The organism is Lactococcus garvieae subsp. garvieae (genome assembly GCF_029024465.1).
Lineage (GTDB): Bacteria > Bacillota > Bacilli > Lactobacillales > Streptococcaceae > Lactococcus > Lactococcus garvieae.
In genome coordinates, this window is the sequence record NZ_CP118950.1 from 1 (window position 1) to 57,671 (window position 57,671).

Annotated in this window: 45 protein-coding genes, 8 tRNA genes and 1 rRNA gene (1 of these 54 running past the window's edge); 35 read left to right on the top strand and 19 right to left on the bottom strand. The window is 39.6% G+C overall.

What is annotated here, in order from left to right; all coding sequences use genetic code 11:
* From dnaA to recO, 26 genes are all read left to right on the top strand, one after another.
* On the top strand, positions 1–1,359 hold the full coding sequence (gene dnaA, locus PYW30_RS00005; RefSeq protein WP_042218178.1) for a chromosomal replication initiator protein DnaA: 1,359 nt from the start codon (positions 1–3) through the stop codon (positions 1,357–1,359).
* 159 nt (positions 1,360–1,518) lie between these two features.
* The gene (gene dnaN / locus PYW30_RS00010; RefSeq protein ID WP_003133565.1) at positions 1,519–2,661 is read left to right on the top strand and encodes a DNA polymerase III subunit beta; all 1,143 of its coding nucleotides are present in this window, start codon (positions 1,519–1,521) and stop codon (positions 2,659–2,661) included.
* A gap of 43 nt (positions 2,662–2,704) precedes the next feature.
* Complete coding sequence (rexB, locus tag PYW30_RS00015; RefSeq protein ID WP_042218175.1) at positions 2,705–6,028, top strand: ATP-dependent nuclease subunit B; 3,324 nt, start codon at positions 2,705–2,707, stop codon at positions 6,026–6,028.
* Positions 6,021–9,584: a helicase-exonuclease AddAB subunit AddA gene (gene addA, locus PYW30_RS00020; protein WP_042218172.1), complete on the top strand. Its 3,564-nt coding sequence runs from the start codon at positions 6,021–6,023 to the stop codon at positions 9,582–9,584. The genes rexB and addA overlap by 8 nt, the downstream gene beginning before the upstream one ends.
* Position 9,585: 1 nt before the next feature.
* Positions 9,586–9,789 (top strand): DUF951 domain-containing protein, encoded by a 204-nt coding sequence (locus PYW30_RS00025; protein WP_042218170.1) that lies wholly within the window; start codon positions 9,586–9,588, stop codon positions 9,787–9,789.
* A 114-nt stretch (positions 9,790–9,903) separates the two neighbouring features.
* A complete protein-coding gene (gene ychF, locus PYW30_RS00030; protein WP_003133569.1) occupies positions 9,904–11,019 on the top strand; it encodes a redox-regulated ATPase YchF in 1,116 nt (371 codons plus the stop codon).
* A 109-nt stretch (positions 11,020–11,128) separates the two neighbouring features.
* A complete protein-coding gene (gene pth / locus PYW30_RS00035) occupies positions 11,129–11,701 on the top strand; it encodes an aminoacyl-tRNA hydrolase (protein ID WP_042218167.1) in 573 nt (190 codons plus the stop codon).
* Positions 11,698–15,183 carry a transcription-repair coupling factor gene (mfd, locus tag PYW30_RS00040; RefSeq protein ID WP_042218165.1) on the top strand — a complete coding sequence of 1,162 codons (3,486 nt, stop codon included), beginning with the start codon at positions 11,698–11,700 and terminating at the stop codon, positions 15,181–15,183. The genes pth and mfd overlap by 4 nt, the downstream gene beginning before the upstream one ends.
* A 120-nt stretch (positions 15,184–15,303) precedes the next feature.
* Positions 15,304–15,576, top strand: a complete 273-nt coding sequence (locus PYW30_RS00045) for an RNA-binding S4 domain-containing protein (RefSeq protein WP_003133573.1) — start codon at positions 15,304–15,306, stop codon at positions 15,574–15,576.
* Between the two features lie 27 nt (positions 15,577–15,603).
* Entirely contained in the window at positions 15,604–15,975 is a 372-nt protein-coding gene (locus PYW30_RS00050; RefSeq protein WP_003133574.1) for a septum formation initiator family protein, read from the top strand.
* Positions 15,972–16,253, top strand: coding sequence for a S1 RNA-binding domain-containing protein (locus tag PYW30_RS00055; protein WP_003133575.1), 282 nt, complete (start codon positions 15,972–15,974; stop codon positions 16,251–16,253). The genes PYW30_RS00050 and PYW30_RS00055 overlap by 4 nt, the downstream gene beginning before the upstream one ends.
* Positions 16,250–17,686, top strand: a complete 1,437-nt coding sequence (locus tag PYW30_RS00060; protein WP_042218161.1) for a 4-hydroxyphenylacetate 3-hydroxylase N-terminal domain-containing protein — start codon at positions 16,250–16,252, stop codon at positions 17,684–17,686. The genes PYW30_RS00055 and PYW30_RS00060 overlap by 4 nt, the downstream gene beginning before the upstream one ends.
* Complete coding sequence (locus PYW30_RS00065; protein WP_042218159.1) at positions 17,667–18,968, top strand: serine hydrolase; 1,302 nt, start codon at positions 17,667–17,669, stop codon at positions 18,966–18,968. The genes PYW30_RS00060 and PYW30_RS00065 overlap by 20 nt, the downstream gene beginning before the upstream one ends.
* Positions 18,965–20,218 carry a tRNA lysidine(34) synthetase TilS gene (tilS, locus tag PYW30_RS00070; RefSeq protein WP_042218157.1) on the top strand — a complete coding sequence of 418 codons (1,254 nt, stop codon included), beginning with the start codon at positions 18,965–18,967 and terminating at the stop codon, positions 20,216–20,218. The genes PYW30_RS00065 and tilS overlap by 4 nt, the downstream gene beginning before the upstream one ends.
* Positions 20,211–20,750: a hypoxanthine phosphoribosyltransferase gene (gene hpt / locus PYW30_RS00075; RefSeq protein ID WP_003133579.1), complete on the top strand. Its 540-nt coding sequence runs from the start codon at positions 20,211–20,213 to the stop codon at positions 20,748–20,750. The genes tilS and hpt overlap by 8 nt, the downstream gene beginning before the upstream one ends.
* Before the next feature lie 112 nt (positions 20,751–20,862).
* Entirely contained in the window at positions 20,863–22,908 is a 2,046-nt protein-coding gene (ftsH, locus tag PYW30_RS00080; RefSeq protein WP_042218155.1) for an ATP-dependent zinc metalloprotease FtsH, read from the top strand.
* Between the two features lie 225 nt (positions 22,909–23,133).
* Positions 23,134–23,205 (top strand) — tRNA-Glu (locus tag PYW30_RS00085).
* A 5-nt stretch (positions 23,206–23,210) separates the two neighbouring features.
* A tRNA-Ser gene (locus PYW30_RS00090) sits at positions 23,211–23,300 on the top strand.
* A gap of 9 nt (positions 23,301–23,309) precedes the next feature.
* A tRNA-Met gene (locus PYW30_RS00095) sits at positions 23,310–23,383 on the top strand.
* A gap of 22 nt (positions 23,384–23,405) precedes the next feature.
* Positions 23,406–23,478: transfer RNA gene (locus PYW30_RS00100), tRNA-Phe, on the top strand.
* A 3-nt stretch (positions 23,479–23,481) separates the two neighbouring features.
* Positions 23,482–23,552, top strand: a tRNA-Gly gene (locus PYW30_RS00105).
* Positions 23,553–23,593: 41 nt separating this feature from the next.
* Positions 23,594–23,667 (top strand) — tRNA-Ile (locus PYW30_RS00110).
* A gap of 2 nt (positions 23,668–23,669) precedes the next feature.
* Positions 23,670–23,785 (top strand): 5S ribosomal RNA (gene rrf / locus PYW30_RS00115).
* A 2-nt stretch (positions 23,786–23,787) separates the two neighbouring features.
* A tRNA-Asn gene (locus tag PYW30_RS00120) sits at positions 23,788–23,861 on the top strand.
* Positions 23,862–24,413: 552 nt separating this feature from the next.
* Positions 24,414–24,486 (top strand) — tRNA-Lys (locus PYW30_RS00125).
* Positions 24,487–24,668: 182 nt separating this feature from the next.
* Complete coding sequence (gene recO / locus PYW30_RS00130; protein WP_042218153.1) at positions 24,669–25,427, top strand: DNA repair protein RecO; 759 nt, start codon at positions 24,669–24,671, stop codon at positions 25,425–25,427.
* A 34-nt stretch (positions 25,428–25,461) separates the two neighbouring features.
* Here the strand turns inward: recO and lpdA are convergent, their stop codons facing one another.
* The 8 genes from lpdA to trpS form a co-directional block, all read right to left on the bottom strand.
* Entirely contained in the window at positions 25,462–26,883 is a 1,422-nt protein-coding gene (gene lpdA / locus PYW30_RS00135) for a dihydrolipoyl dehydrogenase (RefSeq protein WP_003133585.1), read from the bottom strand.
* 23 nt (positions 26,884–26,906) lie between these two features.
* On the bottom strand, positions 26,907–28,490 hold the full coding sequence (locus PYW30_RS00140) for a 2-oxo acid dehydrogenase subunit E2 (RefSeq protein ID WP_014024096.1): 1,584 nt from the start codon (positions 28,488–28,490) through the stop codon (positions 26,907–26,909).
* Complete coding sequence (locus PYW30_RS00145; RefSeq protein ID WP_003133589.1) at positions 28,483–29,463, bottom strand: alpha-ketoacid dehydrogenase subunit beta; 981 nt, start codon at positions 29,461–29,463, stop codon at positions 28,483–28,485. The genes PYW30_RS00140 and PYW30_RS00145 overlap by 8 nt, the downstream gene beginning before the upstream one ends.
* A 2-nt stretch (positions 29,464–29,465) precedes the next feature.
* A complete protein-coding gene (locus PYW30_RS00150; RefSeq protein WP_003133590.1) occupies positions 29,466–30,590 on the bottom strand; it encodes a thiamine pyrophosphate-dependent dehydrogenase E1 component subunit alpha in 1,125 nt (374 codons plus the stop codon).
* A 32-nt stretch (positions 30,591–30,622) separates the two neighbouring features.
* A complete protein-coding gene (lplA, locus tag PYW30_RS00155) occupies positions 30,623–31,618 on the bottom strand; it encodes a lipoate--protein ligase (RefSeq protein ID WP_042218150.1) in 996 nt (331 codons plus the stop codon).
* Positions 31,619–31,822: 204 nt separating this feature from the next.
* Complete coding sequence (locus PYW30_RS00160; protein ID WP_042218148.1) at positions 31,823–32,593, bottom strand: glycerophosphodiester phosphodiesterase; 771 nt, start codon at positions 32,591–32,593, stop codon at positions 31,823–31,825.
* Between the two features lie 11 nt (positions 32,594–32,604).
* Complete coding sequence (locus PYW30_RS00165) at positions 32,605–33,243, bottom strand: HD domain-containing protein (protein WP_014024099.1); 639 nt, start codon at positions 33,241–33,243, stop codon at positions 32,605–32,607.
* Positions 33,244–33,260: 17 nt separating this feature from the next.
* Positions 33,261–34,292 (bottom strand): tryptophan--tRNA ligase, encoded by a 1,032-nt coding sequence (trpS, locus tag PYW30_RS00170; RefSeq protein ID WP_003133594.1) that lies wholly within the window; start codon positions 34,290–34,292, stop codon positions 33,261–33,263.
* A gap of 416 nt (positions 34,293–34,708) precedes the next feature.
* Between trpS and PYW30_RS00175 the strand changes: the two genes are divergently transcribed.
* Both PYW30_RS00175 and mgtA read left to right on the top strand, forming a co-directional pair.
* Positions 34,709–35,149, top strand: a complete 441-nt coding sequence (locus PYW30_RS00175) for an OsmC family peroxiredoxin (protein WP_042218145.1) — start codon at positions 34,709–34,711, stop codon at positions 35,147–35,149.
* A gap of 356 nt (positions 35,150–35,505) precedes the next feature.
* On the top strand, positions 35,506–38,103 hold the full coding sequence (mgtA, locus tag PYW30_RS00180) for a magnesium-translocating P-type ATPase (RefSeq protein ID WP_042218143.1): 2,598 nt from the start codon (positions 35,506–35,508) through the stop codon (positions 38,101–38,103).
* Between the two features lie 35 nt (positions 38,104–38,138).
* Here mgtA and plsX read toward each other — a convergent pair whose 3' ends face one another.
* The 3 genes from plsX to PYW30_RS00195 all read right to left on the bottom strand — a co-directional run bounded on the left by plsX (position 38,139) and on the right by PYW30_RS00195 (position 41,759).
* Positions 38,139–39,131: a phosphate acyltransferase PlsX gene (gene plsX / locus PYW30_RS00185; RefSeq protein WP_017371235.1), complete on the bottom strand. Its 993-nt coding sequence runs from the start codon at positions 39,129–39,131 to the stop codon at positions 38,139–38,141.
* A gap of 114 nt (positions 39,132–39,245) precedes the next feature.
* On the bottom strand, positions 39,246–40,055 hold the full coding sequence (locus PYW30_RS00190) for a Cof-type HAD-IIB family hydrolase (RefSeq protein ID WP_042218139.1): 810 nt from the start codon (positions 40,053–40,055) through the stop codon (positions 39,246–39,248).
* Between the two features lie 75 nt (positions 40,056–40,130).
* Positions 40,131–41,759, bottom strand: coding sequence for an ATP-binding cassette domain-containing protein (locus tag PYW30_RS00195; RefSeq protein ID WP_014024105.1), 1,629 nt, complete (start codon positions 41,757–41,759; stop codon positions 40,131–40,133).
* Between the two features lie 282 nt (positions 41,760–42,041).
* Here PYW30_RS00195 and PYW30_RS00200 point away from each other — a divergent pair, with 282 nt between their 5' ends.
* Positions 42,042–42,527 carry a YkgJ family cysteine cluster protein gene (locus tag PYW30_RS00200; protein WP_003133599.1) on the top strand — a complete coding sequence of 162 codons (486 nt, stop codon included), beginning with the start codon at positions 42,042–42,044 and terminating at the stop codon, positions 42,525–42,527.
* 311 nt (positions 42,528–42,838) lie between these two features.
* Positions 42,839–44,485, top strand: coding sequence for a hypothetical protein (locus tag PYW30_RS00205; protein ID WP_042218136.1), 1,647 nt, complete (start codon positions 42,839–42,841; stop codon positions 44,483–44,485).
* A gap of 224 nt (positions 44,486–44,709) precedes the next feature.
* Here PYW30_RS00205 and PYW30_RS00210 read toward each other — a convergent pair whose 3' ends face one another.
* From PYW30_RS00210 to PYW30_RS00225, 4 genes are all read right to left on the bottom strand, one after another.
* Complete coding sequence (locus PYW30_RS00210; protein WP_042218134.1) at positions 44,710–45,447, bottom strand: MerR family transcriptional regulator; 738 nt, start codon at positions 45,445–45,447, stop codon at positions 44,710–44,712.
* Between the two features lie 101 nt (positions 45,448–45,548).
* Complete coding sequence (locus PYW30_RS00215; RefSeq protein ID WP_042218131.1) at positions 45,549–48,245, bottom strand: YhgE/Pip domain-containing protein; 2,697 nt, start codon at positions 48,243–48,245, stop codon at positions 45,549–45,551.
* Positions 48,246–48,291: 46 nt separating this feature from the next.
* On the bottom strand, positions 48,292–48,822 hold the full coding sequence (locus PYW30_RS00220; RefSeq protein WP_003133604.1) for a TetR/AcrR family transcriptional regulator: 531 nt from the start codon (positions 48,820–48,822) through the stop codon (positions 48,292–48,294).
* Between the two features lie 239 nt (positions 48,823–49,061).
* Complete coding sequence (locus PYW30_RS00225) at positions 49,062–49,955, bottom strand: choloylglycine hydrolase family protein (RefSeq protein ID WP_042218129.1); 894 nt, start codon at positions 49,953–49,955, stop codon at positions 49,062–49,064.
* A 235-nt stretch (positions 49,956–50,190) separates the two neighbouring features.
* On the opposite strand from PYW30_RS00225, the gene PYW30_RS00230 reads away from it, so the two are divergent.
* On the top strand, positions 50,191–51,411 hold the full coding sequence (locus tag PYW30_RS00230) for an MFS transporter (RefSeq protein ID WP_042218127.1): 1,221 nt from the start codon (positions 50,191–50,193) through the stop codon (positions 51,409–51,411).
* Positions 51,412–51,556: 145 nt separating this feature from the next.
* On the opposite strand, the gene rpmG is transcribed toward PYW30_RS00230, so the two are convergent.
* Positions 51,557–51,706, bottom strand: a complete 150-nt coding sequence (gene rpmG / locus PYW30_RS00235) for a 50S ribosomal protein L33 (protein ID WP_003135293.1) — start codon at positions 51,704–51,706, stop codon at positions 51,557–51,559.
* A 30-nt stretch (positions 51,707–51,736) separates the two neighbouring features.
* On the bottom strand, positions 51,737–51,910 hold the full coding sequence (rpmF, locus tag PYW30_RS00240) for a 50S ribosomal protein L32 (RefSeq protein WP_003135292.1): 174 nt from the start codon (positions 51,908–51,910) through the stop codon (positions 51,737–51,739).
* A gap of 374 nt (positions 51,911–52,284) precedes the next feature.
* On the opposite strand from rpmF, the gene PYW30_RS00245 reads away from it, so the two are divergent.
* A complete protein-coding gene (locus PYW30_RS00245; protein WP_042218124.1) occupies positions 52,285–54,078 on the top strand; it encodes a heavy metal translocating P-type ATPase in 1,794 nt (597 codons plus the stop codon).
* A 12-nt stretch (positions 54,079–54,090) separates the two neighbouring features.
* Here the strand turns inward: PYW30_RS00245 and PYW30_RS00250 are convergent, their stop codons facing one another.
* Both PYW30_RS00250 and PYW30_RS00255 read right to left on the bottom strand, forming a co-directional pair.
* Positions 54,091–55,359 carry a replication-associated recombination protein A gene (locus PYW30_RS00250; RefSeq protein ID WP_042218121.1) on the bottom strand — a complete coding sequence of 423 codons (1,269 nt, stop codon included), beginning with the start codon at positions 55,357–55,359 and terminating at the stop codon, positions 54,091–54,093.
* A gap of 22 nt (positions 55,360–55,381) precedes the next feature.
* Positions 55,382–55,855 carry a GNAT family N-acetyltransferase gene (locus tag PYW30_RS00255; RefSeq protein WP_014024114.1) on the bottom strand — a complete coding sequence of 158 codons (474 nt, stop codon included), beginning with the start codon at positions 55,853–55,855 and terminating at the stop codon, positions 55,382–55,384.
* A 136-nt stretch (positions 55,856–55,991) separates the two neighbouring features.
* Between PYW30_RS00255 and PYW30_RS00260 the strand changes: the two genes are divergently transcribed.
* The 3 genes in view from PYW30_RS00260 to PYW30_RS00270 are tightly spaced (at most 25 nt apart) and all read left to right on the top strand, a layout consistent with a single transcriptional unit that may run on beyond the window.
* Positions 55,992–56,456 carry a DUF3013 family protein gene (locus PYW30_RS00260; protein ID WP_042218119.1) on the top strand — a complete coding sequence of 155 codons (465 nt, stop codon included), beginning with the start codon at positions 55,992–55,994 and terminating at the stop codon, positions 56,454–56,456.
* Positions 56,457–56,481: 25 nt separating this feature from the next.
* Complete coding sequence (gene prmA, locus PYW30_RS00265) at positions 56,482–57,435, top strand: 50S ribosomal protein L11 methyltransferase (protein ID WP_042218117.1); 954 nt, start codon at positions 56,482–56,484, stop codon at positions 57,433–57,435.
* A gap of 2 nt (positions 57,436–57,437) precedes the next feature.
* Positions 57,438–57,671, top strand: the start of a protein-coding gene (locus tag PYW30_RS00270) for a 16S rRNA (uracil(1498)-N(3))-methyltransferase (RefSeq protein WP_042218115.1). 522 nt of this gene lie beyond the right edge of the window; the window shows 234 of its 756 coding nt (coding positions 1–234); it begins with the start codon at positions 57,438–57,440; its stop codon lies off the right edge, out of view.

The following is a 57,671-nucleotide window of genomic DNA, read 5'->3' on the forward strand; positions in this document are numbered from 1 at the left end:
ATGGCTCTCCAAAAAGAAAAAAAAGAATTTTGGACGAGAGTAAAAGAATTAGCGAAAAAAAATATCAAGCCGCAGTCGTATGATTTCTTCATTGAGCCTGCCCAACTGTTAGAAATTGAAAATGATGTAGCAACCATTATCGTGGGGGCGAAGTTTCATAAAGATTTTTGGCGGAGTCAGGAAGGATTAATCAGTACAGCTGGATTTGAAATTTTTGATCGACCGATTCGTTTCAATTTACTTTCAGAAGAAGAAGTTTCAGAAAAAATTGAACAAGAAAGCAATGAACAAGAGGGATTTGATGAAGCACCTGCTCTAGCAACTCCGGACTTCACGCGCTTAAACCCAAAGTACATTTTTGATAATTATATTCAAGGTGAAGGTAATAAATGGGCAAAAGCTGCCGCTTTTGCTGTTGCCGATAAACCAGGTGATGTCTATAATCCCCTCTTCATTTATGGTGGATCTGGACTTGGCAAGACGCATTTGATGCATGCGATTGGCAACGAAATCTTGAAGGATAATCCGCATTCTAAGGTTAAATATGTATCTGCAGAAACTTTTGTCAATGACTATGTCAATGCAACACGTAAAGGCCAGATGGCAAAATTTGAAGAAACATATCGGAATTTAGACATACTTCTGCTTGATGACGTCCAATTCTTTAGTGATAAAGAAGGTACTCAAAATGAGTTTTTCAATACTTTTAATACTCTTCATGATCGTGGTGCTCAAATCGTCCTCACTTCAGACCGTATACCACAAGAACTCAATAAACTTGAAGAGCGTTTGGTGACGCGTTTTTCATGGGGATTGACGACAGATATCACAGCACCTGACTATGAAACACGTATGGCCATTCTCCAGACAAAATCTGAGAGCAGTAATTTAGAGTTCCCGCAAGAAACTCTTAGTTATATCGCTGGCCAAATTGACTCAAATGTCCGTGAGCTTGAAGGTGCCCTTAATCGTGTAGAGTTTGTCGCGAAAACAAATAACCAAACAGTAGTCAATATTGATACCGCCAGTGAAGCATTGCGTTCTCTTAAAAGTAATACGCAGCAACCTTTGTCGAATTTGACAGTAAAAAAAATCCAAGATGAGGTTGCAAAATACTATCATGTGTCAACAGCTGATCTTATTGGGCCTAAACGACCAAAAGAAATTGCATTTCCAAGACAAATTGCAATGTATTTAATTCGTGAATTGTTGGCACTGAGTCTTCCAGCTATTGGCAATGAGTTTGGTGGACGCGATCATACAACCGTCATGTATGCGCATAAGCAAATAACAGAAAAAATGAAGAATGATATCGATGTACAAAAAGACATTGATGCCATCAAGCGACTGTTTCAATAAAAAGTGACCTGTGGAAAACTTCAAAAGATTTCCTTGAGTTATCCTCTACTTATACACAGTGGAAAACTTAGTAAAGTTCATGTTTTAGCGCTTATCCCCATACTCACAAGACCTACTACTATTACTAATATATTTATATAAATAAATAAAAGGACTATCATGATAAAATTTTCAATTAACAAAGTAGCTTTTCAAAATGCACTCAAAATTACCAAACAAGCGATTGGTTCAAAAGTTACTATTCCTGCTTTAACCAAATTAAAAATTACAGTCACTGCTGAAGGAATTACACTAACTGGATCTAATGGTCAGATTTCGATTGAGAACTTTTTACCTGCCAGTGATAAAGATGCTGGAATGAATATCTCAGGTACGGGCAGTATTTTATTGGAGGCTTCTTTCTTTGAAAGTGTAGTTAGCCAAATGCCAGAACTTACTTTAGAATTTGAAGAATTAGAACAAAAGCAAGTACTACTCACTTCTGGTAAGTCAGAAATCACTTTAAAAGGTCAGGATGCAGAAATTTATCCACGTATTCAAGAAATTTCGCAAGAAAATCCTCTTAAAATTAATGTTGGTTTCCTGAAAGAAATATTTACAGAAACAGTATTTGCTGTAAGTACGCAAGAAAGTCGTCCTATTTTTACTGGGGTACATTTGGTTTTATCAGATAAGAAAAATCTCAAAGCTGTAGCAACTGACTCACACCGCATGAGCCAACGCTTGCTTGCTCTTGAAAACGACGGATCTGACTTTGATGTTGTTCTTCCGAGTAAGTCTATCCAAAGTTTCAAAAATGTCTTTACCAATGATGAGGAAGATTTGGACATTTCCTTGGCGAATAATCAGATTCTCTTCCGTAATGAACGTATCAGCTACTACAGCCGTCTAATTGAAGGTACTTATCCTGATACGAACCGCTTAATTCCTAATGAAGCTGATTATAGCTTAAACCTCGTCTTTGATGTTGCTGCTTTGCGTCGTACAATGGAACGTGCACGTCTCTTATCAAATGCAACAGCAAATGGTACCGTGAAGCTTACTGTTTCAGGAGATTCAGTAATTACAACAGCCAATTCTCCTGAAGTAGGGAGTGTGCATGAAGAGTTAACAGCAATTGAAAAAACAGGTGAGGATATTGCAATCAGCTTTAACCCCCAATATCTGATCGATGCTCTACGTGTCATAAAAGAACCAGAAGTTCGTATCCGTTTTATTTCAAACGTTCGTCCTTTTACTCTTCTTCCTAAAAATGATACAGACAGTTTCGTACAGCTTATTACACCTGTCAGAACAAACTAAAAAATGTTAGAATAGACTTAACGAAAGTGAGGTCTATTTTTTTATGGAAATCATTTATACTGAAATTACACAAGATCTAACTCAATTTCTTTTGGAGCGTGCACAGCAGGCATTGAAAGAAGAAAAAAAAGTTTATTATATTGTTCCGTCTTCAATGTCTTTTGAAAAAGAAAAGGAAATATTAGAGCGCATTTCATCAGGTGCAGATACCGCCGTTTTCGACCTCTTAGTCACACGTTTTAAACAGCTTCCTTATTATTTTGAGCGTAAAGAAAAAAATACAGATGAAAAAGTCGAACTCAGTCAGTCAGGATTGAGTATGCTTTTTCGTAAAGTCTTGAAGTCGTTTTCTAAAGAAGAATTGACACTTTATTATAGTTTGCAAAGTTCACCAGCTTTTCTTGAAATGTTGGTAAATTTGCGTGCAGAATTGGTTACTGCAAATTTGACATGTGAAGACTTACCTGAAAGTCCCAAAAATGTGGAGTTATCAGCAATTTTGGGGCGTTTTGAAGAGGAATTAAATCTCTCTTATGCTAATTTTTCAGAATTTCAATATTTCATTCAAAGTATAAATAACGGTAAATTTAATAAAGTGTTACATGAGGCGGTAATCATCATTGATGGGTATACACGGTTTACTGCTGAAGAAGAAAGTTTTATTTCTGCCCTTCATTCCGTAGGTTCAGAGATTATCATTGGGACCTATGCCCGCTCATCAGACTATAAGTTGACAGATTTTTCTTTATCGGTTTACACCAATGCTTTAGAAATGATGCAACGTTTTCGCAACAAGTTTTCTGCTCAAATCTCTCCTGTTTCGAATAGAATCCCAGATACAGTGTATGATAAGTTGACACGTTTGATTGAACTGGAAACTAATTTTCTTCAAGAAAGAGAAAACATTGAACTGGAGAGCAATGATAAAGAACATTTCGAAATCTGGGAAGCAGAAAACCAGATGGCAGAAATTGAAGCTGTTGCGAAAGACATCCGCCAAAAGATAGTCCAAGGCGCTTTATTTAAAGACTTTACGGTATTGGTTGGTGATGTAGAAGCTTATGCAATACCGGTTCAAGAAATCTTTGACTTGTATGAGATCCCTTTTTTCTATGCTCAAGAAGAAGCCATGAGTCAGCATCCATTGATTATTTTCTTAGAAAGTCTTTATGCAATAAAAAAGAACAATTATCGTACCAATGATGTGGTTAATCTCCTTAAAAGTAAGGTTTACAGTGGTGTAAACTTTAACCAAGATGCCTTAGATTACTTTGAATACTATGTGAACAAGTATAAAATTCGAGGCAGAAAGAAGTTTGCTACTGCGTTTGAAGAAAGTGAATTTTTGGAACTGGAGCAGGTTGAAACTTTAAGAGAAGAGATGCTTGGGGAAACCTCAGCTCTCCAAAATTTTTTGACAGGTGCTTCAGAAAAAACGGGAGCCAAATGGCTTGAACAATTTCAACATTTTCTCCAAGAAGGAAATATTCTTGAGAATATGAATCTTCTTTATCATCAAGCTGAAGCTGAAGAAAATCATGTCTTGGCAGATAAGTACGAACAGGTTTGGAAATTACTGCTCTCTAATTTGAAGGAGTTTCAGGCCGTTTTTGCTGAGCAAAAGATGAAAGTACTCGAATTTCTTGAGTTGATTTTAGCTGGGTTGAAAGGTGCGAAATATCGCCAAATTCCTGCAAATGTTGATGTTGTCAATGTGAAGGACTATGAATTGGTGGAAGCCAGGACCAATAAGTATATCTATGCTATCGGTTTAACAATGGCTAACTTTCCTAAAATAAAGAAAAATTCTAGCTTACTTTCGGATGAAGAACGTGCGATTATTAATCAAAATGTATCCCATGATGATTTTCGTTTTATTGAGCAATTAAATGTGACAAACTCTAGTAAAAATACCTTTACAAGTGTCTCTTTAGTCAATGCCGCGACAGAAAAACTCGTACTTTCCACACCTCAAATTTATGCCAATGCGCAAGATGATAGTTCGGCATTATTACAGTTATTTATTGAACATACAAAAGAAGGAGAAAGTATTAAACGTGAAGTTTCTTCAGTCAATCTCCTGGAAACAGTAACACATATAGGAAATACACGTTCTCTCATTACAAATATTGGAAAAATTGAGCATCTACTTGCTCAAGAGGAGACTGATGAAACAGAGGATAAACGTAGTTTTTGGTCCAGTTTATTCCGTATTCTTCTTAAAGAAAATTCCGACTTCCAACGTTTGATTCATAATCTTGATCAAGACATAGCCCCTGTATCCTTGGCTCCTGAGACTGTAAAAGAAATTTACAACGATAAAATCCATGCCTCTGTGAGTAGTTTTGAACGCTTTTACAATTGCGAATATCAATACTTTTTCGAACAGACCTTGGGATTAGAAAGTTTTGAAAATATTGATTTGAATTCAAAAGTCGTTGGTAATTTCTTTCATGAAGTTTTTGAAAAACTTCTAGACAAATCTAACTTGACCAGCAAAAATTTTGATCAGCATTTGGAAAGTGTTTTACATGAGGTTGACACTTCTTATGCCCGTTATTTCACACAAGATGCAACAGCACAATTTACGTGGGCGAATCTTGGAGAAATTGTCAAGCAAACTGCAGTTGTGTTGAAAAAAGGCTTGGGAAATGATCAGATGAAGACGTTAGCAACCGAGAGTGCTTTTGGTTTGCCTCAAAGTGAACTGGGTAATTTTTCTATAGACAAGATTAATTTACGTGGAAGGATTGACAGAATAGATCAATTTTTTGATGAGAGTATCGGTGCTATTGATTATAAATCCAGTCAACATAAATTTGATCTTGCCTCGGCCTATGACGGAACAAGTTTACAGTTTCTCACTTATTTAGATGTTCTCAAGCAAATGAATGCTGATCAAAAGCTTTGGGGAGCTCTTTACCTCCAGTTAAAAAACGAAAGTATTAATCTTTCTGATGTAGATTATTTAGGAGAAATAGCCGCCTTATTAGCGAAAAAAATGCGCTATGAAGGCCTAATTCTGGAAGAGTATAAGGATAAGGTAAATCAGGAAATTGACGTTGTTAACATTAATCGAAATAACGTTTATAGTCAAGAGGAGTTTGAAGGCCTTATCAAGCTCAATGAAAGTCATTATGCTCGTGCGGGAGAACGTCTGCGTGAGGGAGAAATAGCGATTAATCCGGTCATGACTAAAGAAGGTATCGATAAATCTGGGAACGTACACGGTTGCCGCTATTGTCCTTTAAAATCAATTTGTCGCTTTGAAGCAAGCAGGCATATGAATGATTATGCCCGTGAAGTTGGTCAAAAAAGTCGCAAAGAGATTCTTGAAGAATTGAAAGGAGGTCCAGTAAATGACTGAAGTAAAATTGACACCCGAACAGGAAGAAGCAATATATAGTCAAGGACATAATATACTCGTTTCAGCAAGTGCTGGATCAGGGAAGACCTTTGTCATGGCCAACCGTATTGTTGAAAAAATAAAAAGTGGCATTGATATTGAGAGCTTGTTCATTTCAACCTTTACTAAAAAAGCGGCAGCAGAATTACGCATGCGTTTAGAAAAAGATCTAAAGAAAGCAAGTTATAAATCACAGGATAGTGTTGAAAAACAACGGATTAAACTGGCGCTACAAAAGCTTCCTCATGCAGATATTGGTACAATGGATAGCTTTACACAAAAACTGTTACGAGAAAATTTTAATCGTGTAGATATTGATCCGAACTTTAGAATTCTAGCAGATCAGACAGAAAGTGATCTCTTGAAACAAGAAGTCTTTGATGATCTTGTCGAGCAGTATCTTTCAGAGCAAACAGAAATCAAAGAAACAGCAAAAATAGATAAAAAGACCTTTGAAAAACTGGTAAAAAACTTTTCCAAAGATCGGAATATCAAAGGTTTCCAGAGCGTGGTTTACACGGTTTACAACTTTGCTTCAGCAACAGAAAACCCTGAAAATTGGTTAAAAAATGAATTTCTTAAAGGTTTTGATTTTTATCAAAGATTCTCTGATTTGCCTGAATCATTTTCACAAGATGTAGCCTTACAACTCGAAGCCTTTATTTTATATTTACAGAAAGTACTGGCGGAAAAAAATCTTACGGGTAAAACTTTAGAAAAAGCACAAATTGTAGTGGATAATCAAGAACATCTTCTTGGCAGTTTAGCTCGGAGAGATTATCTTCAATTTACGGAAATTTTTAGATCTCTTGACTTTTCGCGCTGGTCATTAAAGAAAGATGAAATTTTAGCTGAAAGTTTTAAATCTGTGATAGGAACCAAGACCGATCCAGGTCTCGTAAGAGATTTTTTAGAAAAAATAAAACACTTGTCAACGATTGAAAAATATCAGCCTGAAGCAAGGGTTTTGGCTGAAAATCTTCAAAAATTCGTTCTATATTTTTATGATGTCTATCTGGAGCGAAAACGTTCGGAAAATGCATTTGAATATTCGGATATTGCTCATTTTGCAATTAAAATATTAGAAGAAAATCCAGATGTCACAATGGCTTATCGCAATAAATACAGTGAGATAATGATTGACGAGTATCAAGATACCAGTCATGTCCAAGAGGCGATGTTACGGTTGCTGAGTAAAAATGGTGACGGTTCTGATAATCTTTTTATGGTTGGTGATATTAAGCAATCGATATATGGTTTTCGTTTGGCGGATCCTCGTCTTTTTCTCAAAAAATACACGGCCTATGCTGATGAAACAAATCCTAATCAACTGATTCGTCTTAAAGAAAATTTTCGTTCACGCGGAGAAGTCCTTTCCTTCACAAATGAGGTATTTAAACATTTGATGGATGAAGAAGTGGGAGAAATGATCTACGGTAAAGAAGAAGAATTGGTCCAAGGAAATCTTGTGGATTATCCGGAGCAGTTAGAAGAAAACTTTTATCCTGAGCTCCTTCTTTATGAAGAAGATACTTCAGAAGATGAGTCAGAACAAATGAGTGATGGTGAAATAAAAGTTGTCGCTCAACAAATTAAGGAGCTCATCGCGTCTGATGAGAACTTAGAATATAAAGATATTGCTCTTTTGGTACGTTCCAAATCTCAAAATAATAAAATTGAAGATATCTTGAAAGCTTATGATATTCCAGTTGTTTTGGATGAGGGACGTGTTGACTTTTTGAAATCTCTCGAAGTCACCTTAATTTTGGATGTCTTGCGTGCCATAGATAATCCGCTCTATGATATTCCTTTGGTAGCCACCTTACGCTCACCAATGTTTAACTTTACAGAGGATGAACTTACAAGGATCAGTTTGAATGCTGGTTCTGATACGCGTTTTTGGCAGAAGTTGCAGCTCAACGATAGTGAGCTGATAAATAAAGCACTTAAAACAAAGATTGCTTCCTTTTTAGAGAAGTTTACAGAATGGCGTAAACTTGTAAATGAAGTCCCTATCCATGAACTTCTTTGGAAAATTTATACAGAAACTTATTATATGGACTATGTCGGGGCACTACCAAATGGCGAGATGCGTCAAGCGAATCTTCATGCTCTTTCAGTAAGGGCGGAATCCTATGAAAGTTCGGGCTATAAAGGTCTTTTCCGATTCATCAAAATGATTGATAAATTTATGGAACAAAACAATGACCTTGCTTCTGTGAATATTAAATTGCCGCAAAATGCGGTAAGAGTAATGACTTTTCATAAGTCCAAAGGGTTAGAATTTGATGTTGTTTTTCTCATGAATCTCCAAACCAAGTTCAACCAAAAAGATCTAAGAGATTCGGTGATACTTACACGGGAAAATGGCTTAGGAATGAAATATACTGCTGATTTAAAAAATGAGTCAGCTGTAGAGACAGATTTTCCTTATGCTTTAGTTAAAATGGAAACCTTACCGTATCTCGTCAATAAGGACTTGAAGCGAAATGCAATGCTTTCAGAAGAAATGCGTGTTCTTTATGTTGCCTTTACAAGAGCGAAGAAAAAACTCTATATGGTCGGTAAAATCAAACAAAAAGAGTTAGAAAAATATGGGGAAGCGAAGCTAGAAAAAGGAATTTTACCTCTTAAATATCGTCAAGCTGCAAATGGCTATCAACATTGGTTGCTGGCGCTTCAAAAAGCACATAAGTTACCGATGAAATTTAAAGTAATCAAGGCGGATGATTTACAAGGGGTTGATAAGAAGTTTACAGTTTATCCTGACTTTAAAAAACTGGCAGAAGATGCGAAAAAATTTGATAAAGTAATGGATAGCTTATCGGATGTAAAACAAGCGCGTGCCATATTAGATTATCAATATCCAAAGGCAGCAGCAACGAAACTTTCAAGCATTCAAACTCCCAGTCAAGTGAAAAAAAGAAGTTACGAAAAGCAATTAGAGTTAGGAAATGTTTTGCCATCAAGTGAGTATGAACGCGTGAAACAGTTGGATATGTTGGATCTTGGCCAACATAAAATTACCGCTGCCGAAATAGGTTCCGCTACCCATAGTTTTATGCAATATGCAGATTTTTCACGACCAAACTTATTCGACTTCCAACAAACCTTGGATCAGATGGACCTTCTGGATGAAGTAAAAAATAAAATTGATTTACCCAAAATCCTGACTTTATTTGACACAGATTTTGGTAAAGTGCTGGTTGATAACGTGGAGCGTACAACTAAGGAAGCACCTTTTTCTATGTTGAAAACAGATGAAGTTGCACAAGAACAATATATTGTTCGAGGAATATGTGATGGCTTTATAAAATTTGAAGATAAAATTATTTTGTTTGACTATAAGACAGATTATTTTCGCAATAAAGCGCAGATTGCGGAAATCAAGAAAAATTATGAAGTTCAGATGGAGCTCTACGCAGAAGCTTTAAGAAAGGCCTATCATGTCAACCAAGTTGACAAGTATTTGATTTTATTAGGTGGACCTCAAAGAGTCGTTGTAGAAAGGATGTAAAATGTTAGAGTATCAATTAGGATCAATTGTTGAAATGAAAAAACCACATGCTTGTACAATCAAATCAACGGGGAAAAAAGCAAACAGTTGGGAAATAATTCGCATGGGTGCAGATATTAAAATCCGATGTACCAATTGTGATCATGTCGTGATGATGAACCGTAATGATTTCAATAAAAAAACAAAAAAAGTTGTGACAAAGTAGTCACAACTTTTTGTTAGGGTTTAAAAAAACGTGATAGAAGATGCTTTTTTGTCTTTTTTCAGGATTTACGGTATAATTGGATGACTATAAAATTTGACGGAGAAATGAATAAATATGGCTTTAACAGCAGGTATTGTCGGCCTTCCTAATGTCGGAAAATCTACTCTTTTTAATGCAATTACAAAAGCGGGTGCTGAAGCAGCAAACTATCCTTTTGCAACCATCGAGCCTAATGTAGGTATGGTTGAAGTACCCGATGAACGCTTGACTAAAATCACAGAATTAATCAAACCTAAAAAGACTGTTCCTACAACTTTTGAATTTACAGATATTGCAGGTATTGTAAAAGGTGCCTCTAAAGGTGAAGGTTTGGGCAATAAGTTCCTTGCTAATATTCGCGAGGTCGATGCAATCGTGCACGTGGTTCGTGCTTTTGATGATGAAAACGTGATGCGGGAAAATAACCGTGAAGATTCTTTCGTTGATCCATTGGCAGATATTGAAACAATTAATTTAGAATTGATTTTGGCCGATTTGGAATCCGTAAACAAGCGCTATGCACGTGTTGAAAAAGTCGCGCGTACAGTTAAGGATAAAGATGCAGTAGCAGAATTCAATGTTTTGTCTAAAATCAAGCCTGTTTTGGAAGATGGAAAATCTGCGCGAACAGTAGAATTTGATGAAGAAGAGCAAAAAGTTGTCAAACAGCTTTTCTTGCTTACAACAAAACCTGTCCTTTATGTCGCTAATGTAGGTGAAGATGAAGTAAGTGCTCCAGATGACATCGAATATGTGAAACAAATTCGTGAATTTGCAGCGACTGAAAATGCAGAGGTTGTTGTTATTTCAGCGCGTGCTGAAGAAGAAATTGCTGAACTTGATGATGAGGACAAAGCAGAGTTTCTTGAAGCACTTGGTTTAGAAGAATCTGGTGTTGACAAATTAACAAAAGCAGCTTATCATTTACTAGGACTTGCAACATATTTTACAGCTGGCGAAAAAGAAGTGCGTGCTTGGACTTTCAAACGTGGCATGAAAGCTCCTCAATTGGCAGGAGTCATTCATAGTGATTTTGAAAAAGGATTTATTCGTGCTGTAACTATGTCTTATGATGATTTGATGAAATATGGTAGTGAAAAGGCTGTTAAAGAAGCAGGACGTTTACGTGAAGAGGGTAAAGAATATGTGGGACAAGATGGCGATATCATGGAATTCCGCTTTAACGTGTAAACTACTTCCGCAAGCGTTTAGATCTATAAGCCAAAAAGTTTTACAATAACTAAAAAGAGCTGATTTGTATGAATCAGCCTTTTGCTATTTTTTGGAAAGAGGAGAAAAAATGACAAAAATGATTGTAGGGCTAGGAAATCCTGGCGACAAGTATGAGAAAACCAAACATAATATGGGCTTTATGGCTGTTGATTTACTTGCAAAAGACTATGGAGTAAACTTTAGTTTGGAAAAAACCTTTATGGCCGAAGTTGCTTCTACTTTCGTTAATGGTGAAAAAATTTTTCTAGTAAAACCGCAAACCTTCATGAATGAATCAGGACGGGCCATTCAACCTTTATTGACTTACTATAATCTGGATCCAGCAGATTTGACGGTCATTGTGGATGATCTGGACTCGGCTGTTGGACGCGTGAGACTGCGCCAAAAAGGTTCTTCAGGTGGTCAACGCGGCATTAAATCAATCCTTACTCATCTAGGAACAGAGCAGTTCAACCGAGTAAAAATTGGGATTGGACGTCCAGAACATGGAAAAACAGTAGTTGCACATGTCTTATCTAAATTTGATAAAGAAAATGTAGGAATTGCACAGGACGGCATAAATAAGGCTGTAGATGCAGTTAAATTCTATATTGAATCAAATGATTTTTCTCAAGCAATGAATAAATTTAACGGACAATGAAAATAAACGAATTTTTTGATCAAAACCACGATTTACAATCGTGGCAGAGAAGTTTCGCAAAAGCGGAGCGTACGCTTTTAACCGGTCTTTCTGGAACGGCGCAGGCGATGGTTATGGCTAATGCTTTTGAGAACAATCCGGATAAGTACGTGATTGTCACTGATAATCAATATCACGCCAATGAACTTTATGATGAACTGTCTCATCTTGTTGAGGACGAGAAGGTTTACCAATTTTTCTCAGATGACAATGTTTATGCTGAATTTGCCATAGCAAGTAAAGATCGAACAGCATATCGTCTTGAAGCTCTGAATTTCCTGCTTGATGCACAGCAAACAGGTTTTTTGGTTGTTCCTTTTATGGCTTTACGTTCGCTCTTACCCCACCCTGATAATTTTCAAGAAAACTATCTTCTCCTGACTCAAGGCGATGAATTTGAGATGGAAAATCTTCTCGGAATTTTGGCTAGTGCTGGTTATGAGAAAACACAGCGCGTGATGGTACCCGGAGAGTTTTCACAACGTGGCGATATCGTGGATATTTATCCACTGGACGCAGTTCAACCCTTAAGGTTGGAATTTTTTGGCGACGAAGTAGATACGATTCGTAGTTTCGATAGTGAAACACAACGCTCACTCGAAAATATGGATCAAGTAGAAATATATCCGGCGAGCGATTTTATTTTAATGCCTTGGGAATTTGATCAAGGGGTAAAAAAATTAAGTGCTCAGCTACAAAATGTAACCGATCCTGCAGCGCGATCTTATTTTGAAGAAGTGATTGCAGCCGCGGAAAATCATTATTATCACAAAGATTTGCGTAAGTTTGCAGAATATTTTTACGAAAAACCGGCTTCTCTTTTGAATTATTTTCCGAAAAATATTCAAATTTTCATTGATGATTTTCAGAAAATTAACGAAGCCAATAATAAAACAGAACAAGAACTTGCAGAATTTATTGTTTCGGAAAAAAATATGGGGCGCTCTTTTGAGGGGCAAAGTTATCTTTTAGATGTTATTTCTAAGTTACGTTCTCACAAACCGGCAAGTTTTTTCTCGAATTTTCAAAAAGGCTTAGGTAATATAAAGTTTGATGCTTTATATAATTTTAATCAACATTCGATGCAACAGTTCTTTGGGCAAATGGAACTCTTTTACACCGAAGTTGACAGATTTGTAAAACAAGGGTTTACAGTTATTTTGGCTGTATCTTCTGAGAAACTACGTTCGGAGCTCCAAAAACTAGATTTAGAGCTTCAAATGGTATCTTCTGATGTAATTCAAAAAGGAAAAATAAACCTTTTGAATTTAAATCTTAACAACGGTTTTAATTTTATTGATGAGAAACTTGTGGTTATTACTGAGTCAGAAATTTTTGGTAAAGCACGAAAGAAAAAAACACGGCGCTTAAATATCACAAATGCGGAACGCCTGAAAGATTATAATGAACTCGAAGTTGGCGATTACGTTGTACATAAAAATCACGGGATTGGGAAATACTTAGGTATTCAAACCATCGAAGTATCAGGAATGCACCGTGATTACTTGACGATTCAATATCAAAATGGTGATACGATATCGGTTCCAGTTGATCATCTGGATCTATTAAGTAAATACTCTGCAGCCGAGGGGAAAACTCCCAAGATAAATAAGCTTAATGATGGCCGTTGGCGTAAAACGATATCGTCTGTCAGTAAACAAGTTGAAGATATTTCTGAGGACCTGATTAAGCTCTATTCGGCAAGACAAGCTTTAAAAGGCCATGCTTTTTCTTTGGACGATGTTAACCAGGAAGAATTTGACAATGGTTTTGCTTACCCAGAAACTGCAGACCAGCTGCGCTCAATCAGTGAAATTAAAAAGGATATGGAACTTGAACGCCCGATGGATCGATTACTCGTGGGGGATGTTGGCTTTGGTAAAACAGAGGTCGCAATGCGTGCAGCCTTTAAAGCAATCAATGACAATAAACAGGTGGCCGTTTTAGTACCAACTACAGTTTTAGCGGAACAACACTATAATAATTTTATGGAGCGCTTTGTAAACTTTGGTGTAAACATTGCTGTTTTGAGCCGTTTCCAAACTAAGGCGCAACAAATAGAGATTTTGGATAAGTTAAAGAAAGGGCGTGTGGACTTAATCATTGGTACCCATCGTCTTCTATCCAAGGATGTTGAATTTCTTGACTTGGGCTTAATGATTATTGACGAGGAACAGCGTTTTGGTGTCAAACACAAGGAACGCTTGAAAGAATTAAAGACACAGGTGGATGTTTTGACACTCACCGCAACACCTATACCAAGAACCTTGCATATGTCAATGTTAGGTATTCGTGATTTATCGGTTATTGAAACGCCACCAACAAACCGTTACCCTGTCCAAACATATGTAATGGAAACAAATTATGGTGTGGTACGTGATGCTGTTCTCCGAGAGATTTCTCGTGGTGGGCAGGTGTACTACATTCATAACCGAGTAGACAGTATTGAGCAAAAAGTTTCACAGCTGGAAGAACTGATACCTGAGGCAAGGATTGGTTATATTCATGGACAGATGACAGAAATTCAATTAGAAAATACCTTGATGGATTTTATAAATAATGAATATGATGTCTTAGTGGCAACAACGATTATTGAAACAGGGGTTGATATTCCAAATGCCAACACGCTCTTTATTGAAAATGCAGATATGATGGGATTATCGCAGCTGTATCAATTAAGGGGACGTGTGGGGCGAAGCAATCGAGTCGCTTATGCTTACTTTATGTATAAACCAGAAAAAATATTATCTGAAGTTTCAGAAAAACGCTTAGAAGCAATCAAGGGCTTTACGGAACTTGGGTCAGGTTTTAAGATTGCAATGCGCGACCTTTCAATTCGAGGCGCAGGAAATTTACTGGGAGCAGAGCAATCTGGCTTCATTGATTCGGTTGGTTTTGAACTTTACTCGCAATTGCTTGAAGAAGCAGTCCATAAACGCATGGGTGGCGAGAAAGTTAAGACGAAGACCAATGCGGAAATTATGCTTGGTTTAGATGCTTTTATTCCAAGTTATTATATTGGTGATGAAAGACAAAAAATTGAGATTTATAAACGCATTCGCCAAGTGGATACTCGAAAAAACTATGAAGAATTACAAGATGAGATGATGGACCGTTTTGGAGAATATCCAGACGAGGTTGCTTACTTGTTAGAAATTGGTTTATTGAAAACATTTGCGGATAATGCTCTCGTTGAAAAAATCGAAAAAAATAAATTTGAAGTCGTACTTACAATGGCGAAGTCAGCCAATACCATGTATGATCCCCAAGAGTATTTTGAAGCCTTGTCTGAAACCACCTTAAAAGCAAGTGTTGGTGAAAAGCTAGGAAAAATGACTTTTCGTTTTAAAATTGAAAATCGAAAAGATGTTGTCCTCCTACGTGAAATCATGAATTTTACTGAAAAACTTTCAGAATTAAGAGATAAACACGAAAAAGAATAATGTTTCATATGAAACATTATTCTTTTTTTAGAAGAACTCTTTATTTAAAGGCCTTTAACGACTCTCAAAATAATTTCAAGTGATTTTTCAAAAGGCTTGAAGTGTGTTATAATAACCACTATGAGATTAGATAAATTTTTAAAGGTTTCTCGTCTGATAAAACGTCGCCCTGTAGCTAAAGAAGTTGCAGATAAGGGACGAATTAAGATCAATGGGAAAATAGCGAAATCTTCAAGTGATGTCAAATTTGATGATGTTATTGAAATTCGCTTTGGGAACAAGATTGTAGAAGTAAGTGTTCTAGAACTTAAAGAATTCACGCGTAAAGAAGATGCAGAAAAAATGTATAAAATTTTGAGTGAAACACGGATCACTGCAGATACTGAACAATAATTCAGCTATAAATTTTTCGGAGGAAAAATGGACAAACAAATTATTCATTTGAAAAATGACTATACGAATGCTAAACAAATAGAAAGAACATCTCATCCTCTACCTCGACGGAAACATCTAGGTATTATTTTGATTGGAGCCATGTTGCTATTTAGTTTAGCAACAATCAGTGTGGTTCAGTCTTATCAAAATTTGCAAAAACAAATTGCAATGGAGGCTCAAGCTGCACAGAAAAATGCAGCATTGGACCACGATTTGGCTCTTAAAAGTTCAGATATCAGTAAACTCAAAGATCCAACCTTCTTAGCAAAATATGCGCGTGCTAAATTAGATGATTCCCAAGCAAATGAGAAAGTTTTTAGCATTCCAGAACTTGTCAATGGTGGGATAGAGCCGTGATTGGAAAAATAAAATCAATCAGTAAATTTGGACTTTTTGTCCTTTTTTCTGATTCAAAAACAGGTCTTTTACGATGGTCAAATATACCTAAAAGACAGGTGAAATTTAAAACAGGCGATCTTATTAATGTGGAAGTTTTGAAGGAACGGGAAGATGGAAAGGTAGAACTTTCTTTTATCGAAAAAGATTTTAAAGAAACTTTTGGGAGTTTTTTGGAAGAAACTGGAGATCGACTGAGAGATTTAAACACAAAAAACGGGAACCTTAGAAGATTATGACGACAAAAGATGGAAACTTGAATGACGGACGTGCTGTATACTATCAAGGAAAACGCATCGAAGATTTTACAGCAGAGCCAGTTTTTGCACGGACTTTAAAATACATTCAACGCTATTACGAGTTGCAAAACGAAAAAGCAGATCATATGTATGAGGATAAGGGTGTTCAACGTCCTGCAATGTTTCTTCCACCCAAAAGCATTGAAGATTTGGCCAAAAAACGTAAGATTTATGAGGATGTGGCGCGTGAGAGCTTTGGCATGTTAGGACGTACGCCTGATTTTATTGATACTGGCATTGCTGTCCTTGATTATTATGCCTATATTCTTGGAGCAGATCAACGTACGAATTATGCACTCAATGCTAAAAAATGGGGAGAAGATGTTAAGAATAAAGACTTATTTGTTTCCCATGCAATTCAGAATCCTCAAGTAGATCGTTCGAAAAATTTGAATACCTTGCTTGAAGAAGGGCAAGAATTTGCAGCAGTTTGGATCAAAGAAGAGCGTCCAGATGGGGTTCTTGTTCGTGGTGCAAAACAGGTCAATACTTTGGCGCCTTTAGCTGATGAATTAATGGTCTTTAACTTACCGGGGCTCTCATCTGAAGATAAAAAGTTTGCCCTGGCTTTTTCTGTTCCTTTAGCTACTGAAGGTGTGAAAATTGTCTGTCGTAAATCCACAATGCGAGAGGGATTTTCCCTCAAAGACTATCCCCTTTCGGGAGCTTTTGACGAGATGGATGCATTTATCATTTTTGATGATGTCTTTATCCCAAACGAACGTCTTTTTGTTTGTGGTGATGTTGCTTTGTCGAATGCCTTCTTTGAAGGTTCAGGATTTTTTGTGCATACGGCACATCAAGATGAAGTTCGCGGCTATGTGAAGTTAGAATTTGTAACCGGCTTAGCTGTACGCTTAGCAGAAAAATTAGGCTTGACTGAGTTTTTGCGCGTGCAAGAGATTTTAGGAACTTTAACAGTAAATTTGGAAATGATCAAATCCAGTATTCTGGCGAGCGAATATACTGCGTATATAGAAAATGAAGTTTTAAGACCAAATATGCAAGTTTTACTTGCCGTTCGGGCCAGTTTAACAAAGTATTATGATGAAGCCCTTCGGGCCATTGCTGAATTTGCGAGTGGCTCAATCGTTGGCGTGCCAGATTTTCGTGAATTTGAAAATTCCGACATTGCTGACCTTTTGAAAGCAAGTATGAGTAGCCCATTGATTCAGGCAGAGGAGCGTGCCCTTTTGCTTAATTTAGCCTGGGATATTACTGGCGAATCATTTGGGCAACGTCAAAGAACTTATGAATTTCTGCACGGTGGCAATCCCATGTGGATCAAAAATATGCACTGGAAGACTGCAGACTTAAGTAAAGCATACGACATGATTGATAAGGTTTTAGAAAATGCAAAAGCTGAAAAATGAAATGAATATAGCGGTTTGGTTGGTGATGATTATAATGCTCATGCCAGCCTTTTTTATCTTGCCACAAAAGAGTCAAAATGTGAACCTTGATGCTACAGTAAAAAGCTTAACACAAAGCAAGGAAAATTATTATACAGACATACCTTCTCGTGCTGTGACGCTTACTCAAGTCGTAGCCTATAAAGATGCAGCTATGACACAAAAAGTTGGGGAAATTCCGAAGCAAAAACAGCTTGAAATTATAAATTTAAAAGAAAATATGTTTGAATTGTCCAATCATACTTTTGTCAAAGCAGATCCCAAAACGATAGGTTCAGATGTTTTACTGAGCAAAGAGGAGCAAAAGATAAGCGTTTATACAGCAAAAACAGCTGAAGTTTATTATAGTCCGTTTACGACTTATGACAAGGAAGTTTACACAAAGCTTCCAGAAGGTCAAAAACTGCTTACCAATCAAGTTGCCACCACGCATTGGGGTACTTATTATGAGGTTAACTTTAATGGGGGGCAAACAGGATGGATTAGCAAGGAGAACTTGAGGTTTGAAGACCCTAAGATGCTTCAAGCTCAAGAGATGTTGAAGCAAAAATATGACGAGTCAAAGTACTCTATTTATGTTAAACAACTGGATAACTCGTTTACAATAGGTGTAAACCAAAAGCAAAAGATGTATGCAGCCAGTTTATCGAAACTTCCGATTTTGTATTGGACGCAAAAGCGATTAAATGAAGGTCAAGCAACCTTAAGCGATAAATTGCTATATAATACTGCAATTAATACCTTTAAAGGTTCATTTGAAGCTGGTGGAACAGGTACATTACCAGTTATAGCTGACAATAAAAGCTACGCCTTATCAGAAGTTATCGATCGGACAGCAAAAAATTCGGATAATGTGGGAAGCAATCTTTTAGCCTACTATGAAACGGGACAATTTTCTCCGGCTTTTCGAAGTGGGGTTACAAAAATCGCCGGGGAAGCCTGGGACCCGGTTGAGCGAGAAGCCTCAGCTGAAATGACTGGAAGAGTTCTTGAAGCTCTTTATAATGAAGGAGGCTACTCTTTCAATGCTTTATTTGATACCCAATTTGACGATATAAAAATACAAGCAGGCTTACCTAAAAATGTTCGTGTTGCTCATAAAATTGGTGCCGCCGATGCTTATAATCATGATGCAGCTATTGTCTTTGCAAATGAGCCTTATATCTTGGTGGTGGAAACAAAAGGTGGCAGTGACAAGCTCATTTCACAAATTTCCAAGGATGTTTATGAGGTGCTCAAATGAATAGATTTCTAAAACTGGTTCAGCAAAAAGGATTTTTTAAAGAGCACAGACGCGTTTTAGTTGCCTTATCAGGTGGGAAAGATTCAATGACTCTTTTCAACTGGCTTTATGCTTACCGAAAAGAGCTTGAAATTGAGTTGTTTACAGCACATGTAAACTATGGTTTACGCGAGGTTGCAGACTGGGAAGAAGAACAACTGAAGAAAAAAATGGCGGAACTCCAGGTGGAGTTGGAAGTTGCTCATTACGATTCTGGTGAGAAATTCAGCGAAGAAGCGGGCAGAATGATGCGTTATGAGTTTTTTCGCCAAGTTATGGAAGATAAAAAGTGTACCGCTTTGGTCACAGCGCACCACAAAGGAGATCAAGTTGAAACAGTCCTCATGCGTGAAATCACAGGACGCCGTTTACGCCATTTGACTGGAATCCCTGAGCGTCAAGTTTTTGGTTCCGGTGAATTAATTCGTCCTTTGCTTACTTTTAATAAAGCAGATTTTGATGCGGAGGAATATTTTGAGGATGTCACCAATGCAGGAACAGACTACTTGCGCAATCGTATACGTAATCAATATATACCAGCTCTTACACAGGAAAACCCACAGTTTTCTGAGGCGATTATAGATATGTCGCAAGAAATAAGCTTGGCTTTTTCAGTCATCAAAGATAAGATAGCAGAGTTAGACATTATCAAGAACGAAATCAATCTCAAAATCTTCCTTCGACAATCGAAGGCTTTGCAACATTTTATTCTTCAAGAATACTTAGAAAAATTTCCTGACCTGCAAGTTTCTAAAGCAAAATTTTCAGAACTTTTATGGATTATTGAGCGACCGCAGCAATACCGTTCGGAATTGTCAAGCGCCTATTTTTTTGTGAAAAATGCCCAGCATTTCATGATTGTTCCGAACCAACCTTCCCCTAAAAAAGAAATCGACATAAGGGAGGAGGATCCCAAAGACCCAAGTTTCATGCGTATTGATATTCCGATGGAAGGTGATATTGAAATAAGGCAGCGTCAACCAGGGGATTATATTTTAATGAATGGGCATCATAAAAAATTGCGGAAATTTTTTATTGAACAACATGTTCCATTAGAAAAACGCGAAAATCTTTTAATTTTAGTTGAAAAAGATATCTATGCTGTCACTGATTTGACTGTTTCAGATTTGAGTAAAGCCCTTAAAAATGATAAAATGAAAAGGACGCTGTGGGTTAAACCCACTATAAGAGAGGATATTGATAATGCTTGAAAAAGACATAAAAAAAGTACTCATTTCAGAAGAAGAAATCCAGAGTAAAACGATTGAACTTGGAAAAATTCTTGCTGATGAATATAAAGACAAAAATCCATTGCTTCTAGGTATTTTGCGTGGCTCAGTTCCCTTCCTTGCGGAATTAGTTAAACGCATGGATATCCAACTGGAAATGGATTTCATGACCGTTTCAAGCTATCATGGCGGAACAGAGTCTTCAGGTGAAGTAAAGTTGCTTCTTGATGTGGCTACTCCTGTAACTGGACGAGAAATTATTATTGTTGAAGATATCATCGATACTGGCCGTACGTTGAAATATCTGAAAGAGCTTCTTGAACACCGTGGGGCGACAGTTAAAATCGTCACACTTTTGGATAAACCAGAAGGACGCGTTGTAGAAATTGATGCAGATTACACTGGTTTCACAATTCCAAATGAATTCGTTGTCGGTTTCGGTCTTGATTTCGATAACCACTACCGTAACCTCCCTTATGTCGGTGTATTAAAAGAAGAAGTTTATAACAAATAAAAAAACTCATACCAAAGTATGAAAAATGCTCATGATAGGGCTTACTAATAGCAAAAGATACGTAAGTATGCTATAACTAAGAGATAAAAAAATAAAAGGCAAAGAAGAAAATATGAACAATCCAAATCCTAACAACAATAAAAACGGAGGCTTTATTAAAAGCACTCTAGGTTGGGTCTTGCTTGTAATCGTCATTGTTTTCGGTATTAATGCTTTCTTTAGTGGCAATCAATCTAACGTTGATAAGATCAGCTACTCTACATTGATGAGTGACATTAAAGATGGTAATATTAAATCACTGAAAATGCAGCCTAGTGATAGTCTGTTTACAGTTTCTGGCGAATACAAGGATCCTAAACCTGTAGAAGGTAATAATAACCTTCCATTTTTACCAGGCAACAATTCTAAAGTAACGAATTTCCAATCGCTTATTATCCCTACAGACAGCGTGATTAAAGGTGTCCAAACAGCAGCAGAGGAAAAAGGTATCCAAGTGAGTGTCGTTCCAGCTTCAACAAGCGGCATGTGGATTCAAATCCTTTCATACATCTTACCAATGCTTCTCATGGTCGGCTTCTTCTGGCTGATGATGGGCGGAATGGGCTCACGTGGTGGCGGTGGTGCCGGCAATCCAATGAGCTTTGGTAAATCACGAGCTAAGCAACAAGACGCTAAAACTTCAAAAGTTCGCTTTGCAGACGTTGCAGGTTCAGAAGAAGAAAAACAAGAACTTGTCGAAGTTGTTGATTTCCTCAAAAATCCTAAAAAGTACCATGATCTTGGTGCACGTATCCCTGCTGGTGTTCTTTTAGAAGGCCCTCCAGGTACAGGTAAAACTTTGCTTGCAAAAGCTGTTGCCGGTGAAGCAGGCGTACCTTTCTATTCTATTTCTGGTTCCGACTTTGTCGAAATGTTTGTCGGTGTCGGTGCCAGCCGTGTCCGTGACCTTTTTGAAAACGCGAAGAAGACAGCACCATCAATCATCTTTATTGATGAAATTGATGCTGTAGGTCGTCAACGTGGCGCTGGTCTTGGCGGTGGTAATGATGAACGTGAACAAACACTTAACCAACTCTTGGTTGAGATGGATGGTTTCCAAGACAATGATAACTCTGTTATTGTTATCGCAGCGACAAACCGTTCAGACGTTCTCGACCCAGCCTTATTACGTCCAGGTCGTTTTGACCGTAAAGTACTTGTTGGCGCTCCTGATGTTAAAGGACGTGAAGCTGTACTTCGTGTGCATGCAAAAAACAAACCACTTGATTCAAGTGTTGACCTTAAAGTTGTGGCACAACAAACCCCTGGTTTTGTTGGAGCCGATCTTGAAAATGTCCTCAATGAAGCTGCTCTCGTGGCCGCACGTCGTGATAAAAAAGTTATCGATGCCTCAGATATTGATGAAGCACAAGACCGTGTTATTGCAGGACCAGCTAAGAAAGATAAGAAAATCTCTGAACGTGAACGTGAAATGGTGGCTTACCATGAAGCAGGGCATACAATCGTTGGTTTGGTTCTTTCAAATGCTAATACTGTCCATAAAGTTACTATCGTTCCACGTGGCCGCGCCGGTGGATATATGATCGCTCTTCCTAAGGAAGATCAATTCCTCCTTTCAAAAGAAGATATGCAAGAAAACCTTGCAGGTCTTATGGGTGGTCGTGCAGCTGAGCAAATTATCTTTAATGCTATTACGACAGGCGCTTCAAATGACTTTGAACAAGCTACACGTATCGCTCGTGGTATGGTGACACAATACGGTATGTCAGAAAGACTGGGTACAATCAGTTACGAAGGCAGTCAAGCTGTATTTATTGGACGTGATTACGGACAAACAAAAACTTATTCAGAAGCTACAGCACAAGCTATTGATGAAGAAATCCGTGCAATTACGAAAGAAGCTTACGATAAAGCTGTTGAGATTATCCAAGCTCACCGTGAACAACATAAAGCTATTGCGCTTGCCCTTCTTAAATACGAAACATTGGATGCTAAACAAATCATGTCTCTTTATAAGACAGGTAAAATGCCAGATGATGTTATCGAACACGAAAATGAGCCTGTAGAAGCAAAATCATTCGAGGAAGTCCTTGAAGATGCCAATAAAGCTCAAGAAGAAGCAGCTAATGAAAACAAAGAAGATAAAACAGTCGAATAAGACTGTTTTTTTCTAAACTCGAATATTTAGGCTCTAAATATTCGAGTTTTTCTTTGACAAAAAAGAAAAATATGGTATACTAATATAGTTGTCACTTAACAAGTTCTATCTAAACACGAATGTAAAAGAAATTATTTAGGAAAAACCACAGTTTATTCTTGACTTATTTCTAAATTAGTGTATAATAGAAAAGTACTGTTCGAGAGGGCAGCGCAATAATAAGATGGTCCGTTGGTCAAGGGGTTAAGACACCGCCTTTTCACGGCGGTAACACGGGTTCGAATCCCGTACGGACTATTTTTGGAGGATTACCCAAGTCCGGCTGAAGGGAACGGTCTTGAAAACCGTCAGGCGGGTAAAACCGTGCGTGGGTTCGAATCCCACATCCTCCTTTTTATTATCGCGGGATGGAGCAGCTAGGTAGCTCGTCGGGCTCATAACCCGAAGGTCGTAGGTTCAAATCCTGCTCCCGCAATTAATTATTAAATTACATTTTTGGCTCGGTAGCTCAGTTGGTAGAGCAATGGATTGAAGCTCCATGTGTCGGCGGTTCGATTCCGTCTCGCGCCATTTGCGGGTGTAGTTTAGTGGTAAAACCTCAGCCTTCCAAGCTGATGTTGTGAGTTCGATTCTCATCACCCGCTTTATTTTTTATGAAAGCATAAAAAATACTTCTCAAATATGAGGGAGCATAGCTCAGTTGGTTAGAGCACTGTGTTGATAACGCAGGGGTCCGAGGTTCAAATCCTCGTGTTCCCATATTTGGTATTCATTGCATAGGAGATACACCTGTTCCCATGTCGAACACAGAAGTTAAGTCCTATAACGCCGGAAGTAGTTGGGGGTTGCCCCCTGTGAGATAAGGTAGGTGCCAAGTATTGCGGATTAGCTCAGTTGGTAGTAGCGCATGACTGTTAATCATGATGTCGTCAGTTCGAGTCTGACATCCGCAGTCCCAAGACAATCTAAGGGTTGTCTTTTTTTATTTTATATGCAAATATGAAACCGCTAACTCTTTTACTTGAAAAAGACCTCGGAACATGTTAGTATATGTATATAGAAAAGCACTGGAATGTGCGAGTTTACTCAAATTTTTGACCGACTATATTTGTATTGCATAGGGGTTCAAGAGACATTCGATAGCGTTAAGACTCTGAATAAAGTAAGAGCAGCTGATCTGAAGCGAGAACACCCACCTGGCTTCTTGGCGGGTTCAATACTGGAGTAAGCATACGGCATTCAATCAGTGTTTTTTTTTGTGCATTTATAAATATTTTTTATACTCCTGGTTCTTCTCTTAGTATCTGTCGTTATCGGTTTAAAAGGCTATAAAACGTCTTTATAAGCTTTCTTAACTTGGTTCATATATCCATTTTACTATAGTCTATAAAAGACGCAGAATGAGCTTATATGGAGCTGTGAAGAAGGGGTGAAATAAATACAAAAATTCTTGCATTTTTTACTGAAAGTGCTATACTAATAAAGTAAGTTATTACATGTGAATAGCCTCCTTAGCTCAGTTGGTAGAGCAGTAGACTCTTAATCTATGGGTCGCAGGTTCGAGCCCTGCAGGGGGCACTATAAAGTAAACAGTCTCGTCTTTTTGACGAGGCTGTTTTTTATTATATCGAATGAAGATGAGGAAGTCATTTTACTAATGGTATGTTATCTTACTTATCTGAGCAATAAACAGTCTTTGGTGTAGAAGCCATAGGATAAGTCTCTTGACAAAGATAGACCTCTGCCTTTACAATATAAGAATGAAGAGTGTTGAAACCCGTGGGCTTGTCCTATATACTAAAAATTATCGTGAAAAGGATAAGTTGGTTAAAATTTTTACCGAGTCTTTTGGTAAGCGCATGTTTTTTGTTAAAAATTTTGCGCGTTCTAAATATGCCAGCAGCCTACAAAACTTTACGGCTGCAAGTTTAATGGGAACAATCAATGATGAAGGTTTTTCCTTCCTTGATGATGTGAGTGAAGCTGTAACTTACAAGCATATCAGTGAGGATATTTTCCTCAATGCTCATGCTTCTTATATTATTAGTCTAGCCGATGCAGCAATTCCGGATAACCAATATGATTCCTCTCTTTATGCTTTCGTGATCAAGTGTATGGACTTGTTGGATCAAGGTTTTGATAAAGAAATTATTACCAATATTTTCGAAATCCAAGTTTTAAGTCGTTTTGGAGTGGCTCTAAATTGTACGGAATGTGCTTTTTGTCATAGTAAGCAAGGTCCGTTTGATTATTCCTATAAATTCAACGCCTGCCTTTGCAAAAATCACTTTGATGAGGACATGCGTCGTTTACATCTGGATCCTAACGTCCTTTATTTGGTTCATCTTTTTCAGGAAATATCTTTAGATCAACTCGAAAAAATATCTGTTAAAAGAGAGATGAAGGAGAAGATACGTTTATTTATTGATGGTATCTACGACGAGTATGTCGGTATTCATTTGAAATCTAAAAAGTTTTTAGATGGCATGAAAGATTGGGCCGACATAATGAAAGAATAAAAAAAGCAATCCTACGAATGCTTTTTTATTTTTTTTAAACGTGGATAGGTAATCCATCAGCAATTTCAGCTGTATCCATGATTGCTTCACCAAGTGTTGGGTGAGGTTGGATAGTCAATGAAATGTCTTTTGAAGTCAAACCATTTTCGATAGCTAGGGCAAGACCTGAAATCAAGTCAGAAGCTCCAGGACCAACGATTTGAGCACCGATAACGGCACCTTCTTTGTTCTCTGTAATCAAACGGATGAAACCAGTTGTATCGTCCATTGAGATAGCACGTCCGTTAGCCGCAAATGGGAATTTGCTGATTTTAACTTGATCCATGCGGTCTTTTACAGATTCAGGTGTTTCACCTACAGTAGCCAACTCTGTTGTTGTATAAGCAACAGCAGGAAGGGCGATATGCAAGTCAACAGCGTCTTCTCCGCCTGCAATGGCAGCAGCAGCAATCTTAGCTTGGAAAGATGCTTTGTGTGCGAGCATTGGGCCAGGAACAACGTCACCGATAGCATAGATATGTGGTACAGAAGTTTGGAATGAGTCGTCGACTTCGATAAGGCCACGATCTGTGAGCTTAACGTCAGTGTTGTTAAGACCTAACATGTCAGTGTTTGGACGACGACCTACAGATACGAGTAAGTAGTCACCAGTAACAGTTTGTTCTTTACCATCTACTTCGAAAGTCAAGGTAACGTCTGTGTCTGTTTGAGTAGCTGATTTTGCCATAGCAGAAGTATAGATTTCTGAACCGGCAGTTTTTACACGGTTAGCAATGATATCAGACATTTCTTTGTCAAAGCCATTCAAGATGTGATCTAAGCCTTCAACAATAGTAATTTTAGAACCTAGCATACGGTAGGCACCACCAAGTTCAGAACCGATAACACCACCACCAACAATGATCAAATGTTTAGGAATTTCCTTAAGGTTAAGCGCACCTGTTGAATCAATAATGCGTCCGCCGTAAGGGAAACTTGGGATTTCAATTGGACGTGAACCTGTAGCAATAATTGCATTTTGGAAGTTCAACAATTGGAAGCCGTCTTCTTGTTCCACGTTAATTGTTTCATTATCAATGAATTCAGCTGTTCCTTTAATCAACTCAATTTTATGCTTTTTCAAAAGCATTGCGATACCGCCAGTGAGTTGTTTCACAACTTTTTCATCTTTCCATGATTGAGCAGCTGCCCAATCCAGATTTACTTCACCGTTAGAAAGACCAAACGGGCTTTTGCCTGCTTCTTGTTTAAGCGCGTCTTGATAGTGGTGTCCCACGTTAATCAAGGCTTTTGAAGGGATACAACCAATATTAAGGCAGACCCCACCTACGTTATCTTTTTCGATAACAACAACTTTTTTACCAAGTTCAGCCGCACGAATCGCCGCAACGTAACCGCCAGGGCCTGATCCAATGACAACTGTATCTACTTCAGTGGCTTGTGCACCAACAACCATAATTATTCTTTCCTCTTTTCTTCTTAAACTTCCATGAGCATGTAAGCTGGATCAGCCAAAAGACTCTTAAGATAGTTCAATGAACCTTGTCCGAGCATACCATCGATAAGACGGTGGTCATAGCTTACAGAAAGCTTCATGTTTTGACCAACAGCTAATTCACCTTCAGCATTAACGATTGGTTCTTTAACGATTGAACCAAGGCCGAGGATCATAACGTCAGAGCCATTGATGATTGGTGTGAACCAAGTACCACGGGCAGAACCAATATTTGAGATTGTGATTGTTGAACCACGCATTTGGTCGGGTTTGATAGAACCAGTACGTACGGCTTCAGCGAGTTCAGAAATTTCTTTAGCAATTGTAAAGATTGATTTCTTATCCGCATTTTTAATCACAGGTACATAGAGTCCGCTTGGCGCATTTACGGCGATACCGATGTTTACATCATTGTGGTAAACAATATCTGTACCGTCGATAGAAGCGTTAATTTCTGGGAATTTCTTAGCTGTCGCAGCCAAGGCTTTAGTCACGTAAGCAAGGTAAGTAAGTTTAACGTCTTGTTTAGCCGCAATTTCTTTGTATTCTTTACGGTGAGCAACAAGTTTAGAAACTTCCACTTGGTCAAAGTTAGTAACCGCTGGAATATTTGCATTTTGTGTGCTCATCGCGTTAGAGATAGCTTTACGTGTTGGTGTCATTGGTTCACGACGATCGCCTTCAGCTGCTTGTACAGGAGCTGGAGCTGGTTTAGGAGCGGCAGGTTTAGCTGCATCAGCTTTCGGAGCTGGCTTAGCCTCAGTTGGAGCAGCAGCTTTAGGAGCAGCTGCGCCAGAAGCAAAGGCTTTAACATCTGCCAATGTTGTGTGGCCGTGACGACCTGTAGATTGAACTTGAGTTAAATCAATACCGTGTTCACGCGCATAGTGACGTACAGATGGCATCGCAAGTACACGTCCATCGGCAGTCGTACGTGTGGTAGCACCGCCTTCAGCTTTAGGAGCAGCTGCCGGAGCAGTATCAGCAGTTGGAGCGGCTTTCGGAGCTGGTGTAGCGGCAGCTGTAGAACCATTACCATTGTATTCGATAAGTGGAGCGCCAACTTCAACAGTTGTTCCGGCTTCAACAAAGAGTTTTGTAACTTTACCAGAGTAAGGAGACAAGATTTCTTGCATCAATTTGTCGTTTTGTACTTCAGCAACAGGGTCGTCTTCTTTGACGTCGTCTCCAACTTTTACAAGCCAGTTGGCGATATCGCCTTCGTGCATCCCTTCACCGATATCAGGCATGGTGAAGATTTGAGCATCCCCTGAAGGAGCTTCAGAAGCAGCAGCGGGTGCCGCATCTGCAGTATCAGCTTCGCTTGAGCCATCTCCATCATATTCGATAAGTGGAGCGCCAACTTCAACAGTTGTTCCAGCTTCAACGAAAAGTTTTGTTACAGTACCAGAGTAAGGAGACAAAATTTCTTGCATCAATTTGTCGTTTTGTACTTCGGCTACGGGATCGTCTTCTTTAACGACATCTCCGACTTTTACAAGCCAGTTGGCGATATCGCCTTCGTGCATGCCTTCGCCGATATCAGGCATTTTAAAAATTTCAGTCATAATCTACTACCTCTTTCACTTTTTTCACAATATCGTCTGCTTTAATTGCCCAGTCATTTTCGGCTTGAGCAAATGGGAAGATAGAATCTGGCCCAGCTACACGGCCGATAGGTGCTTTAAGTGACAGAACGAAACGTTCTGAAATTTCCGCCATAACGTTAGCAGCAATACCAGCTGTACGTTGTGCTTCTTGAACGACAACAACACGCCCAGTTTTTTCAACTGTTTCACCGATTGATTTGATGTCAAGTGGTGAAACGGTACGTAAATCAAGAACTTCAGCGCTAACACCTTCTTTTTCGAGTTGTTCAGCAGCCTTGATAGCCAAAGGCACTGTACCACCATAAGCGATAATTGAAACGTCTGAACCTTCTTTAGCTACAACGGCTTGGTCCAAAGGTGTTGTATAGTAACCTTCTGGAACTTCACCCTTCACAGAACGGTAAAGATGTAAGTTTTCAAGGTACATTACAGGGTCATTATTTTCAATGGCTGCCAAAAGGAGACCTTTTGCATCAGCCGGATTTGAAGGCATAACCACACGGAGTCCAGGAATTTGAGCAAAGAGACCTTCAATAGAGTCTGCGTGCATTTCAGGTGTTTTTGTACCGATACCATAAGGTGTACGGATAACAATTGGGTTATGACGTGTGTTGTTAAAACGGTAACGTGTACGAGACATTTGCCCAGCAATTGAGTCAAAAACTTCATAAACAAATGTACCAAATTGGATTTCCATAACAGGGCGGAAGCCTTGAGTGGAAAGACCAATTGCTAAACCACCAATACCAGATTCAGCCAAAGGTGTGTTAAAGACGCGATCTTCTCCGTGTTTAGCTTGGAGTCCGTCAGTTGCACGGAATACCCCACCATTTTGTCCAACGTCTTCACCGAAGATCAATGTGTTTTCGTCACGCTCAAGCGCCAAGTCAAGCGCTTCTGTGATTGCTGCAATATAAGTTTTTACTGCCATGTTTACTTGCCCTCACTTTCAAATTTTGCAATTTGTTCTGCCATTACTTGGCTAGGTACTTCAAGTGTGTTTTTCAAGAAGCTTGAGATTTTTTGTTTTTCAACATTATTTGCTTTCTTGATGTCTGCATCGATACGCGCATCAAGTTCTGCGATATAAGCTTCTTCTTGAGCATCATCCCAGATACCTTTTTCAGTCAAGTAAGTACGCATACGGAGCAATGGTTCTTTTGCCCACCAAGCATCAAGTCCTTCTTGGCTACGGTAACGAAGTGGATCATCACCTGCTGTTGAGTGTGGCTCCAAACGGTTAGTAAGAGCTTCAATAACTACAGGTCCATTACCAGCAACAGCCCAAGCACGCGCTTCTTTAGCTGCCAAGTACATAGCGATTGCATCGTTACCATCTACAACGATAGATGGGGCACCCGCTGCCCAACCTTTAGCAGCCAAGTGAGGTGCTGCTGTTTGAAGTTCACGTGGTGTTGAGATTGCATAACCGTTATTTTGAATAAAAGCAACAAGCGGTGCTTTGTAAGCAGAAGCAAAGTTGATACCTTCATAAGTATCACCTTGAGATGAACCACCATCACCTGTGTAAACAAAGGCAACTGCATCTTTTTTGCGTTTTTTAAGGCCCAAAGCAACACCCGCTGCTTCAACATATTGAGCACCAATGATGATTTGAGGGAACCAAGATTTTACTTCCGCACCTTCATCTGTTGTATATTCGTTACCGAGTTGGTGACCACGAGACCAGAGGAGACCTTTCCAAATTGGCCAACCTTTAGCATAAATTTGTGGCAAGTCACGGTAACCTGGGAAAAGCCAGTCTTCGTCAGTGAAGGCAAAAGCAGAAGCCATTTGAGAAGCTTCTTGACCTGCAGTTGGTCCAAAGAATCCCATACGTCCTTGTTTAGCAAGCTTCATGCAACGGATGTCAATTTGACGGCTAAGAAGCATGTTTTTAAAGAGTTCTACTAAATCTTGATCTGAAAGATCGGCACGTTTAAGGCCTTCTTCGTCAACGATTTTTCCGTTTTCGTCTAAGATTTGGAGCGTTGGAAATGCGCTATCTTGTAATTCTAATTGTTCTTTGAAATCGAGGATTTTTGTGCTGTTTGACATAAATATCTCCCTTTCTTCTTCATTCTTGTTTTTTAAACCAATTCATCAGCTCTAAAAAGCTGTGAAAGTTCTTTGTTTTCAATTGTCCCAAAATACTGACCTGATTTGTTTTTCTCTAAAACATCATAGACAGCATCTGGATTAAACGGAAGACCGATAAAATCTTGTTTGATATCACGCCAGTCACGGACACCAAGGAAATCCCCCAAGAAATTAATATCCGTAATCAGACCATTATCAACGTCAACTTGGATATCGATTGATCCACCAGTAAATTTGGCATGGTTGTTGAAACTGAATTTAGGACTTTCGCCATAATTCCAATCCCAAGTTGAAAATTGTTCATCACGTGCAGCCTTTATACCAGCGAGCTGTTCATCGCTCAGAATATATTCACCATCTTTACCTTGGTCCGTCAAATAGTATTTGAGAGCATCAATAAAAGTATCTAAGTTTAAGTCAGGGGCAAAGTCTTTAATGTTCCCGACACGTGCGCGAACAGATTTAGCAGCCTTAGAGACAAACTTTTCGTCAGAGACATTCAGTGAGCGGATCATCGCCTCCACATCAGTATCCCAAAGTAAAGTACCATGGTGCATAAGGTAACCACCAGCGTAACGTTGAGCGTTCCCCGAAACTTTTTTCCCCGAAATTTCTAAATCATTTCTTCCAGTAATTTCGGCTTCAATACCAAGGGAACGAAGTGCATCATACATGGGTTTCACGAATTGATGAAAGTTGACCTGGGCTGAACTGGCTACGGGAACAAAAAAGGTAAAACAAATATTTCCCTCATCATGATAGACAGCACCACCACCAGATACGCGACGTACAACTTGTACATCATGTTGATCAATATAATCTTGGTTTATCTCAGCAAAAGTATTTTGGTTACGTCCAACGATAACAGCGCGCTTATTTTGCCAAAGGGAAAATACGGGCTCGTCTGCTTTCAAATTGTTTAATAACCAAGAATCCATCGCAATGTTAGTATAGGCATCCTGCCCGAGATAATTGATATATTGCATAGATTCTCCTTCCATTAAAAATATATGTCAAATGTCTTTGACATTGAACACATATAGTTTCATTATATCCCTTGTGAAATAGAAAGTAAAGAAAAATGACTCCGCTATCATAAGTGAATATTATGCTATTTCTTTGAAAAATTTGTGAAGTTAAGGGTGTAAAAAAAACATGCCTTGGCATGTCTTTATGATTTTAAATAATTTTTATAAATGTTGCCTGATGTGTCGTGCTTTTTCAGGAAAATCTGTAAAAATTCCTGCAATATTATGCTGAAAGGCATAACGCATGTCCGTTTCCGAATCAATCCCCCAGAGGCGGATTGGCCGATGATCAGGAGCTAGAAGTTCGGGATACTTTAAAACATACTTTTTTTTCAAATGAAGACTGGACATGAAGTTCTCTACCTTATCTAAGCGGACCTTCTGCAATTTTTTACCTGCAAGATAGGCAATTTCATCTTTTACACCGAGCGCATGAAGCCTTTGAAGTGTAGTGAGGTTAAAAGAAGAGTAGATGATTGTAAAAGGAAGAGTCTCCTGAGCAATCAGTTCCACTACTTTTTCTTCAATGCCAGGATAGTTGATAATATCAGTTTTGAGTTCGATGTTTAAGAAACCAGTGAAATTCTCATTATTCAGGAGTTTTAGAACTTCCTTTAATGTAGGAATAGCTTCTCCCTTGAACTGGCGATCAAACCAAGAGCCGGCATCTAATTGCTTGAGTTCTGCCAGTCTTAAGTCACGGACACGTCCCTTTCCTGAGGTTGTCCGATTGACTTTTTCGTCATGGATGACGACCAGTTGGTCATCCTTAGTCAGATGGACATCGAGTTCAATACCATCCGCTTTGACACGAAGCGCTTCTTGGAAGGCGGCTAAAGTATTCTCAGGGCGGTTACATTTGGAGCCACGATGAGCAAAAATAAGACAAGTATTCTGATTTTTCATATAAGAATCATTTTTCTCTAAGGCCATATCTTTTCCTTCTAAATATTGTATTCTTCCTCAATAGCAGTGACAAAATCATGCATAATTTTATCTCTTTTTTCAGCTAATTTTTTAGCATGTGCTGTGTTCAATAGGTCCTTGAGCAAAAAGAGCTTTTCGTAAAAATGGTTGAGCGTTGTGCCTTGGTTTTGGTGGTAAGTATGTTTATTCTCGAACTTTTCAGGTAATATTTTTGGGTCGTAAAAGGTGCGCCCTTTGGCCCAGCCGTACTCTAAAGTCCGTACAATGCCCCAAGCCCCCATCGCATCAATACGGTCGGCATCTTGGACGATTTGACCATTGATGTCGAGTTCTTTTTTCTCCAAAAGATTGGCAGAATAACTCATATTGTCAATGATGTAAAAGATTTTATCCTGTTTCTCTTTGGAAAAATCTAAGGAGCTTAAGAAGGCTGCAAGATCCTGTTTTTGTTTGGCGACATTGGCACAGAGCTTTTCATCATAGGTATCGTGCAAGTAAGCAGCAGCAATAACTAAATCAGAGTCTGCAAGGGGCTCAGTAGCAAGAATTTGTTTTGCCAGCTTGACAACACGACTGACGTGATCAAAGCCATGTCCGTCATTGTTGTTCTCATGGATTTTCTTGGCATAGGCAGCAATTTTTTCGTGAGTAGTCATAAGTTCTTTTATTCTTTTTATTGAGCATCAAAGTAGTTAATACCCATCGCTGATTTTACTTCGGATAAGGTATTGGCAGCAACAGCGCGTGCTTTTTCAGAGCCCGCTTGAAGCATATCATAAACAGCGCCCATGTCTTTTGCGAATTCGATGCGGCGTTCACGAATTGGAGAGAGTTCACGGTCGAGGATGTCTAATAAATAACGTTTTGTTTTCACGTCTCCTAAGCCTCCAGCTTGATAATGCTCTTTCATCTCAGCGATAGTAGAAGCGTCTTCCTCACGTCCAAAGACATCAAGGTAATGGAAGACCATGTTGCCTTCAATTTTACCTGGGTCCTCAACCTTGATGTGATCAGGGTCTGTGTACATGCTCATCACTTTCTTTTTGAGCGTATCCATATCGTCAGCGAGATAGATACCGTTCCCAAGTGATTTAGACATTTTTGCGTTTCCGTCAAGACCAGGCAGACGTCCTGCCGCTTCATTTTCTGGATAAAGTCCTTCAGGTTCAACTAAAACGTCACAGTGATAGGCATTGTTGAAAGAACGGGCGATTTCGCGACATTGTTCAATCATTGGTTTCTGATCGTTTCCTACAGGGACTAGGTTGGCTTTAAAGGCTGTAATGTCTGCAGCTTGAGCAATAGGATAAACTAAGAAACCTGCAGGAATAGATTCACCAAAGGCTTTTTGAGCAATTTCAGTCTTCACTGTCGGATTACGTTCAAGTCGTGCAAGAGAGACTAAATTCATGTAATACATTGAAAGTTCAGCCAACTCAGGGATTTGAGACTGGATAAAAATGGTGGATTTTTCTGGATCAAGACCAGCAGCCAAATAGTCTAAAGCAACGTCTCCAACAGATTGGATAATTTTTTCTGGTTCTTTAGCGTGGTCGGTAAGTGCTTGCTGATCGGCAAGGAAAACAAACATGTTATATTTTCCTGTGTTTTGTAGAAGCACACGATTTTTAAGTGAGCCAACATAATGTCCGATATGGAGTTTGCCCGTAGGACGATCGCCAGTTAAGATTGTAGGTTTATTCATGACAGTAAGTCTCCTTTTTGATGTACGAATTTTTATAACAAAAAAACCGTAAAGCATTGTAAAAATACTTTACGGGCGTTAGCACGCGGTACCACCGTAATTCGAAATTCTTTAAGAATTTCCTCTAGCTCGTCCTGGGAACGAGTGCTTTGTTAACGGGAGCAGCCGTGATTTATATTGCTTAAAATCATTTTGTTATGATCAGTCCATTCACTTTTCTGAAAACATTGGCTTGCACAACCGCCAACTTCCTAAAGAATTCGTTGAAAAGCTACTCTTCTGATAGTTCAAATTCTACATTTATTTTTTAATAATGTCAAATAAGTCTAAGCCCAATCTCTTGAAAAGGCTATAATAAAATCCTATACTGAGAATATAGGCAAACGAACTATTTATAATATAAAAAGGAGAAAAATATGGCAAATGTATCCACAGCATCAGCACAATGGCAAGGAGATTTAGAAAATGGTTCAGGTACCATCAGTCTAGATTCTTCACAATTATTTACTGACACACCTTATAATTTTGAAGCGCGTGCAGAGCATTCGGCATCAATAACAACACCTGAAGAACTTTTGGGTGCCGCACATGCCGCTTGTTTCAGCATGGCATTCTCATCGCTTTTAAGCGAAAAAGGTTACAAGGTCAATGACATTTACACTCAAGCAGATGTTACCTTTGCAGTAACAGCTGATGGACCTGCAATTACAAAAATCCATCTGAAAAACCAATCTAAAATTGCTGGAATTTCTGATGATGAATTCCAAAAATTAGCCAAAGAAATCGAAACAACATGTCCGGTTTCTAAAGCTTTAGCATCAGTTCCTATTGAACTTGATGCTGAATTAGTGCTTTAAACTACAGTTATTCACATGTGGAAAGCGGCCTCCATAGCTTTCCACATGTTTTTTTGTACTAAAAAGAAGTTGTAAACACGTGTATAACCTTTTGCTCAAACTAAGAGGAGTTGTCAAGATGTGTCAACAAGGTTTACATGTGTATAATAGAGTTTTTGGTTACAAACATAACACTAAGAAGTGAATTGTGTTCGTGTATGTATAATAAATTACTTTATAATTTCGTTTAAGTATCTTCATAGGACTTTTCTATAATTTGTAGTAGAATAAAGAGAGGAATTTCGCAAACCACACCATAATAAAAGAAAAGTAGACCTGCTAAAGGTTTACGCCCTAGAAACGAGGGAGGTGCAAGTATGCAAAAAATGAAAACAAACAAAAACGATGTGCTTAAAGAGTTGGCACAGTTGAATCGTGACGAGCTTTTTGAACGTTTAAACACGAGTTTTACGGGTTTGAACGCTGAACAGGCTGAGGAACGCTTAGACGAATACGGACCGAATGTGGTTGCAAGTCAGCAACCCATTCCCTGGTATATTATACTGCTCCATGCTTTTAAAAATCCATTTGTTTTTGTTCTTGCTTTTTTGGCGGTTGTTTCCGCATTGACAGGAGATATGGAGGGCGCACTTTACATGTTGCTCATGGTTACCGTATCTGCTGGTGTCAGTTTTGTACAGGAATACAAGTCACAAAAAGCTTCAATCGCTTTACACGAGATGATTGAAAATACCACAAATGTTAAACGTGGGGCGGAAAATTTTGAAATCCCAATGGATGAAGTTGTGCCAGGAGATATCATTCAACTTCAAACGGGAGACATGATTCCAGCAGATGCTATTCTGCTCTCACACCGAGATCTCTTTATCAATCAAGCCTCTTTAACCGGTGAATCTTTCCCAGTTGAGAAGCGTTTACCAGAAGATTTAGATGAAGATGAGCAAATTGATTGGGAAGTTACTTCCGCACTTGATGCTCCAAATGTTCTCTTTATGGGAACCGACGTCTTATCAGGAAATGGTGAGATTTTAATCGTTAAAACTGGTGCTTCTACCATGTTTGGTGATATTGCCAGTAAAGCCACAGCAACCAAGGTTGAATCCGCTTTTGATAAAGGATTGAGCCGTGTAAGTCGTCTTCTATTGACCTTAGTTGCGATCATGTTCCCTGTTGTTTTAGTTTTGAACTGGGTAACAAAGGGCGATTTTGAAACATCATTCTTCTTTGCCATCGCTGTAGCCGTCGGTCTTACACCCGAAATGCTGCCTATGATTGTCAATGCCAACTTGGCTAAAGGCGCAGTGGCACTCAGTAAAGAAAAAGTCATTGTAAAAAATCTATCCGCTATTCAGAACCTAGGTTCGATGGATATACTTTGTACAGACAAGACAGGCACAATTACAGAAGACCGTGTCGTTATGGTTGAATACGTAAACTCGCGTGGCAATAAGGCAGATGAAGTATTAAATTCCGCCTTTATCAACTCTAACTTCCAAACCGGTTGGAAAAATCTGATGGACGTTGCGGTCATTGACTATTTTAAAAAATTAGGCCGTGAATTGCCTGATGAAAATATTACAAAAGTAGATGAGATTCCCTTTGATTTCTCACGTCGCCTTTTGTCTGTCGTTGTAAAAACCGACAATAAAAACTTGATGGTCACAAAAGGGGCCGTTGAGGAGATGCAAGCTATCTGTACACATGTAATGGAAGACGGGAAACGTGTTGAAATTACTGAAGAACGTTTAGCAGAGATGAAAGAAGTCAACCGTGAAATGAATATGCAAGGCATGCGTGTTCTGACTATTGCTGAGCGCATTATTTCAGATGATGAACTGGAAGACTTTGACTCTGACAGCGAGCGTGATATGACACTGGTCGGATTTATTGGTTTCCTTGATCCGGCCAAAGAATCTGCGGCCAAAGCAATTAATAGTTTACAAAATCACGGTGTAACTGTAAAAGTGTTGACAGGTGATAATGCCATTGTCGCGCAAAAAGTTTGTGAAGATGTTGGAATTCCAGTTGACCGTTATTGTATCGGCAGTGAGATTGATCTCATGGATGATGAAGAACTGTTCAATACAGCTATGGAAGTGCACCTTTTTGCAAAATTAAATCCCATGCAAAAGGCACGTATTATTGAACTTATTCGTAAAGTTCACACAGTTGGCTTTATGGGAGACGGAATCAATGATGCCCCAAGTTTACGCGCGGCAGATATCGGGATTTCCGTAGACACCGCAGCCGACATCACTAAAGACGCCTCAAACATTATTCTGCTTGAGAAAAGTTTACAGGTCTTGGAAACTGGTGTAACCGAAGGGCGTAAAGTCTTTACAAATATGATGAAGTATATTCGTATCACTTTATCCTCAAACTTTGGGAATGTCTTTTCAGTTTTGGTAGCCAGCGCCTTCTTACCTTTCTTACCAATGCTCAGTTTACAAATTTTAACTTTGAATCTGATTTATGACATGAGTCAACTTTCAATTCCTTGGGATAATGTTGATGAAGAAGACATTGCGCGTCCAGTGAAATGGCAGACCAAAGGCCTCGCTCGTTTTGCCTTTATTGTTGGACCTGTGTCTTCTGTCTTTGACATCATCACTTTCCTTGTATTGTGGTATGTATTTGGCTTCAATACAGTTGCCCACGCTAACCTTTTCCAAGCAGGTTGGTTTGCAGTCAGCTTAGGTACACAAGCTTTGGCTTTCCATATCTTGCGTACCAAAAAAGTACCCTTCTTGCAAAGTCGCCCTTCAGTGCCAGTTATCCTTTCCACAATTGGCGCATTCGTCGTTGGCTTTACTTTGATTTTAAGTTCATATGGATCAATTATTGACTTGGCACACTTGCCTGTTCAATTCTTCTTCTACTGGGGCCTAATTATCCTTGCTTACCTCTTGTTGTTACAGTTTGTCAAAAATGTGTACTACAAGAAATACAACTAATAAAAAAGCTTTACCCTCAGGGTAAAGCTTTTTTATTAGTTTTTGTCTTCGAAATGTTTCACCAGTTGACCAGTAACATCTGTTTCTAGCATCCGATGGATTTGGCGAATCGTTGAAACAATGGCTTCAGGGCTAGAATTACCGTGCGCTTTGATGACAGGTGCTTTGACACCTACTAAAGCTGCACCACCCGCGCTATCGGTACTCATCGTATCTTTGAGTTTACTCAGTTCTTTTTTCACAAGCGCCCCACCGATTTTAGTGGTGAAGCCTCCGTTCATGATACCGTTTTTGATTTGACGCATGAGCACACTTGCAGTGCCTTCGATGGCTTTAAGCACAGCGTTTCCCGTGAAACCATCCGCGACAACGACATCAGCTGCTCCAGTCAAGATGTCCCGCGATTCAATATTCCCGATAAAATTAATATCTTCAATATTTGAGAGCAAAGCATGCGTTTCTTTGATCATCGTTGACCCTTTTGATTCTTCAGAGCCGTTGGAGAGAAGTGCTACACGAGGGTTTTTAACACCACGTACATTGGCCGCATAGTAGCTTCCTAGAATAGCGAAGTCTGCCAGATGCTCAGGTTTATTTTCAGCGTTAGCACCTAAATCTAACATGTCGAAGCCTGTACCATCTGCAGTAGGGAGCGTACTCATAAGAGCAGGACGGTCGATTTGTTTGATGCGGCCGACAATAAACAAGCCCGCAGCAAGCAAAGCACCAGTGTTTCCCGCAGAAAGAACAGCATCAGCTTCACCGTCTTTGACTGCTTTGACCGCACGGACGAGCGAGCTGTCTTTTTTCTTACGGATGGCTTTTACCGGCTCATCGTGGAAGTCGATCAGTTCAGTTGTTGCGATAATTTTTACATTTTTTTCATCTTCTAAATGTGCTTTAATTGCTTCAGGTTCTCCGTAGAGCTGAAACTCAATATTTGGAAATTCTTTTTTTGCTAAATTAATTCCTTTAACGATTGACTCGGGTGCATAGTCGCCACCCATAGCATCAATTGCGATTCTCATAGTGTATCCTCCGATAATTTCTCTGTTTAATTATAACGAAAATATTTTGTTTTAGCCAATATGATTGAGGTTGAAAACAGTCAAAAAAGTATGAGGCAAAGCTCATACTCTTGATTAATGTGCCAAAATGGCTTCAAGCTCAGTTAAGACAGCTGCATCACGGTTGTGCCCAATAACCTTATCGGAAATTTTTAAAACCTCCGGTATAGCATTCTCAACGGCTACAGCGGTACCTGCCAATTGTAGCATTTCTAAGTCGTTGCTTTGATCGCCAAAAGCTGTAAGTGCCTCCGGAGTGGATTGGAGGTGTGTGAGCAAGTGGGAGAGACCTGTGGCTTTGCTGATGCCTGCTGACATGATGTCAATAGAGCGGAAACCGGTCGTTGTTGCACGAATATCGGTCATTTGTACATTTATCCAGTCTTCACATTCACGGATTTGTTCTGGTGGAAACTCTACGCAGACTTTCAATATTTCATCTTCAATATCATGGACGGATTGCACCAATTTTAAATCAGAATAGTAGAGGTTGGCAAATTCGACAAATTGTGGATCGGCTGTTTGAAGTGCATAAGCCCCGTTGAGTCCTGAAAAGAGAACAACATCACGGTGCATGTGTGGATTTTGGCGGACAAGTTCCACGAGTTTGCTGGCCTTATCTTGACCTAAGATACTGCTGTAGAGAATCTCACCCTGGTATTTAACCAGTGCACCGTTTTCCGCACAGAAGGCAACTTGGTCTTGAAACTCGTCAAAGAGTTCTTCTAAAGCCAAAAGTTGACGTCCACTTGCTGCACAAAAAAGATAATTTCTTTTTTTGAACTCTTTTAAAATATCACGTAGACGACTTTTATCGTAGGCACGGTTTTCGTCCAGAAAAGTGCCATCCATATCCGTCGCAAATATTTTCAATTGATTACTCATCTTGTCCCCTTATTAAAAATACTCCGCTTCAAGATAGTCTTGGCGGAGCAACAATTTATTCGTTTAAAGTTTATCTTAATCTTCAGACCAAAGTTCTTTCACTTTAGCTTGGACTTCATCATTAGCCAAGAAGTCATCATAAGTTTCTCCAATACGGTCAATCACGCCGTTCTTAGAAATAACAACGATATGATTGGCCAATGTATTGATAAATTCATGGTCATGTGAAGCAAAGATAATGCTGCCTTTGAATTTTTTCAGTCCGTCATTAAGTGCAGAAATTGACTCCAAGTCCAAGTGATTGGTTGGATCATCAAGAACTAAAACATTTGCACGTTGTAACATCATTTTAGAAAGCATAACACGAACTTTTTCTCCCCCTGAAAGGACAGAAACAGACTTAAGAGACTCTTCGCCTTTGAAGAGCATACGTCCCAAGAAACCACGGAGATAAGTATTATCATCCTCTTCTTTAGTCAAGACAAATTGACGGAGCCAGTCCAAGATAGACTCGTCTGTCGCAAAGTCACGGCTGTTATCTTTTGGAAGATAAGAACGTGATGAAGTAACACCCCATTTAATTTCACCTGTGTATTCGATATCGCCCATCAAGGCACGAATCAAGGCAGTTGTTTGGATGTCATTTTGACCGATAAAGGCAGTTTTGTCACCAGGAGCTAAGATAAAGCTGATGTTGTCAATGACTTTTTCACCATCGATTTCCACGGACAAGTTATCTACGCGGAGTAAGTCATTCCCGATTTCGCGTTCTTGATCAAAACCGATGAATGGGTATTTACGAGAAGAAGGCACAAAGCTTTCCACTTCGATTTTATCCAACATTTTCTTACGTGAAGTCGCTTGTTTTGACTTAGAGGCATTGGCTGAGAAGCGGGCGATGAAATCTTGCAGCTCTTTGATTTTTTCTTCAGCCTTACGATTGGCATCCCCTTGCAAACGCAGGGCAAGTTCAGAAGATTCTTTCCAGAAATCGTAGTTACCAGGATAAAGTTTGATTTTACCGTAATCCAGGTCGGCCATGTAAGTACAAACGTTATTAAGGAAGTGACGGTCATGGGATACGACGATAACAGTGTTTTCAAAGTTGATGAGGAAGTCTTCAAGCCAGTTGATCGCTTGAATATCCAAACCATTGGTTGGTTCGTCCAAGAGAAGAACATCTGGTTTACCGAAAAGCGCGCGTGCCAGAAGGACCTTAACGTGTTCGCCAGAGGTTAGGTTTGCCATGAGGTCATAATGTTGCTCTGTCTTAATGCCTAAGCTTTGAAGCAGTTGAGCAGCTTCGGCTTCGGCTTCGTAACCACCCATTTCACCAAACTCGGCTTCGAGTTCAGCAGCACGCATTCCATCTTCATCAGAAAAGTCTTCTTTCATGTAGATGGCATTTTTTTCTTGAGCGATGGCATAGAGTTTTTCGTTACCCATCATGACAACATCAAGCGGTGTTTGATCTTCATAGTCATAGTGATTTTGACGAAGAACAGACATACGCTCGTTTGGTCCCATTGAAACGTGACCCGTTGTGGGTTGGATTTCACCATCCAAGATTTTTAAAAAAGTTGATTTACCGGCACCATTGGCACCGATTAAACCATAGCAGTTTCCTGCCGTAAACTTGATGTTAACGTCATCAAAAAGCTTGCGGTCAGAAAATTGTAATGAAACATCAGAAACTGTAAGCATGGATATATTTTTCTCCTAGAGTATATTGATTTATAAAAGTTAACTTTTATAAAGGTTATCGCCTTATTCTATCATATTTTCAGTCTTTTTGAAACAGCATAATTTGGGAGAAAGTGTACTTTTAGTTTTGTTTCAGTGTGGCTTTAGCCTAGCTTAAGTCGGGTCCATTATAATATCTTTATTCCAATAAAATTTTTCATAAAACCTACTCCTAAAAGCAGAAAATGTCTGAGTACACTCAGACATTTTTTGTTTTTTCGATTATGATATAATAATGAAGAAATGGATATAGAACATTATAAAGATTTGGCGCTTCAGAAAAAGAAAGAGCACAAGAAATTTTTGGGCAATTTAAAAAAGAAGGCGCCCAAAAACCTAGATTACCTTGTAAAAGAAACCCATGAAGAAGTTTTTGCTGAGATTGATTGTACGGCTTGTGCGAACTGCTGTAAGAGCTTAGGCCCGCTTTTTACAGAAGCGGACATTACCCGTATTTCGAAGTATCTTCGCATGAAAGCAGCCGATTTTGAAGCCCAGTATTTACGTGTAGATGAAGATGGCGACAAGGTTTTTCAAACGATGCCCTGTCCCTTTCTTGGGAGTGATAATCTTTGCAGTATTTACGAGGTTCGTCCCAAGGCCTGCCGTGAATTTCCCCACACAGACCGGAAAAAGATTTATCAAATCAATAATCTGACTTTGAAAAACACAGTAACCTGTCCGGCAGCTTATCTTTTTGTAGAAAAGCTTCGGAAAAAAATAGAGTAAAATGTTCCAACACGAGGAAAGGTGTTGGAACATTTTTGTTTCCCCCCGCAAGACTGCCTCACACAAGTGAAATCTCAATGAAATCATTTTGACATCAAAACTACAAATGTTAGAATTAAATAAGAAATATTCTTATATATGTATGATAAAAGACTTGACGAGGGAAGACTATGACTTATAATCAGCACAACACACCACAACACACCACAACGGTAGAAGACCGTCTTTTTCAACTTGCACCTCAACGCTCTAAACCTAGGGCGTTTTTTCGCTCTTGAAAATAAATAAATCAAAGGAAAGGAAAGATAGTTATGATAATACCAGAAAAGAAAAAACGCCGGCACTTACGGAATATTGCTCTCTTAGTGCTCCTCTTGCTCGTGGTTGTTGGCACTTATGCTTTTCAAGCCTTCAATCCAAGAGCCATCAATGACCGGGAGAACCGGCAGGACATCGGAACAGGAGGTCGTGTGCACGACTACTACAATAGAGATACCGAAAACAAGGATGTCTTTGTCGAAAACTACGGGGACCGTCCCATCATGGCGCGTATCCGCCTCTCAGAGTTTTTAGAGACAAAAAGCGATGGTGAAGCAGCATTCACCCCCTTAGTGCCAGGTACTGTACGGGAGAATGTTGAAAGTTGGACCACATGGATACCCACTGCGGACAATATCAATGTCCGCGCCAATGTCAATGGTTCCGATGCCTTTAACCGCTACTCGACCCTTACTTTGGGGTGGTCCCACCCCGGACAAGTTGCCCCGTGGTATATGCCCAGCTTTAATCATGACAGCGACGACCTGAGAACGGCCGCTGCTGGTCATGCGCGTGACTGGATCGAGGGGGATGGGGCCACAGACGGTGTAACTGATGGCACGACGCACCCGGGAGATGGGACAGATGCTTACTGGTCAAGTGGCGATACTTTTGATAACAGTACAGGCATTTGGCCTGGCCAAGAGATCGTCCAAGAAGTAGCGCAAAACTTACCCCAAGGTCGACCACCCATGACGATCGAACAGTGGGATGAGTTGGAAGACTATCAAAAAATCGGTGACTTCTGGGTGATTGACCACCAGACCGGCTGGGCTTATTGGGCTTCACTCATAGAAGCTGGCAATGCGACCTCTTACTTGCTTGACGCGGCCGAGATGACTTCAGCCATTGATGAAACAGTTTCTAACGGGTATTACTATTATGGTATCCATGTGGACAGCCAGTTGATTAGCCCAAGGCACAGTGATGACTTCCTTGAGGGCGGCGATGAACGCTTGGCTGACTTCCTCACAGGGATTAGAAATAACTCTATGAATGATGCGGGATCAACGAATCCACGTTTCGAGGTTGACTCCCCACCGTCCGCCTTTAATTTTGATACGATGCTTCCGGGGCGTGTCTTCACCATGGCTGGTGAGGAGTACCGCTACCTTGAAGACATGGAATCGGGGAATCATATGATTATCCGTCATGAAGCCATTCGCAATACAGGTTTCATGGAGCAGCCTCAAGTCCTAAGTAACTGGTTCAACGCACTTGACACTGAGGTCCAGAGTATGGTTCAACCCGTAGCTATATCGGTTCCAGCCCCAGGCGTAGCCGATGAGTCAATCACTTGGATAGACGAAGTGACGCGTTGGTTGCCTACAAATTTATCCGCCTTCCCTGCAGTGGCAGGAGATGTGACCAGTGTAAATCCGAGTGGCACGCCTCAAGCCTTTGCTCTATCCCTTGCGGATGTGGTACGCTTGTCTACGCCGGAGGGGGGCTTTCCTAACCCTGTGGCACGGAGAGGCGCACGCAGTAGCTGGTGGTGGTTACGTACCCCCGGCCCTTCACCAACTGCCGCTAATTGGGGTGTGGCTCAGGCACCTCCTACTGGTCGGTTGCATGCCCATAATCCTTACACCAATGATGTTGGTGGTGTTCGCCCAGCCCTCATCATCAACCCTAATTGAACCCTCTCTCAGTAATAAAAACAAATACCTCTGATGGAGTTTTAGGGCTGAAGTTGTTAGGCGAGTGTTGTCTAGAAAAACGCAGAAAGCTGAGATAGCCGTAACAAGATGGGGCTGGACAAGGCCACTAAGTTAAGAAAAAAGTTTAAACAAAAAATCAGATTTCACGTTTAAATCTGATTTTTTTATCCTTTTTAACTTAAGGCCCTCGGTCTAAAGGGCTTTTATTTGTAGTAATTTTGTATAGCTTCTAGGAAATATTCGGGAAGTTGGGCATGTTTTTTGTTGTAATTGCTACGGAAGCGGGGGTCCTCAACATACATTTGTCCTAAACCGATATGTGCTTCCGGAGTGATGGTTGCTTCGGGCCAAAAGAGTTCTAAGATTTCTTTATGGAGGGCAATAGCTTGTTGGGCGAGAGGATTGTCTTGCGTTTCATAAGCTTCTTCGAGCATCTGAACCATTTTTTCGTGGCCGTTTTGCCAATGTTGGATTTTGGCTTGATCGGCTTGAGCATATTTTTGATAAGATTTATCTATGCGCGCACTGCCCCATTTTTGACGAATTTCTAGGCCATATTTATCTTCGTTTTCTTTCAGTTGTGTACTCTTGAGAAGTTCAAATTCTTGTTCATTCATACGATAGTCTCCTTTTTCTAACTTGTGTGACAGATGCTCAATCAATTTTTCCAGGTGCTCAAGTTGGTCATTTAATCGCGTCAAATGTTGCCTTAAAGTTTCCTTTTCCTCTTGATCTTCTGACAGGATATTTTTGATTTGATCAAGGGGCAAGTCCAACTTCCTTAAGCTCATGATATAAAAAATTTGAGCAATATCTTGTTCAGAATATAAACGGTAATCGTTTTGGTCTCGCACGGGGGACAGAAGCCCAACAGCTTCCCAATGGCGCAAAGTTTTGGATGTTAAGCCTGTCATTTTCGTGATCGCTTTAATATTTTGCATAAGACTCCTTTCATTGATGCTTCTATTATATATCTTGACCTTAGGTCAAGGTCAAGGGAAATATAAAAAAACTCATAAAAATATGAGTTTTTTTGCTTTTATTAGTGGAAGATATGACTTCGTTGGGTCATTTCTGAAATCTTTTTCGAGGTTTTTTCGAGATGTGGGAAGAAGATAAGCCCAGCAACTAAAAAGACAATAGAAACGGCTACGAGGATGATGATGGCAAGCCAAGCATTTGGCCAATAGATACCACCAGCAGATTCCCGTAAAAGGTTGACCGCATGGGTAAACGGCAAGTAAGGGTTAATCGCTTGGAAGAATTTACCAGAGACTTGAATAGGATAGTTACCGCCCCCACCGGAAATAGAGAGAACCAAGATAATAATGGCAATCCCTTTCCCGATATTTCCAAACAAAGCTACTAGAACATAAACTATAATCATAAAGGTTATAGCAATCAGTAAGGCAAACAAGACACTATAAACAGGATTACGCACGTCTACACCAAGACCGAAATAGTTCCCCAGGGTAACGATAAGTGCTTGCCCCAGTCCCATCACGATGAAAGTAAGCATACGTGCTGAGAATTGTTCACGTTTAGAGTAGAGCAGTTTATCTTTACCTTCTAAGTGGAAGCCAGTTACAGCGACACTAGAGAAGAGCACAGCGCCGACCCACAAGCAAAGTGCAGTGTAGAAAGGTGTACTGGCTGAACCGTTATTTGCGATAGGGTAGATCGCATTTTCTTGAACCTCAACAGGTTGAGTCAGGAAGTCACTTTCTTTCGTCGCATCAAGTTTTAGAAGTTTTACAATTTCACCTAAATCGACTTCTTTTTCACCTTTGCGAATCGCATCAGCGGCTTTACGAATGCCTGTTTTGATTCCTGGCCAGTCATTGACGATAAGGTCATTTGCTTGGTTCAAGGCTTTTTCAAGATCAGGCATTTTTTCGTTGACTGTCCCTAAAGTTTCTGTCAAATCTTTACGAATACCCGGGTAATCATTTTTGACAAAATCAGCGGCTTTATCAAGTTTTTGCTCCACAACGGGCAAGTCATTTTGATAAAGTGAAGCCCCTTTATTAATCGCGTTGACAATCGTGTTCATGTTGCCGTTAAGCATAATGTTGGCATCGTGAACTTCTTGTTTGATCGCAGGCATTTCTTTTTGATACTTTTCAAGCAAAGTAATCGCATTAGAAACCGTCTTACTTGTTGAGCTGAGCAAGGATTCAAAATCAATAGCTTGGGCTTTGGTTAAGAGACCTTGAGCATTTTTGATGGTTGCGATGAGTTGGGTGAGGACACTTTGAACTTTTGCAGTTATATCTGGGACATTTATTTGACCAATAAGGGAAGAGACATTATTAGCCAGTGCTTCAACTTCATTTAGAGCTTCATTAATATCTGGAAGTTTGCCAGATTGAACAGCAGATTTCAAAGTGTCTAGCTGTACATCAAGTTTTGTGAGTTCTTCAGAGAAGGATTTGAGTTGTGTGATCACTCCCTCAAGGTCGTTGTTTCCTGTACTTGTTTGCATATCTTCCATAAATTTAATCAGATATTGAACAGTATTTTTCTGTTGTTTGACATTATCTTGGAAGTTTTGAATTACAGCTATCTTTTCGTCAGTTGTTAGTGTCTTATCTCCTATGACTGCCTTTATTGATTGGATAAAGGCAGATGTCGAATCAGCAAATGTTTGAAGTGATTGAAGAGTAAGATCTAAGCTTTTTGTAATACTTGGCAAAGCATTTTGAAGTTGTGTTGCACCGTCTAAAGTGGTAGAAGCCAGTTCATTGGCTTGGTTGCCAAGTTTGCGGATGTCTGGCAAGGCAGTTTGGACTTGTTGGATGATGGTTAAGCCTTGTTTGGCTTCTTGGATTCCTTCATTCATTGTTTGCTCAACAGAAGCAAAGTCATTGTCAATCATTGCGATCTGCTTACCGGCATTTTGAATTTCAGGTATTTTTTCTTGCAAGGTCATGATAATCGCAAGCTGATTTTTCACAGTTGGCATGCTGTCGTCCAATTGAACGACTTTTTGACCCAGTGCATCAACCTCAGGCAAGTAGTCAATAAACTCATTTGCTTTTGCAAGTTTGGCTTTCAAATCAGGCATCTTGCCGTGCAAATCCACGACTTGTTGAGTATATTGGTCAATAGTATCTAAATTATCATTGGTAGATAAGATTGTGTTTTTAATTTTCTGGATGCTGACCATATTTTTATCAATGTCATATCCGATATCATTAAAGGTTTTAAGCAATGTGCTGCTTGCCGTTTTAATAAATTCTTCGGAAATTTGACTTTGTAATGAAGACGCACCTTTTGAAGTAATTTTTGGGGCAATAGCATTTATTTTTTCATTGATGGAATAAACGATTTTAGGCTTCTGGATATCCCCGGTGGTGAAGCTAAGCAAATTTTTAGAGAAATCCTCTGGCAGATAGATACCTGCGTAGTATTTACCAGATTTGACACCCTTATCCAACTCTTGTTTAGAGTCAACGAACTTCCAGCCGAGTTGTTTGTTTTCTTTGAGGTTTTTCAGGACTTCGTCACCGATATTAATCGATTTGTCTTGAAATTTCTCTGTTCGGTCATCACTATAAACCGCTATTGGGAGCTGTGAAGTATTCGCATAAGGATCCCAAAGGGCTTTAATATTAAACCAAGCATATAAGGATGGAATAAACATCAAAGCAACCACTAAAAAGATTGCTATTGGATTTTTAAAGATACGCTTCCAATCCAGAATAAATAGTTTCCCAGTATTTTTTATATGTTTCACATATTCTCCTCTTTTAGTAAATCTAAGGCAGTTTTAATTTTTGTTATCAGCTAATCAGAGCCATCAACAGTTCCGAAATTTGTTCTGGTGTTTCTTTCCGTTTGCGACGAATCCAAGCTTGAGTTAAACCGAAAATGGCATTGGCATAATAAGTTGTGGTGTAGATACTTTCCAATTTATCCAGTTTTTCACGCTTAGGGTTTTGTGGCAGGATGGAACGTGCCAAAATGTTTTTCAGTTGGGCTTGCATGAACTGATGGATTTCTTTACTGCCATTTTCTGAAAATAAAGCAGCATAAATCTCATTGTTATCAAGGAACTCATAAGTTTCTAACATGGTTTTATGAAGATCGCCATTATTTTTTTCAAAAACATACTCGATCGTATTAAACAAGGTTTTTTGGTATTGGTCAATCATATCATACTTGTCTTGGTAATGCGTATAAAAGCCGCTGCGGCTAATTTTAGCTACCTTCACAAGCTCAGTTGTTGTGATATGGTCAAACGACTTTTCCTGTAAAAGTTGTGTTATTGCGTCGCGAAGTTTTGATTTTGTACGTTCTTTTCTATTTTCCATAAATCCTCCTCTATTACTAAAATATAAAAGAACAACGTGTCTATAATTAGCAAAGATTCTCATTACAACCCTTATTGAGTTTACGATATGCAATTATAGCACAAAATGGACGGAGCGTCTATAATTTTGCGTTCAAATTCTAAATTTTTTTGAGAAAGGGATTTCATATCCCGTCTTTTAAATGGAGAAGTTCATAGATAGAAGAAAAAGAGCAAAAAACCGCTTGGAGCGGTTTTAAACTAATCAGGAAATGGGTAACTTATAATAGAAAGAGAATCATAAGTTTGAAAATACAAAGTACGGCTATTTAAATCCACCGCACTGCGATAAACAGTATAAGTATCTGAACGTCCATCAGACTTGGGCACAGTGACAGCATTTAAAATATGCCAGATTTCGCTGATATTCTGCTGCTCATCAGCAGGCAGAATTGCACGTTCTTTAAGAATTGTGGCACGGATGAAGCGAGAGGTTGGGGTGAAGCCTCCAGGAAAAACAGGCTTTCCGCTAAAATCCCCAGTTGAAATACGGTTAGGTGCTAAGGGCTGAGCAGTAAGGTCCATATAATCTTGTAATTTGACGATTTCACGTTCAAATTTAGGAGCATTTGTGACGACACCGATTGTATTTTCGATAATCTCAAAGCTGCCATTGCGTGGTTCAATATTAATCATACGACCTGTTGGATCGACAGCAGAAAAGTGCAAATCACTTCGGCCAAATTTATAATGCGAAAAGGTGTCACTCATGAGTTGGACACTTTCAAGTTGGTTTATCAAATCAGCCACAGAACGACAGTTCCCTAAAGCCCAAGTGACAAATTCAAAAGGCGCGAGCTGTAATTTGCCCTCATGAGGATATTCAGCATACTCTGAGTGGTTAGAAAAAGTCAGCTTTTGGACGGAAAGTCCAAAATCATTAACGCCATCTGAGATGTCCGCATGCAAATCGGGAATATTTCGGCCCACTCCTAATATAGTATAAACATTGGAGATATTCCTATTATTATAGACACTTTTCCACTGGTAATTTTGCGGCAGAACGAGAGCTTCGGGGACAAAGCTATGCCAATCCATTGTTCTTGCGAAGACGATGCTTTCATTAGCAGCATGCATTTTTATACTTGTACACATATTTCTATTCTAGCAAAAAAATTTTCCTAGCTTCTGATAAGTGTCTTATTGGCGGGCGGGCAAAGAGGATTCTTTGTGTTTTCTTAGAATAAAGATAAATTATAGCAAAAGCCGAACATTTGGCAATTTAGTTTCGTATAAGGTTGGCTAAGCCTTGAATCACAATTTTTAAAGTGATAAACTGTCTAAAAGCAAATAAAGCCAGGCAGAGATCTGGCATTTGGAGGAATTGAATATGAGAACACACACATCGGCACAACCCAAGGCTGTGAGCACCTATCAAGTCAAAGTAGGAGCCTTGGTTTCTGCGGGATTTGGTTTAGAAAACATGGATATCATGTTTCTTTCGTTTGCCCTCTCGTCAATTATTGGTGAATTTGGCCTTACAACGACAGAAGCAGGTGCCATTTCTACAGTCACTAACTTGGGGATGCTGCTGGGCGGAATTCTTTTTGGGATTCTGGCAGATAAATTTGGACGTGTAAAAATGTTGTCCCTTTCGATCCTCATTTTTGGTCTGGCAACGGGTGCGATTTATTTCTCGCACAGCATTACATCGCTTTATATCTTACGTTTCATCGCCGGAATTGGTGGAGGTGGTGAATATGGGGTCGGAATTACCATTCTCGCTGAGAATTTCAGTAAGAAAAAACTAGGGCGAACTTCTTCGATTGTCGCCGTTGCGGGACAAGTGGGTGCCATGTGTGCAGCAATTTTGTCAATGAGCATCTTACCTACTTATGGTTGGCGTTTCTTGTTCTTGTTCGGGTTGGTGCCAGTAGTTTTGACCGTTTTTATTCAAAAGCATCTGAAGGAAAGCGATTCTTTCAAGGCCATAAAAACCGAAAACAAGGGAAAAATTTCCGACTTGTTTAAAACACGTCAATTGACACACCAAACACTTGTTCTAATGTGGATGGCTATCGTTCAAATCGCTGGTTACTTTGGCCTGATGAACTGGCTCCCAACAATTATGCAGAAAAAACTGAACTTAACAGTAGCTGGTTCATCCTCATGGATGATTGCGACCATTATCGGGATGTCTCTAGGTATGCTGACCTTTGGTCAAATTTTGGATAAACTTGGTCCGAAAGTAGCTTTTGGTCTCTTCCTTATCGCTTCATCCTTGGCTGTTTATGTCTTGACCATTCCGACAACACTCGCATCACTGACTTTAGTTGGTGCCGTCGTTGGTTACTTTTCAAATGGGATGTTTACAGGATATGGCGCCGTAGTTTCTCGCTTATACCCACCAGAAGTCCGAGCCACAGCCAATAACGTGATTATGAATACGGGCCGCTGTATTGGAGGCTTCTCTTCAATAGTTATTGGCTTTATCTTAGCGCATTATTCTATCATGACTGTTATGCTCTTCATCTCTGTACTCTATATTTTAAGCTTCTTGGCGATGCTCACGGTGAAGAACTTACGTGCAGGTGTTTACTGGTCACTTTAATCTTTAATAATAAAAAATAGGAAAAGCTTGCCCACTTGATGTGGGGAAGTTTTTTTATTTGTGGAGCTCGGCAAATAAGTAGTAACGGATTGGTTCTAAAAGGGTTATTCTGGGGAAACAAAAAAACCGCCACAGCGGTTTAATATTATTTAACTTCTTTAAAAATAACGTGTTTACGAAGTTTTGGAGAGTATTTTTTCAATTCCAAACGGTCTGGGTTGTTACGTTTGTTCTTTTGAGTAAGGTAAAGACGTTCACCAGATTCTTTGTGTTCAAGTGTAATATTTACGCGCATAACTGTTCCTTTCTGACTTTTTTACTGTTTTTATTTAGCGTCTTTTACTTGGCGGCCTTTGTAGTAGCCTTTAAGTGAAACACGGTGTGAGTGACGGTAGTCACCAGTAGTTTCGTCAAAAGTAACAGTTGGAGCTGTCATTTTGTAGTGTGTACGACGTTTGTTTTTCTTAGATTTAGAAGTGTGACGTGCAGGTACTGCCATGGTTTGATTCCTCCGTAGATTTTTTCGTTTTGGATAAGCCCAAAAACGTACTTTACTATAATACACTAATCTTTTTCAAAAAGCAAGCATTGTAAAGTATTTTTACTTGACGTTTTTTAAAAATGTCTAAGAGGTGAAGAAGTTCTAGAGGTGGAATGACAAAGACTTTTGACAGTTGTCCGATTAGGAATATTCCTTGTTTTTTGCTAATATATAGTTAAGGATGTTGTAACTTATAAAATAAAAGCTCAGTTCTTCGGAATCAAAGTGCGACAAGGATTATTTTTCTATCACGGGCAAATCAGTGTTCGATGAAAACTATTTTGAGTCAAACAGGGCAAAGTTTCAGGAAATTTATTTTATAAGGAGAAAACATGAAAAACTGGCAAAAACTTGTTTTAGTATTTTTCATAGCAGTTGCGTCTCTTTTGGCTCAGTTTGCTTTTAATGCACCTTTGGTAGCACGATTTATCATCACTGTTGCAGGTGGTATTTTGGCACTTTCAATGTTTATTGAAATGATTAAAACGCTACGTAAAGGAAATTATGGTGTTGACTTACTCGCCATCACTGCTATTATCGCAACGTTATTGGTAGGAGAGTATTGGGCATCATTAATCATTATTTTGATGTTGGTTGGAGGCGAAACGCTTGAGGATTATGCAGCGGGCCGTGCCAATCGTGAATTGTCTGCCTTGTTGCAGAAAACACCAGATATTGCCCATGTCATGCAAGAGGGTAAAGTGGTCGACATGGACTTGGACGATGTTGAGATAGGGGCCCATCTCTTGATTAAGCCCATGGAAGTTATACCTATTGATGGGGTACTGCTTTCAGAGGCAGCTATTCTGGATGAATCCTCTATCACGGGTGAAACTAAACCGAATGAGTTGCAACAGGGGGATGAGATTCTTTCAGGGGCAATTAATGGCAGCTCCAGTATCGAAATCCGTACAAGTGTCGCAGCAAGTGAATCCCAATTTCAAAAAATCGTTGCTCTCGTGCGTCAAGCCGAAGCAACGCCGGCAAATTTTGTACGTTTAGCGGATCGTTACGCTGTGCCGTTTACGATTATGGCTTATATCATTGCAGCTGTGGCTTACTTTATCTCTGGTGACCCTGTCCGCATTGCAGAAGTTTTGGTTGTCGCAAGTCCTTGTCCCTTGATTTTGGCTGCACCCATTGCTTTTGTCTCAGGAATGAGTCGTTCATCAAAAAATGGTTTTTTAATTAAAAATGGAACCATCATTGAGAAACTCGCAACAGCAAAGGCAATTTTCTTTGATAAAACGGGGACAATTACCGATGGTAAAATTGAAGTCGATGCCATTGTTCCAGCAGAAGGGGTATCACAAGAAGAGTTACTCAAGATTGTTTACACCATTGAAAAATCTTCCAACCATATCTTGGCCAAGGCTGTTTCCAGCTATGCGGAATCACATGATGTCCAGGGCCTTGAGTTAGAAAGTCTCAGTGAGGTTGCAGGTTTAGGTGTGACAGGACAAATCAATGGTCAATTGATCAAAATTGGGCGTGCCAACTTTGTCGGAGCGCCAGATGGTTTGGACTTTGAGACAGCTTTTTATGTGTCACGGGACGGCCAATACATCGGCGCAGTAACCTTCTCCGACACTTTGCGTGCCAACGCTCCTGCGGTGATTAAAGTTTTACGTGACGCTGGTTTTGAGAGTATTACGATGTTGACGGGTGATAATGCTCGTGTTGCTGATAAAATTGCCGCACAAGTCGGGATTACCGAGGTTTACAGCAGTATGTTACCAGAAGAAAAGCTTGCCAAAATCCAAGCTTCAACAATTCATCCAACGATTATGGTTGGTGACGGTGTCAACGATGCCCCAGCTTTAACGCTTGCGGATGTTGGTATCTCTATTGGGACAGGGAACAACACTGTCGCTAGTGAAGCGGCTGATATCGTGCTCCTGAAAAATGATTTGTCTTCTGTGACGAAAGCCGTTCATATTAGTCGTGACACATTAACCATTGCGAAACAAGCGGTTTTGATTGGGATCATCATTTGTGTCATCTTGATGTTAATTGCTGCTACAGGGCTTATCCCAGCAATTATCGGTGCTCTTTTCCAAGAGGTTATTGATGTTGTTTCGATTCTTTATGCCTTAAGAGCCTTGAAGGGTTTTAAGAATAAGTAATAAAAAAAATCGTCAGTTTTGACGATTTTTCTTTTGGCTTTCTATCCATTTCTTACGCTCGTTTAAGGCCCATTCGTATTTGCCCATCTTATCAGGGTGGAAGTAATCGGCTTTTCGTAGTTTATCAGGAAGATAATCTTGTTTCACCCAATGATCTGGGAAGTTATGCGGGTACTTGTAACCTTCACTTCGTCCAAGATCCTTAGCTCCCGCATAATGCCCGTCTTGTAAGTGCGACGGGATAGGAAGATTTCCGTATTTTCCTAAATCTTCTATAGCAGCGTCCAGAGCCATATAAGCGGCATTGGATTTGGGAGAAAGGGCAAGATCGATAACGATATTTGCTAGCGGTATGCGTGCCTCAGGAAAGCCCAACTTTTCTGCGGCTTGTAAACCTAACATTGTGTGAACAGCGGCTTCTGGGTTGGCGAGGCCGATGTCTTCATAAGCCATCACTGTCAACCTTCGGGCAAGACTTTGAAGGTCACCTCCTTCAATTAGACGCGCAGCATAGTGTAAACTTGCGTTTACATCAGATCCACGGATTGATTTTTGTAGGGCGCTAAGCAGGTCATAATGCGCATCGCCATCTTTGTCAAAGCTTAGTGCTTTACGTTGAAGCGAGTTTTCCATATCTTCCAGTGTGACATGATGGTTTTCGGAAGATAAGACGGCAAGTTCTAAAGCGTTGTAAACTGCGCGTAAATCCCCGTTGGTTGAGTGGGTGAGAAAGTAAAGCGCATCATCGTCAAGAGTAACCGCGAAGTCAAAACCCCGTTCTTTATCTTCAAGAGCAAGGTTTACAGCACGCTGTAAATCATCACTTTCTAAAGGTTTTAACTCGAAAATCTGCACGCGACTTCGGATGGCAGGCACAACGCTAAAATAAGGGTTTTCCGTAGTCGCACCGATTAAGATAATCTGGCCATTTTCTAAGAGAGGCAGCAGAAAATCTTGCTTTGGTTTATCTAAACGGTGAATTTCATCCAAGAGAAGTACAAGTTGCCCAGAAAATTCCGCCTCAGCTGCAATTTCTTGTAATTTTTTCTTGCTGTCTGTTGTCCCATTAAAGCTACGGAAAGCGGCCTTCATTGTGCCAGCAATAGCCGATGCAATGGAAGTTTTACCAATTCCCGGAGGGCCGTAAAGAATCATGGAAGTTAAAAGTTTTGTTTCAACCATCCGGCGAATAATTTTTTTCGGGCCAACAAGATGAGATTGACCAATAATCTCGTCAATATTACGCGGTCGCATTCGGCGAGCTAAGTTTTGATGCGTCATATAAAGGTATTCTCCTTACTGCCTAGAGATAATAGGCGTAAATCAAGCTGTCAACATAAAGATCATCAATGAAATATTCTTTTTTTAGTCGGCCTTCAAGTTCAAAGCCGAGACGCTCGTAAAGAGCCACTGCTGTGGGGTTACTTGACATTACATTGATGGTGATTTTTTCGTATTTTTCGGCGCGCGCTTCGTGGATAAGGTGTTGAATAAGTTGAGTTGCAACACCTTTTCCTCTTGCCTCTTTTACAGTCATTACACCGAAAGTGATCACATGTGAACCAAACTCAGACTTGTTGCGGGGCCCATAATCTAAGACACCCAAAAGAACACCTTCTTCTTCCGCAAGAAGATAACGTGTTCCCTGCAATACTTTTTTCATTATTTTTTCCGCAGAGCTGTTGATGATAAAGGGTGTGGATTTTAACGTCCAGTTTTGATTTTCGATTTTAGCCACATAAGCGAAATCATGGGGTTCGATAGGTCTGATTTTCATATATTTCTCTCTAGAGATAATTTTTATTTCTGTTATAATTATAACAGAAAAGTATTACGACGTTTAAACTCCCAATTGCTATTTTAAGTCGAAGCATTGGAGAGGAAATGGCTTGTAACAGAAAAAGAGGTAGAAAATGGCAAAGTACGGTTTTTTAGATATTTTAGATGAAGAATTGAGCAAGAATTTTAGTTATGATTTCGAGATAAATTGGGACAAAAGAAATTTCGCTGTTGAAGTCAGCTTCCTTTTGGAAGCTGCTAATCCAGAAGGCGTTGTTCTTTCGGATGCAGATGGCGTCGAGTCGGAAGAAAATGTTCTTTATGAAGATGCTGTAATCTTCTATAATCCCAACAAGTCCAAGTTTTCAGAAGAAGAATATTTAGCAGGTGTGGCTTATTCAGACCAAGGATTGTCTCGTGAATATATTGCTTACTTTGTTGCTTTCTTACAAGACACAGCGGATGAAGGCTTAGATGCTTTGATAGATTTCTTAAATTCCGATGAAGAAGAATTTATGCTTGAATTTGATCAAGAAAAATTTGAAAAAGGTTTGGAAAATCTTGAAGAAACAACTTTTTTCAAGTACCCCCGTTATTAATGTAAGGAAGAGGATAGACAATAATATGAACAATTGGAACAGTATCACTGTGCGCATCATTCGTGCAGCTGAAGAAGCTATCAGTAATATCTTAGTTGAAGCAGGCTCAGCAGGGGTTGAAATTAAGGACAGTGCAGACTATCTTCATCACAAGGACCTTTTCGGAGAAGTGCTTCCTCAGGTAGAACAGTCAGAAATGGTGGAAGTAACTGCTTATTATCCGGAAAACATGCCGATTACTGAGCTTAAGTCAGACATTGAACAAAAGATACATGCTTTAGCAGCAAGTTTTGACGTGACCAACGTTGAAGTACGTACAAATAATCTTGCGGAACAAGATTGGGCAGATGCTTGGAAAAAATATTTTGAACCAGCACGCATTACTCACGATTTGACGATTGTCCCAAGTTGGACAGATTATACTCCTCAATCTTCAGCTGAAAAGCTGATTCGCCTCGATCCAGGGATGGCTTTTGGTACAGGCACGCACCCAACAACAAAAATGAGCCTTTATGCCTTGGAACAAATCATTCGCGGGGGCGAAACGGTCTTGGATGTTGGCACAGGCTCTGGGGTGCTCTCTGTAGCTAGCGCTTATCTTGGTGCAAGTGAAATTCATGCTTATGATATTGATGAAGTTGCTGTGCGTGTAGCACGTGAAAATATTGAGCTTAACCCAAATACGGATAAAATTTCCATCTCAGCCAATAATTTATTGGAAGGTATCGAGCAACAAGCAGAAGTGATCGTTGCAAATATCTTGGCAGATATTCTTGTACTTATGACTGACGATGCTTACCGTCTGGTCAAAGACGAAGGTTATTTGATTATGAGTGGCATTATCGCTGACAAGGCAGATAAAGTCATTGCGTCAGCAGAAAATGCTGGTTTCTTCCTTGAAACGCGTATGACTCAAGGGGAATGGAACTGTGTGATTTTCAAAAAGACAGAAAACCGTGAAGGGGTAATTGGCGGTTAAGTATGGCAAATCAATATTTTGTGTTCAAAAAGCAACCAGAAATTGGTGAAGTCTTTACCGTTGACGATAAGGCAGCTGTGCATCACATTTTTACAGTCATGCGGACGAGTGTGGGGCAGAAGCTACAGCTGGTTTTTGAAGAGGGGCAAGTGGGCCTTGCCGAGGTTGTCTCTAGCGAGCAACGCACTGTACGTTTATTAGAGATGCTGGATGTACAAATGGAGCTTCCCGTTCAT

Excerpts from the sequence above, each read along its gene's own strand:
- dnaA (WP_042218178.1), top strand. The coding sequence starts at position 1 with ATGGCTCTCCAAAAAGAAAAAAAAGAATTTTGGACGAGAGTAAAAGAA.
- dnaN (WP_003133565.1), top strand. The coding sequence starts at position 1,519 with ATGATAAAATTTTCAATTAACAAAGTAGCTTTTCAAAATGCACTCAAA.
- rexB (WP_042218175.1), top strand. The coding sequence starts at position 2,705 with ATGGAAATCATTTATACTGAAATTACACAAGATCTAACTCAATTTCTT.
- addA (WP_042218172.1), top strand. The coding sequence starts at position 6,021 with ATGACTGAAGTAAAATTGACACCCGAACAGGAAGAAGCAATATATAGT.
- PYW30_RS00025 (WP_042218170.1), top strand. The coding sequence starts at position 9,586 with ATGTTAGAGTATCAATTAGGATCAATTGTTGAAATGAAAAAACCACAT.
- ychF (WP_003133569.1), top strand. The coding sequence starts at position 9,904 with ATGGCTTTAACAGCAGGTATTGTCGGCCTTCCTAATGTCGGAAAATCT.
- pth (WP_042218167.1), top strand. The coding sequence starts at position 11,129 with ATGACAAAAATGATTGTAGGGCTAGGAAATCCTGGCGACAAGTATGAG.
- mfd (WP_042218165.1), top strand. The coding sequence starts at position 11,698 with ATGAAAATAAACGAATTTTTTGATCAAAACCACGATTTACAATCGTGG.
- PYW30_RS00045 (WP_003133573.1), top strand. The coding sequence starts at position 15,304 with ATGAGATTAGATAAATTTTTAAAGGTTTCTCGTCTGATAAAACGTCGC.
- PYW30_RS00050 (WP_003133574.1), top strand. The coding sequence starts at position 15,604 with ATGGACAAACAAATTATTCATTTGAAAAATGACTATACGAATGCTAAA.
- PYW30_RS00060 (WP_042218161.1), top strand. The coding sequence starts at position 16,250 with ATGACGACAAAAGATGGAAACTTGAATGACGGACGTGCTGTATACTAT.
- PYW30_RS00065 (WP_042218159.1), top strand. The coding sequence starts at position 17,667 with ATGCAAAAGCTGAAAAATGAAATGAATATAGCGGTTTGGTTGGTGATG.
- tilS (WP_042218157.1), top strand. The coding sequence starts at position 18,965 with ATGAATAGATTTCTAAAACTGGTTCAGCAAAAAGGATTTTTTAAAGAG.
- hpt (WP_003133579.1), top strand. The coding sequence starts at position 20,211 with ATGCTTGAAAAAGACATAAAAAAAGTACTCATTTCAGAAGAAGAAATC.
- ftsH (WP_042218155.1), top strand. The coding sequence starts at position 20,863 with ATGAACAATCCAAATCCTAACAACAATAAAAACGGAGGCTTTATTAAA.
- recO (WP_042218153.1), top strand. The coding sequence starts at position 24,669 with ATGAAGAGTGTTGAAACCCGTGGGCTTGTCCTATATACTAAAAATTAT.
- lpdA (WP_003133585.1), bottom strand. The coding sequence starts at position 26,883 with ATGGTTGTTGGTGCACAAGCCACTGAAGTAGATACAGTTGTCATTGGA.
- PYW30_RS00140 (WP_014024096.1), bottom strand. The coding sequence starts at position 28,490 with ATGACTGAAATTTTTAAAATGCCTGATATCGGCGAAGGCATGCACGAA.
- PYW30_RS00145 (WP_003133589.1), bottom strand. The coding sequence starts at position 29,463 with ATGGCAGTAAAAACTTATATTGCAGCAATCACAGAAGCGCTTGACTTG.
- PYW30_RS00150 (WP_003133590.1), bottom strand. The coding sequence starts at position 30,590 with ATGTCAAACAGCACAAAAATCCTCGATTTCAAAGAACAATTAGAATTA.
- lplA (WP_042218150.1), bottom strand. The coding sequence starts at position 31,618 with ATGCAATATATCAATTATCTCGGGCAGGATGCCTATACTAACATTGCG.
- PYW30_RS00160 (WP_042218148.1), bottom strand. The coding sequence starts at position 32,593 with ATGGCCTTAGAGAAAAATGATTCTTATATGAAAAATCAGAATACTTGT.
- PYW30_RS00165 (WP_014024099.1), bottom strand. The coding sequence starts at position 33,243 with ATGACTACTCACGAAAAAATTGCTGCCTATGCCAAGAAAATCCATGAG.
- trpS (WP_003133594.1), bottom strand. The coding sequence starts at position 34,292 with ATGAATAAACCTACAATCTTAACTGGCGATCGTCCTACGGGCAAACTC.
- PYW30_RS00175 (WP_042218145.1), top strand. The coding sequence starts at position 34,709 with ATGGCAAATGTATCCACAGCATCAGCACAATGGCAAGGAGATTTAGAA.
- mgtA (WP_042218143.1), top strand. The coding sequence starts at position 35,506 with ATGCAAAAAATGAAAACAAACAAAAACGATGTGCTTAAAGAGTTGGCA.
- plsX (WP_017371235.1), bottom strand. The coding sequence starts at position 39,131 with ATGAGAATCGCAATTGATGCTATGGGTGGCGACTATGCACCCGAGTCA.
- PYW30_RS00190 (WP_042218139.1), bottom strand. The coding sequence starts at position 40,055 with ATGAGTAATCAATTGAAAATATTTGCGACGGATATGGATGGCACTTTT.
- PYW30_RS00195 (WP_014024105.1), bottom strand. The coding sequence starts at position 41,759 with ATGCTTACAGTTTCTGATGTTTCATTACAATTTTCTGACCGCAAGCTT.
- PYW30_RS00200 (WP_003133599.1), top strand. The coding sequence starts at position 42,042 with ATGGATATAGAACATTATAAAGATTTGGCGCTTCAGAAAAAGAAAGAG.
- PYW30_RS00205 (WP_042218136.1), top strand. The coding sequence starts at position 42,839 with ATGATAATACCAGAAAAGAAAAAACGCCGGCACTTACGGAATATTGCT.
- PYW30_RS00210 (WP_042218134.1), bottom strand. The coding sequence starts at position 45,447 with ATGCAAAATATTAAAGCGATCACGAAAATGACAGGCTTAACATCCAAA.
- PYW30_RS00220 (WP_003133604.1), bottom strand. The coding sequence starts at position 48,822 with ATGGAAAATAGAAAAGAACGTACAAAATCAAAACTTCGCGACGCAATA.
- PYW30_RS00225 (WP_042218129.1), bottom strand. The coding sequence starts at position 49,955 with ATGTGTACAAGTATAAAAATGCATGCTGCTAATGAAAGCATCGTCTTC.
- PYW30_RS00230 (WP_042218127.1), top strand. The coding sequence starts at position 50,191 with ATGAGAACACACACATCGGCACAACCCAAGGCTGTGAGCACCTATCAA.
- rpmG (WP_003135293.1), bottom strand. The coding sequence starts at position 51,706 with ATGCGCGTAAATATTACACTTGAACACAAAGAATCTGGTGAACGTCTT.
- rpmF (WP_003135292.1), bottom strand. The coding sequence starts at position 51,910 with ATGGCAGTACCTGCACGTCACACTTCTAAATCTAAGAAAAACAAACGT.
- PYW30_RS00245 (WP_042218124.1), top strand. The coding sequence starts at position 52,285 with ATGAAAAACTGGCAAAAACTTGTTTTAGTATTTTTCATAGCAGTTGCG.
- PYW30_RS00250 (WP_042218121.1), bottom strand. The coding sequence starts at position 55,359 with ATGACGCATCAAAACTTAGCTCGCCGAATGCGACCGCGTAATATTGAC.
- PYW30_RS00255 (WP_014024114.1), bottom strand. The coding sequence starts at position 55,855 with ATGAAAATCAGACCTATCGAACCCCATGATTTCGCTTATGTGGCTAAA.
- PYW30_RS00260 (WP_042218119.1), top strand. The coding sequence starts at position 55,992 with ATGGCAAAGTACGGTTTTTTAGATATTTTAGATGAAGAATTGAGCAAG.
- prmA (WP_042218117.1), top strand. The coding sequence starts at position 56,482 with ATGAACAATTGGAACAGTATCACTGTGCGCATCATTCGTGCAGCTGAA.